Annotated in this window: 57 protein-coding genes and 1 pseudogene (2 of these 58 only partly in view); 30 read left to right on the top strand and 28 right to left on the bottom strand. The window is 71.7% G+C overall.

Going from position 1 to position 54,822, the window contains the following annotated elements:
• Window positions 1-566 carry the 5' portion of a zinc-binding dehydrogenase gene (locus tag ACIOD2_RS41940; protein ID WP_400551612.1) on the bottom strand. 442 nt of this gene lie to the left of the window's left edge, so the window shows 566 of its 1,008 coding nt (coding positions 1-566); its start codon is at window positions 564-566; its stop codon lies off the left edge, out of view.
• A gap of 54 nt (window positions 567-620) precedes the next feature.
• On the bottom strand, window positions 621-1,031 hold the full coding sequence (locus tag ACIOD2_RS41935; protein ID WP_400550952.1) for an STAS domain-containing protein: 411 nt from the start codon (window positions 1,029-1,031) through the stop codon (window positions 621-623).
• Window positions 1,032-1,464: 433 nt separating this feature from the next.
• Here ACIOD2_RS41935 and ACIOD2_RS41930 point away from each other — a divergent pair, with 433 nt between their 5' ends.
• A complete protein-coding gene (locus tag ACIOD2_RS41930; protein WP_400550951.1) occupies window positions 1,465-2,217 on the top strand; it encodes an HAD family hydrolase in 753 nt (250 codons plus the stop codon).
• Here ACIOD2_RS41930 and ACIOD2_RS41925 read toward each other — a convergent pair.
• From ACIOD2_RS41925 to ACIOD2_RS41905, 5 genes are all read right to left on the bottom strand, one after another.
• A complete protein-coding gene (locus ACIOD2_RS41925; protein WP_400550950.1) occupies window positions 2,210-3,034 on the bottom strand; it encodes an ABC transporter ATP-binding protein in 825 nt (274 codons plus the stop codon). The two genes, ACIOD2_RS41930 and ACIOD2_RS41925, sit on opposite strands and share 8 nt — an antisense overlap.
• A gap of 18 nt (window positions 3,035-3,052) precedes the next feature.
• The gene (locus ACIOD2_RS41920) at window positions 3,053-3,973 is read right to left on the bottom strand and encodes a VOC family protein (RefSeq protein ID WP_400550949.1); all 921 of its coding nucleotides are present in this window, start codon (window positions 3,971-3,973) and stop codon (window positions 3,053-3,055) included.
• Window positions 3,974-3,999: 26 nt separating this feature from the next.
• Window positions 4,000-5,196 (bottom strand): acyl-CoA dehydrogenase family protein, encoded by a 1,197-nt coding sequence (locus ACIOD2_RS41915; protein WP_400550948.1) that lies wholly within the window; start codon window positions 5,194-5,196, stop codon window positions 4,000-4,002.
• A 316-nt stretch (window positions 5,197-5,512) separates the two neighbouring features.
• Window positions 5,513-6,046 (bottom strand): flavin reductase family protein, encoded by a 534-nt coding sequence (locus ACIOD2_RS41910; protein ID WP_400550947.1) that lies wholly within the window; start codon window positions 6,044-6,046, stop codon window positions 5,513-5,515.
• Window positions 6,043-6,879 carry a fumarylacetoacetate hydrolase family protein gene (locus ACIOD2_RS41905; RefSeq protein WP_400550946.1) on the bottom strand — a complete coding sequence of 279 codons (837 nt, stop codon included), beginning with the start codon at window positions 6,877-6,879 and terminating at the stop codon, window positions 6,043-6,045. Before ACIOD2_RS41905 ends, ACIOD2_RS41910 begins: the two co-directional genes overlap by 4 nt.
• Before the next feature lie 103 nt (window positions 6,880-6,982).
• On the opposite strand from ACIOD2_RS41905, the gene ACIOD2_RS41900 reads away from it, so the two are divergent.
• Genes ACIOD2_RS41900 through ACIOD2_RS41890 form a run of 3 tightly spaced genes read left to right on the top strand, consistent with a single transcriptional unit; the run spans window position 6,983 to window position 9,569 of the window.
• On the top strand, window positions 6,983-7,690 hold the full coding sequence (locus ACIOD2_RS41900; RefSeq protein ID WP_400550945.1) for a GntR family transcriptional regulator: 708 nt from the start codon (window positions 6,983-6,985) through the stop codon (window positions 7,688-7,690).
• The gene (locus ACIOD2_RS41895; RefSeq protein WP_400550944.1) at window positions 7,687-8,166 is read left to right on the top strand and encodes a nuclear transport factor 2 family protein; all 480 of its coding nucleotides are present in this window, start codon (window positions 7,687-7,689) and stop codon (window positions 8,164-8,166) included. Before ACIOD2_RS41900 ends, ACIOD2_RS41895 begins: the two co-directional genes overlap by 4 nt.
• Window positions 8,163-9,569: an amidohydrolase family protein gene (locus ACIOD2_RS41890; RefSeq protein WP_400550943.1), complete on the top strand. Its 1,407-nt coding sequence runs from the start codon at window positions 8,163-8,165 to the stop codon at window positions 9,567-9,569. Before ACIOD2_RS41895 ends, ACIOD2_RS41890 begins: the two co-directional genes overlap by 4 nt.
• Here the strand turns inward: ACIOD2_RS41890 and ACIOD2_RS41885 are convergent.
• Window positions 9,558-10,394 carry a helix-turn-helix transcriptional regulator gene (locus tag ACIOD2_RS41885; RefSeq protein ID WP_400550942.1) on the bottom strand — a complete coding sequence of 279 codons (837 nt, stop codon included), beginning with the start codon at window positions 10,392-10,394 and terminating at the stop codon, window positions 9,558-9,560. The two genes, ACIOD2_RS41890 and ACIOD2_RS41885, sit on opposite strands and share 12 nt — an antisense overlap.
• A gap of 124 nt (window positions 10,395-10,518) precedes the next feature.
• On the opposite strand from ACIOD2_RS41885, the gene ACIOD2_RS41880 reads away from it, so the two are divergent.
• From ACIOD2_RS41880 to ACIOD2_RS41870, 3 genes are read left to right on the top strand one after another with little or no spacing between them, the layout of a single operon-like run.
• Entirely contained in the window at window positions 10,519-11,415 is an 897-nt protein-coding gene (locus ACIOD2_RS41880; RefSeq protein ID WP_400550941.1) for an MBL fold metallo-hydrolase, read from the top strand.
• Window positions 11,416-11,426: 11 nt separating this feature from the next.
• Entirely contained in the window at window positions 11,427-12,467 is a 1,041-nt protein-coding gene (locus ACIOD2_RS41875; RefSeq protein WP_400550940.1) for a carboxylesterase family protein, read from the top strand.
• A gap of 16 nt (window positions 12,468-12,483) precedes the next feature.
• The gene (locus tag ACIOD2_RS41870) at window positions 12,484-12,837 is read left to right on the top strand and encodes a carboxylesterase family protein (RefSeq protein ID WP_400550939.1); all 354 of its coding nucleotides are present in this window, start codon (window positions 12,484-12,486) and stop codon (window positions 12,835-12,837) included.
• On the opposite strand, the gene ACIOD2_RS41865 is transcribed toward ACIOD2_RS41870, so the two are convergent.
• Window positions 12,779-13,717 (bottom strand): hypothetical protein, encoded by a 939-nt coding sequence (locus tag ACIOD2_RS41865; RefSeq protein WP_400550938.1) that lies wholly within the window; start codon window positions 13,715-13,717, stop codon window positions 12,779-12,781. The genes ACIOD2_RS41870 and ACIOD2_RS41865 overlap by 59 nt on opposite strands.
• Window positions 13,718-13,889: 172 nt before the next feature.
• Between ACIOD2_RS41865 and ACIOD2_RS41860 the strand changes: the two genes are divergently transcribed.
• The 4 genes and pseudogenes from ACIOD2_RS41860 to ACIOD2_RS41845 all read left to right on the top strand — a co-directional run.
• Window positions 13,890-14,651 (top strand): S1 family peptidase, encoded by a 762-nt coding sequence (locus ACIOD2_RS41860; protein ID WP_400550937.1) that lies wholly within the window; start codon window positions 13,890-13,892, stop codon window positions 14,649-14,651.
• A gap of 199 nt (window positions 14,652-14,850) precedes the next feature.
• Complete coding sequence (locus ACIOD2_RS41855) at window positions 14,851-17,088, top strand: PQQ-dependent sugar dehydrogenase (protein ID WP_400550936.1); 2,238 nt, start codon at window positions 14,851-14,853, stop codon at window positions 17,086-17,088.
• A 71-nt stretch (window positions 17,089-17,159) separates the two neighbouring features.
• Window positions 17,160-17,411, top strand: coding sequence for a hypothetical protein (locus tag ACIOD2_RS41850; protein ID WP_400550935.1), 252 nt, complete (start codon window positions 17,160-17,162; stop codon window positions 17,409-17,411).
• 118 nt (window positions 17,412-17,529) lie between these two features.
• Window positions 17,530-17,730, top strand: a pseudogene (locus ACIOD2_RS41845) (cold-shock protein); the annotation flags it as partial.
• A gap of 957 nt (window positions 17,731-18,687) precedes the next feature.
• Here the strand turns inward: ACIOD2_RS41845 and ACIOD2_RS41840 are convergent.
• From ACIOD2_RS41840 to ACIOD2_RS41825, 4 genes are read right to left on the bottom strand one after another with little or no spacing between them, the layout of a single operon-like run.
• Window positions 18,688-19,623, bottom strand: a complete 936-nt coding sequence (locus ACIOD2_RS41840; protein ID WP_400550934.1) for a 2,3-dihydroxyphenylpropionate 1,2-dioxygenase — start codon at window positions 19,621-19,623, stop codon at window positions 18,688-18,690.
• Complete coding sequence (locus tag ACIOD2_RS41835; RefSeq protein ID WP_400550933.1) at window positions 19,623-20,549, bottom strand: alpha/beta fold hydrolase; 927 nt, start codon at window positions 20,547-20,549, stop codon at window positions 19,623-19,625. The genes ACIOD2_RS41840 and ACIOD2_RS41835 overlap by 1 nt, the downstream gene beginning before the upstream one ends.
• On the bottom strand, window positions 20,546-21,031 hold the full coding sequence (locus ACIOD2_RS41830) for a cupin domain-containing protein (RefSeq protein ID WP_400550932.1): 486 nt from the start codon (window positions 21,029-21,031) through the stop codon (window positions 20,546-20,548). The genes ACIOD2_RS41835 and ACIOD2_RS41830 overlap by 4 nt, the downstream gene beginning before the upstream one ends.
• An 11-nt stretch (window positions 21,032-21,042) precedes the next feature.
• On the bottom strand, window positions 21,043-21,828 hold the full coding sequence (locus ACIOD2_RS41825; protein WP_400550931.1) for an SDR family oxidoreductase: 786 nt from the start codon (window positions 21,826-21,828) through the stop codon (window positions 21,043-21,045).
• A gap of 41 nt (window positions 21,829-21,869) precedes the next feature.
• Between ACIOD2_RS41825 and ACIOD2_RS41820 the strand changes: the two genes are divergently transcribed.
• The 6 genes from ACIOD2_RS41820 (at window position 21,870) to ACIOD2_RS41795 (ending at window position 26,660) form a co-directional block, all read left to right on the top strand.
• Window positions 21,870-22,688 carry an IclR family transcriptional regulator gene (locus tag ACIOD2_RS41820; RefSeq protein ID WP_400550930.1) on the top strand — a complete coding sequence of 273 codons (819 nt, stop codon included), beginning with the start codon at window positions 21,870-21,872 and terminating at the stop codon, window positions 22,686-22,688.
• A gap of 100 nt (window positions 22,689-22,788) precedes the next feature.
• Window positions 22,789-24,270: a flavin-containing monooxygenase gene (locus tag ACIOD2_RS41815; RefSeq protein ID WP_400550929.1), complete on the top strand. Its 1,482-nt coding sequence runs from the start codon at window positions 22,789-22,791 to the stop codon at window positions 24,268-24,270.
• A gap of 10 nt (window positions 24,271-24,280) precedes the next feature.
• Complete coding sequence (locus ACIOD2_RS41810) at window positions 24,281-24,736, top strand: cupin domain-containing protein (RefSeq protein ID WP_392774747.1); 456 nt, start codon at window positions 24,281-24,283, stop codon at window positions 24,734-24,736.
• Window positions 24,733-25,095: a nuclear transport factor 2 family protein gene (locus ACIOD2_RS41805; RefSeq protein WP_400550928.1), complete on the top strand. Its 363-nt coding sequence runs from the start codon at window positions 24,733-24,735 to the stop codon at window positions 25,093-25,095. The genes ACIOD2_RS41810 and ACIOD2_RS41805 overlap by 4 nt, the downstream gene beginning before the upstream one ends.
• Window positions 25,096-25,198: 103 nt before the next feature.
• Complete coding sequence (locus ACIOD2_RS41800; RefSeq protein ID WP_400550927.1) at window positions 25,199-25,786, top strand: RNA polymerase sigma factor; 588 nt, start codon at window positions 25,199-25,201, stop codon at window positions 25,784-25,786.
• On the top strand, window positions 25,779-26,660 hold the full coding sequence (locus ACIOD2_RS41795) for a CU044_5270 family protein (protein ID WP_400550926.1): 882 nt from the start codon (window positions 25,779-25,781) through the stop codon (window positions 26,658-26,660). Before ACIOD2_RS41800 ends, ACIOD2_RS41795 begins: the two co-directional genes overlap by 8 nt.
• A gap of 11 nt (window positions 26,661-26,671) precedes the next feature.
• On the opposite strand, the gene ACIOD2_RS41790 is transcribed toward ACIOD2_RS41795, so the two are convergent.
• Complete coding sequence (locus ACIOD2_RS41790) at window positions 26,672-27,364, bottom strand: siderophore-interacting protein (protein WP_400550925.1); 693 nt, start codon at window positions 27,362-27,364, stop codon at window positions 26,672-26,674.
• A 160-nt stretch (window positions 27,365-27,524) separates the two neighbouring features.
• Between ACIOD2_RS41790 and ACIOD2_RS41785 the strand changes: the two genes are divergently transcribed.
• Genes ACIOD2_RS41785 through ACIOD2_RS41775 form a run of 3 tightly spaced genes read left to right on the top strand, consistent with a single transcriptional unit; the run spans window position 27,525 to window position 29,273 of the window.
• A complete protein-coding gene (locus tag ACIOD2_RS41785; protein ID WP_400550924.1) occupies window positions 27,525-28,691 on the top strand; it encodes a hypothetical protein in 1,167 nt (388 codons plus the stop codon).
• Between the two features lie 45 nt (window positions 28,692-28,736).
• Window positions 28,737-29,066 carry a hypothetical protein gene (locus ACIOD2_RS41780; RefSeq protein ID WP_400550923.1) on the top strand — a complete coding sequence of 110 codons (330 nt, stop codon included), beginning with the start codon at window positions 28,737-28,739 and terminating at the stop codon, window positions 29,064-29,066.
• Between the two features lie 39 nt (window positions 29,067-29,105).
• On the top strand, window positions 29,106-29,273 hold the full coding sequence (locus ACIOD2_RS41775; RefSeq protein WP_400550922.1) for a hypothetical protein: 168 nt from the start codon (window positions 29,106-29,108) through the stop codon (window positions 29,271-29,273).
• 43 nt (window positions 29,274-29,316) lie between these two features.
• Here the strand turns inward: ACIOD2_RS41775 and ACIOD2_RS41770 are convergent, their stop codons facing one another.
• Window positions 29,317-30,264 carry a GNAT family N-acetyltransferase gene (locus ACIOD2_RS41770; RefSeq protein ID WP_400550921.1) on the bottom strand — a complete coding sequence of 316 codons (948 nt, stop codon included), beginning with the start codon at window positions 30,262-30,264 and terminating at the stop codon, window positions 29,317-29,319.
• 271 nt (window positions 30,265-30,535) lie between these two features.
• Complete coding sequence (locus ACIOD2_RS41765; protein WP_400550920.1) at window positions 30,536-31,702, bottom strand: GAF domain-containing protein; 1,167 nt, start codon at window positions 31,700-31,702, stop codon at window positions 30,536-30,538.
• Window positions 31,703-31,846: 144 nt separating this feature from the next.
• On the opposite strand from ACIOD2_RS41765, the gene ACIOD2_RS41760 reads away from it, so the two are divergent.
• The 5 genes from ACIOD2_RS41760 (at window position 31,847) to ACIOD2_RS41740 (ending at window position 36,999) form a co-directional block, all read left to right on the top strand.
• Entirely contained in the window at window positions 31,847-33,664 is a 1,818-nt protein-coding gene (locus tag ACIOD2_RS41760; protein WP_400550919.1) for a flavin-containing monooxygenase, read from the top strand.
• A 32-nt stretch (window positions 33,665-33,696) separates the two neighbouring features.
• The gene (locus tag ACIOD2_RS41755) at window positions 33,697-34,254 is read left to right on the top strand and encodes a sigma-70 family RNA polymerase sigma factor (RefSeq protein WP_400550918.1); all 558 of its coding nucleotides are present in this window, start codon (window positions 33,697-33,699) and stop codon (window positions 34,252-34,254) included.
• 9 nt (window positions 34,255-34,263) lie between these two features.
• The gene (locus tag ACIOD2_RS41750; RefSeq protein ID WP_400550917.1) at window positions 34,264-34,908 is read left to right on the top strand and encodes an alpha/beta hydrolase; all 645 of its coding nucleotides are present in this window, start codon (window positions 34,264-34,266) and stop codon (window positions 34,906-34,908) included.
• A 67-nt stretch (window positions 34,909-34,975) separates the two neighbouring features.
• Window positions 34,976-35,680, top strand: a complete 705-nt coding sequence (locus ACIOD2_RS41745) for a DUF6218 family protein (protein WP_400550916.1) — start codon at window positions 34,976-34,978, stop codon at window positions 35,678-35,680.
• A complete protein-coding gene (locus ACIOD2_RS41740; RefSeq protein ID WP_400550915.1) occupies window positions 35,677-36,999 on the top strand; it encodes an exonuclease domain-containing protein in 1,323 nt (440 codons plus the stop codon). The genes ACIOD2_RS41745 and ACIOD2_RS41740 overlap by 4 nt, the downstream gene beginning before the upstream one ends.
• Before the next feature lie 348 nt (window positions 37,000-37,347).
• On the opposite strand, the gene ACIOD2_RS41735 is transcribed toward ACIOD2_RS41740, so the two are convergent.
• The 3 genes from ACIOD2_RS41735 to ACIOD2_RS41725 form a co-directional block, all read right to left on the bottom strand.
• Window positions 37,348-38,271, bottom strand: a complete 924-nt coding sequence (locus ACIOD2_RS41735; RefSeq protein ID WP_400550914.1) for an NADP-dependent oxidoreductase — start codon at window positions 38,269-38,271, stop codon at window positions 37,348-37,350.
• 163 nt (window positions 38,272-38,434) lie between these two features.
• A complete protein-coding gene (locus ACIOD2_RS41730) occupies window positions 38,435-40,303 on the bottom strand; it encodes a bifunctional sugar phosphate isomerase/epimerase/4-hydroxyphenylpyruvate dioxygenase family protein (RefSeq protein ID WP_400550913.1) in 1,869 nt (622 codons plus the stop codon).
• Complete coding sequence (locus ACIOD2_RS41725; protein ID WP_400551611.1) at window positions 40,290-41,222, bottom strand: shikimate dehydrogenase; 933 nt, start codon at window positions 41,220-41,222, stop codon at window positions 40,290-40,292. Before ACIOD2_RS41725 ends, ACIOD2_RS41730 begins: the two co-directional genes overlap by 14 nt.
• A gap of 132 nt (window positions 41,223-41,354) precedes the next feature.
• Here ACIOD2_RS41725 and ACIOD2_RS41720 point away from each other — a divergent pair, with 132 nt between their 5' ends.
• Window positions 41,355-42,017 carry a TetR/AcrR family transcriptional regulator gene (locus tag ACIOD2_RS41720; RefSeq protein WP_400550912.1) on the top strand — a complete coding sequence of 221 codons (663 nt, stop codon included), beginning with the start codon at window positions 41,355-41,357 and terminating at the stop codon, window positions 42,015-42,017.
• A 3-nt stretch (window positions 42,018-42,020) separates the two neighbouring features.
• On the opposite strand, the gene ACIOD2_RS41715 is transcribed toward ACIOD2_RS41720, so the two are convergent.
• Window positions 42,021-42,776: an N-acyl homoserine lactonase family protein gene (locus tag ACIOD2_RS41715; protein ID WP_400550911.1), complete on the bottom strand. Its 756-nt coding sequence runs from the start codon at window positions 42,774-42,776 to the stop codon at window positions 42,021-42,023.
• A complete protein-coding gene (locus tag ACIOD2_RS41710) occupies window positions 42,773-44,128 on the bottom strand; it encodes an MFS transporter (RefSeq protein ID WP_400550910.1) in 1,356 nt (451 codons plus the stop codon). Before ACIOD2_RS41710 ends, ACIOD2_RS41715 begins: the two co-directional genes overlap by 4 nt.
• Window positions 44,129-44,301: 173 nt before the next feature.
• Here ACIOD2_RS41710 and ACIOD2_RS41705 point away from each other — a divergent pair, with 173 nt between their 5' ends.
• The 3 genes from ACIOD2_RS41705 (at window position 44,302) to ACIOD2_RS41695 (ending at window position 46,198) form a co-directional block, all read left to right on the top strand.
• A complete protein-coding gene (locus ACIOD2_RS41705) occupies window positions 44,302-44,910 on the top strand; it encodes a class I SAM-dependent DNA methyltransferase (protein ID WP_400550909.1) in 609 nt (202 codons plus the stop codon).
• 133 nt (window positions 44,911-45,043) lie between these two features.
• The gene (locus ACIOD2_RS41700; RefSeq protein ID WP_400550908.1) at window positions 45,044-45,427 is read left to right on the top strand and encodes a hypothetical protein; all 384 of its coding nucleotides are present in this window, start codon (window positions 45,044-45,046) and stop codon (window positions 45,425-45,427) included.
• 78 nt (window positions 45,428-45,505) lie between these two features.
• Window positions 45,506-46,198: a TetR/AcrR family transcriptional regulator gene (locus tag ACIOD2_RS41695; RefSeq protein WP_400550907.1), complete on the top strand. Its 693-nt coding sequence runs from the start codon at window positions 45,506-45,508 to the stop codon at window positions 46,196-46,198.
• On the opposite strand, the gene ACIOD2_RS41690 is transcribed toward ACIOD2_RS41695, so the two are convergent.
• The 3 genes from ACIOD2_RS41690 to ACIOD2_RS41680 all read right to left on the bottom strand — a co-directional run bounded on the left by ACIOD2_RS41690 (window position 46,118) and on the right by ACIOD2_RS41680 (window position 49,147).
• The gene (locus ACIOD2_RS41690) at window positions 46,118-47,371 is read right to left on the bottom strand and encodes an MFS transporter (RefSeq protein ID WP_400550906.1); all 1,254 of its coding nucleotides are present in this window, start codon (window positions 47,369-47,371) and stop codon (window positions 46,118-46,120) included. The genes ACIOD2_RS41695 and ACIOD2_RS41690 overlap by 81 nt on opposite strands.
• 84 nt (window positions 47,372-47,455) lie before the next feature.
• Entirely contained in the window at window positions 47,456-47,653 is a 198-nt protein-coding gene (locus tag ACIOD2_RS41685) for a hypothetical protein (protein WP_400550905.1), read from the bottom strand.
• Window positions 47,654-47,710: 57 nt separating this feature from the next.
• Window positions 47,711-49,147, bottom strand: a complete 1,437-nt coding sequence (locus ACIOD2_RS41680; RefSeq protein WP_400550904.1) for a LytTR family transcriptional regulator DNA-binding domain-containing protein — start codon at window positions 49,145-49,147, stop codon at window positions 47,711-47,713.
• A gap of 320 nt (window positions 49,148-49,467) precedes the next feature.
• On the opposite strand from ACIOD2_RS41680, the gene ACIOD2_RS41675 reads away from it, so the two are divergent.
• Entirely contained in the window at window positions 49,468-50,862 is a 1,395-nt protein-coding gene (locus ACIOD2_RS41675; protein ID WP_400550903.1) for a LytTR family transcriptional regulator DNA-binding domain-containing protein, read from the top strand.
• A gap of 9 nt (window positions 50,863-50,871) precedes the next feature.
• Here the strand turns inward: ACIOD2_RS41675 and ACIOD2_RS41670 are convergent, their stop codons facing one another.
• The 4 genes from ACIOD2_RS41670 to katG all read right to left on the bottom strand — a co-directional run.
• Window positions 50,872-51,045 carry a recombination activating protein 1 gene (locus tag ACIOD2_RS41670; RefSeq protein WP_400550902.1) on the bottom strand — a complete coding sequence of 58 codons (174 nt, stop codon included), beginning with the start codon at window positions 51,043-51,045 and terminating at the stop codon, window positions 50,872-50,874.
• A gap of 82 nt (window positions 51,046-51,127) precedes the next feature.
• Complete coding sequence (locus ACIOD2_RS41665; protein WP_400550901.1) at window positions 51,128-52,810, bottom strand: PQQ-dependent dehydrogenase, methanol/ethanol family; 1,683 nt, start codon at window positions 52,808-52,810, stop codon at window positions 51,128-51,130.
• Window positions 52,811-52,825: 15 nt separating this feature from the next.
• Complete coding sequence (locus ACIOD2_RS41660; protein WP_284740020.1) at window positions 52,826-53,281, bottom strand: MSMEG_3727 family PQQ-associated protein; 456 nt, start codon at window positions 53,279-53,281, stop codon at window positions 52,826-52,828.
• Between the two features lie 139 nt (window positions 53,282-53,420).
• A protein-coding gene (gene katG / locus ACIOD2_RS41655; RefSeq protein WP_400550900.1) for a catalase/peroxidase HPI crosses the window boundary here: on the bottom strand, window positions 53,421-54,822 show its 3' portion. It continues 815 nt past the right edge of the window; only the last 1,402 of its 2,217 coding nucleotides appear in the window; its start codon lies beyond the right edge, outside the window; its stop codon occupies window positions 53,421-53,423.

The raw sequence follows: 54,822 nt of genomic DNA, 5'->3' as shown, positions 1-54,822 counted from the left end.
GCGCGCAGGAACAGTGCCGTCAGCAGGCCGATCGTCCCCGGGCCCAGCACCAGCGCGCGGTCACCGGGACCGACGGCGGCGGCCTGGGCGGCGCGCAGGGCGTTGCCACCCGGCTCGACCAGGGCGCCGAGGACGGGGTCGACGGAGTCGGGCAGGGCGTGCAGCGACCAGGCCGGGACGGCGATCCGCTCGGCCAGCGCGCCGGCCCGGCCGCCGCGGATGCCGACCTCCTCGCGGTGCGCGCAGGTGTGCTGGTGGCCCTTGCGGCAGCGGCGGCACGTCCGGTCGCCGAGCATGGTGTCACCCATGACGCGGCGCCCGAGCCACGACGGGTCGACGCCGTCGCCGATCGCCGAGACCGTGCCCGCCCACTCATGACCCAGCCGCATCGGGTACGCCGAATGGCCTTGGTGCAGGTAGGCCATCTCACCGGTGAAGAACTCGACGTCCGTGCCGCAGACCCCGGCCCGTTCGACGTCGACGACGACCTCGCCGGGGACGGCCTCGGGCACGGGTACGGCACGCACGGAGAACTCCCGCGGGCCGGTGAGCACGAAGGCCCGCATGGTGGTGATCACCCGGGCAGTCTCACCCGGGTGCGGGCCGGCGCGCCAGCCGGGTCAGCCCGGGATCTCCGTCGCGCGCTCCCAGCCCGCGGGCAGCGGGCTCACGTTGAGCGCGTGGTCGAGCCCGCTGTCCGCGAGGGCCCGGCGCACGACCCGGTTGTCACCCGTGACGACGCGCAGGGTGGTGACCTCCCGCTGCGTCCGGACGTGGATGTCGACCAGCGCCGCCAGCCCGGCCGCGTCGAGGAGGTCGACCTCGGAGAGGTCGAGCACCAGGACCGGGAACTTGCGGTGCGCCCAGGTGGCCAGGACGGCCTCGAGCTGGGATGCGCTCTCTTCGTCGAGGGCGCCCCGGATCCGGACCATGACGGCACCGAAGTAGGGGCGGATCACCTTGATGTCGAACGCACTTCGTCCCGCGCGGGTGACGGGGATCGCCGTCGCGGGGTGCTGCACTACCAACATCGGCAGACGCCTTCGTTCACAGATCAAGTGCCGGGCGGGAATCCCGCTCGGACGCAAACCGGAATGGGGGGGAACGGCTGTTGCCTGAACCGTACCCTCGCAGCGTAGCCCTCCGCCCTCCTGTCGCAACCCCGCCCATCGGGCGAGCCGCGCTCCGCCGCCTGTCCCATGAAGGAGGGGTACCCACGCCGATCGCCACGGCCGGGTGAAGTGTGGCGGATGGACGCAAAGACCCGCCCCCGCTCGGCGAAGGCTGGGGGGAGACCTGCGAGCGGAAGCGGGAGACGAAGGCCGGTACGGAGGGTCGCCTCTCGGCGAGTGGCGCAACGCGGCGCCAGCCTGACTGGCACTCCGCGAGGGCAGAAGGTGAGGCCCGGGGACACCACCGTACCGACAGTCTGTACAACGCACGGCCTGCGGAAATGTTCCCCACGTGACGCACGTCGCCGGCACGGCCTACGAGACGTTTCGACCCGGTCACGCCGGGTATCACGAGAGCGTCTTGAAGGAGGCCGCCATCGCTACCGCCGTGCTCTTCGACGTCGACGGCACGCTCGTCGACTCCAACTACCTGCACGTGCACGCCTGGCAGCGGGCGTTCCGCGAGCTGGGCCGGGACGTCGACTCCTGGCGCGTCCACCGCGCGATCGGCAAGGGGTCCGGCAAGCTGCTCGCCGACCTGCTCGGGAAGGACGACGCCGAGGAGCTCGGTGACCGGCTGGAAGACCTCCACAGCCGCTTCTACCTCGAGACGGCCGGGATGCTGCGCCCCTTCGACCAGGCCGCCGCGCTGATCCGCGTCATCGCCGGGCACGGGGTACGCGTCCTCCTGGCGACGTCGGCCGGACCCGACGAGCTCGACGTCATGCGGAAGATCCTCGACGTCGACGACGTCGTCACCGCCGTCGTCGCGGGCGAGGACGTCGAGGCCACCAAGCCCGACCCGGAACCGGTGTTCGCCGCGCTGGAGCGCGCCGGCACCGAGCCGGGCAACACCATCTTCGTCGGCGACTCCGTCTGGGACGTCCACGCCGCTGCCAAGGCCGGCGTCCGCACGGTCGCGGTGCTCTCCGGCGGAGTCAGCGCGGCGGAGCTGACCGAGGCCGGCGCGGTCGCGACCTACGACGACCCCGCGGCCCTGCTCGACGCCCTCGACCACAGTCCGCTCGCGGAGCTGTTCACCTAGTCGCGCGGGCGTGCGCCACCCACCGGCCGTTGAGCCGGTGGACCTCGACCTCCCGCTCGTAACAGGCCGACAGCCCGTTGTTCGTGAGGACCTCGTCGATCGGGCCGGCCGCCGTCACGGCTCCGCGGCGCACCAGCAGCGCGTGCGTCGCGGTCGCCGGGACCTCCTCCAGGTGGTGCGTCACGGTCACCGTGGCCAGCTCGGGCTGGGCGCGGGTCAGGTTCTCCAGCGCCAGCAGCAGGTCCTCGCGACCGGGCATGTCGAGGCCGGCGAACGGCTCGTCCAGCAGGAGCAGCAGCGGATCGGCCATCAGCGCGCGGGCGAGCCGGACGCGGGCGCGTTCACCCTGCGAACACACCCGCACCGGCCGGTCGCCGAGGTCGGCGCACCCGACCAGGTCGAGCAGCTTCGCCGCGCGGTCGCGGATCGTGTCGTCGTAGCGCTCCCACAGCGGCAGCACGCTGCCGCTGTACCCGGTCAGCACCACCGTGTGCGCGTTGTGGTTCTCGGCGTCCGGTAGCCGCTGGTTCGCGCCGACGAACCCGATGTGCGTCCGGACGTCCCGCAGGTCGACCGTGCCCATCCGGTGCCCCAGCACGACGGCCGTGCCCGCGCTGGGGAACCGCTGGGTCGAGGCGACGGACAGGATCGTCGACTTCCCGGCGCCGTTGCGGCCCAGCACCACCCAGCGCTGGCCGTAGTCGACCCGCCAGTCGACGCCCGACACGAGCGGCGTCCGCCCGACGTGCACCTCCACGCCGGCGAGCTCGATCGCCGGGCCGTCGAGGTTGGGCTGCACGAAGACGGGCTTGCTCATCCGTCCATGATCACACTGTCAGGCCCCCGGGTGGGCGTCGGTCATCAGGTCGGCCAGGTCCTCCGGGGCCAGGAACGACGGCGGGGGCGGCTGGCCCCACGCGTAGAGGCTCTTCTCCCCCGCCACCACGCGCGGCTCCCAGATCTGGTCCTCCAGGATGCAGTCGATGTCCGAGTAGTACTCGGAGAAGTTGCCCGCCGGGTCGCGCAGGTACCAGAAGAAGTTCGAGCCGATGTAGTGCCGGCCCAGGCCCCAGGTGTGCCGCTCGGGGTGGCCCTCGAGCATCGCGGTGGCGCCGCGGCCGACCTCGTCGACGTCGTCGACCTCCCAGGACGTGTGGTGCAGGAAGCTCACCGGCGCCTGCTGCACGAGCACGTTGTGGTGGTCGGTGGAGCAGCGCATGAACGAGGCGAAGCCCGGGGCTTCGTCGCTGACCTTGAAGCCGAGCCCGTCGGTGAAGAACCGCTGGGTGGCGGCCTGGTCGGTCGACCCGAACACCACGTGCCCGAGCTTGCGCGGGCGGACGGCCTGCTCCCGGTCGATGGCGGGCGCGCGGACGTTGGCCCGCCGCGCCGCACCGGGCTGGTTGTAGGCCACCGGTTCCGGCGGCTCCTGCCGCAACCTCGGCGCCACCGACACGACGACGTCGAGGCCGGTCACCGGGTCCTTCGTGTGCAGGGCGTCGCCGACGCGCCGGCTGCCGAGGTCGAGGCGGGCCAGCGACGCGGCGACCCGGTCCAGGTCGTCCGGGTCGTCGGCGCCGACTCCGAGGGTCAGCAGCCGCCGCTGGGCGGTGTGGCGCAGTTCGAGCTGCTCACCACCGTCGGCGGTCGAGAAGCCGGACCCGGTCGGGGTCAGGCCGAACTCGGTGTAGTACTTCGCGGTCTCGTCGACGTTCGGGACGCCGACGGTGATCTTGGTGAGGCGGTGCAGGCTCATGCGGTTCCTCCTGGGTCGGGCGAGCGTCAGACGAGCGGGGTGATCTGGTCCTCGCGGCCGAGCAGGGCCTTGCCGTAGATCTCGTAGCCGACGGCGGGCAGCACGATCGCGTGCCGGGCGGCGACGGCGGAGTCGCGCCACATCCGCTGCAGCGGGTTGGCTTCGGCGAAGCTGCCCGCGCCGTGCGCCGAGAGCAGGATGTCGATGGCCCTGGTGATGTTCTCGACGGCCCAGCCGGTGTCCGCGCGCACGCGGGCCCGCAGCTCGGCGCCGGGGTAGGTGTGATTCGCGGCGGCGGTGTCGATGTCGTCGGCCGCGCGGAACACGTGCAGGTGCGCGGTGTCGATCCGCATCGCCGCCTCGGCCAGCTGCAGCTGGAAGCCCGCCGACTCGGCCTGGGTGGTGTAGGCGGTGTAGGAGATCGCCTTGCGGGCGGCCTTCTCCCGCACCATCCGCAGCGCCGCGCGGCCCAGGCCGAGCTGCGGACCGGCCAGCACGAGCGCGAGCACCGGCACGAACGCGGCCCGGTAGAGGTCTTCTTCCGGCTCCGCCATCGCGTACTGCCCGGCGATCGCGGGCGGCACCGACATCACGCGGTGCTCCGGCACGAAGACGTCCTGCGCGATCAGGCAGTTCGAACCGGACGAGCGCATCCCGGCGACGAACCAGGTCTCCTCGAGCCCGAGGTCGGTGCGCGGGATCAGCGCCATGCCCTGGTCGACGACCTCGCCGCGGTCGTCGGTCAGCGGGATGCCGACGCCGGCCCAGTCCGCGTGCCAGGAGCCGGAGTTGTAGTACCAGCGCCCGGTGACGCGGTAACCACCGTCCACTTTGGTCGTTTCGGCGGTCGGCGCGAGCACGCCGGAGACCTTCGCGTCCGGGTTCGCGCCCCAGACGTCGTCCTGCGCCTGCTCGCTGAAGAGCCCGGCCAGCCACGCGCAGACGTTGCTCAGGGCCACGACCCAGGCGGTGCCGCCGTCGGCCTCGCCCACCGCGGCGGACACCTCCAGCATCGACCGCACCGGCAGCCCGTAACCGCCGTAGCGGCGCGGCTGGGCGATCTTGAACGCGCCGGCGTCGGTCAGCGCGGTGATGCTCTCTTCGGTGACCCGCCGGTCGGCCTCACCCTGCGCGGCGTTCTTCGCCAGCAGCGGCTGGATCTCGCGGATCCGGGTCAGGACGTCCTCGGTGGTGGGCGCGGGCTGTTCGGTCGCGATCGTCATGACGTCGTTGTCCTTTCGCAGGCCCGGTCGGTGGGGTGGTGGCCGGGTTCGCGGGGCCCGGTCGGGTCGGGCGTGGGCGGCGGAGCAGGCTCGGTGGGTCGTGAGTGGCAATGAGGGTTGGAACCCGCGCTACCACTCACGACCCGGTTGCGGGCGCGGTGCGGTCGGCGGTCGGGTGGATGGCCGCAGCCGGGTTCGCACGGTCGAGCGGAATGCGGGCGGCGGTCGGATGGATGGATGGGCTGAGGCGGCCGAGTAGGCAGGCGGGCGGCGGGGCCTGGTGGCGGCTGTCGGCGGATGAGCCGGTCATGGACGTTCAGCGGGCGCAGGCGGCGATCAGGTCGGTGATGGGCGGGCGCGGCCGCTCGGCGTAGCGGGAGTGCGTGCCGAAGGTCCGGTGGGCATAGACCAGCGGCGGGCGCTCGGCGCGGCCGAGCGCGGTGACCCGGCCGAACAGCAGCAGGTGGTCGCCCGCCTCGACCGTCCGGTCCAGGTCGCACGCGACCCAGCCGGCGGCGTCGCGCAGCCGGGGCAGGCCGTCGTCGGCGAACCACGCCGTCTCGCCGCCGAAGCGGTCGGCGCCGCGGGTGGCGAACAGCACGGCCAAGTCGTCTTGGCCCTCGCCCAGCAGGTTGACGCCGAACCGCCCGGAGCCCCGCACCGAGGCCAGCAGCGCCGATCGCCGGTCGAAGGCGACGCCGACCAGGGGCGGGTCGAGCGAGAGCGAGGTGAACGAGCTGACCGTCGCGCCGCACGGGCGGCCGTCCTCCGAAACCGCCGTCACGATCGTCACCGGCGCGCACACCGCCGCCATCACCGCGCGGAACCGGTCCGCGTCGACGGCCGTCACGGCGCGGTGAACCGGTGGTGCATCCGGCCGATGCCCTCGATGGTGCTGACCAGCTCGTCACCCGGGTTGAGGAACCGCTGCGGGCTGCGCGCCATGCCGACGCCGGCCGGCGTCCCGGTGAAGATCAGGTCACCCGGCCACAGCGGCAGCACGGCCGAGAGGCGGGAGACCAGCTCCGGCACCGAAAAGATCAGCTCGCTGGTCCGGCTCTTCTGCACGGACTCACCGTTGACGTCGCACTCGAGCGCGAGGTCGTCCGGGTCGGCGAACTCGTCGGGCGTCACCACGAAGGGGCCGATCGGCCCGAAGCCGGGGCGGGACTTGCCGAGGCTGAACTGCGGGACGGGCCCGGCCAGCTGCAGCGTCCGGTCGGACAGGTCCTGCCCGATCGTGAGCCCGGCGACGTGCTCCCAGCCGCGTTCGGCCGGGACGTCGCGGGCGGCGACGCCGATGACGGCGACGAGCTCGACCTCCCAGTCCGTCGGCCCGGGCAGCGCGATCTCGCCGGACGGGCCGGTCAGGCTGCTCGCGAACTTCGTGAAGACGGTCGGCGAGTCCGGCAGGCCGAGGCCGGCTTCGGCGGCGTGGTCGCGGTAGTTGAGCCCGATGCCGAAGATCTGGCGCGGGACCGGGACCGGGATCCCGAGGTCGCTTTCCGCGAACGGCACCGCCGCGTCGTGCGAGGCGCCCGCGGCCCAGTCCCGGAACTCGGCCCAGCGGTCGTAGATCGCCTGCGGGTCGGCGGAAAACCGCCGCTCGCTGGCCTGTTCGACGTCGATGGCACCGGCCTCGGTCACGAGGACGAGCCGTCCGGAGAGTGTGGCGATCCGCATGAGCTGCCTTTCGATCGGTCGACCCGACTCATACTCTGCCCGAGATAGACGACTGTCAAGCACAGAATCGATTATCTGTCGAAGAGTGTGTTACGCTGCGATCATGGCGAAGAGAGCGGGCGGCGAGAGCCTGGCCGTGATGGTCTACGAACAGCTGCGGTCGGCGATCCTCAACGGCGAACGGCAGCCCGGGGAACGGCTCAAGCCCGGTGACCTCGGCGAGCAGTACGGCGTGAGCCTCAGTGTCGTGCGGGAGGCACTCGGCCTGCTCGGCGCCAAAGACCTCGTGCAGGTCGACCGCAACCGCGGCTTCCACGTGACGCCGTTGTCGCTGCGCGCGCTCAACGACCTCACCGAAGCCCGCGTGGTCAACGAAGGCGCGGCGATCCGGCTGTCCGTCGAGCGCGGCGGGGTCACCTGGGAGTCCGAGGTGCTGGCCGCCCACCACCGCCTGTCGGTCCAGCCGATGCTGCTGCCCGGCGCCCACCTGCGGCGCAACGAGGAGTGGGCGGTGGCGCACCTGGCGTTCCACCGCACGCTGATCGAGGCGTGCGGCAACGCGGTGCTGCTGGACATCTGCGCCCGCCTGTCCGACGCCGCCGAGGTCTACCGCGCCTGGTCCGCCACCGGCACCCAGCAGATGCACCGCGACGTGGCCGGCGAGCACAAGGGCCTCATGGACGCCGCACTGGCCCACGACGCCGACGCCGCGGAGACGCTCTTCGCCGCGCACGTCCGCCGCACGCAGCAGATCCTCCTCGACGGCGGCCTCGCCCCGGCCGCCGACCGCCCCGCAACGGAGACCGCATGAGCGACGTCACGGCCATCACCCAGCTGATCCTGCACGAACGCCAGGGCCGCGACCGCGGCTGGTGGGACCAGATGCGGGCGGCGTTCCGGCCGGACTCGACGGTCCACCTGAGCTGGTTCACCGGTTCCGGCGCCGAGTTCGTGAAGCGCTCCGAAGCGATGAGCGCCCGCGGCGACCTTTCGGTGCACCGCATGGCTCCCCCGGTGGTCACCGTGCGCGGCGACCGGGCGCACGCCGAGGCGTCGGCATCGATCGAGCTGAAAAGAGTGTTCTCGTCCACCAGCAACGATCACTGTTCATCCAAAGTGGACTGCATGCGTGGAGCGGTGCCGCTCGACGCGGGCACACGAACACGTCACCCACATCCCGTGCTGCCGGACAACGCGCTCACAGTTCGCCGAGCAGGTGTAGCGAAATTCCGGCTGTACCACGACTCCGCGCGGCCGTGGCCGACAGAAGGACCGGAAACCGCGTGACCACCCGCCTGCTGCTGACCGGCGCCACCGTCGTCGACCCGCGTGACGGCAGCCTGGCCGAAAACACCGACGTCCTGATCGAAGACGGCCGGATCCTCGACGTCCGGCCCGGCATCGAGGCCGACGCCGACCGGGTCGACGCGAGCGGGACCCACGTCGTCCCCGGGTACAACGACATGCACGCCCATCCCCTCGGCCGGGCCGACCCGGCGACGACCCTCGAGCTGATGCTGGCCCACGGCATCACCGGCTTCCGGCAGATGGCCGGCAGCATCGACCTGCTGCGCCGTCGCGCCGCCGGGAAGCTGGACTTCCCGGACGCCTCCCCCGCCCTGCTCGCGACGCCGGGTCCGCTGCTGACCCCGGCGAACGCGTCCACAGTGGACCAGGCCGTCGCCGCGATCCGGGAGCAGCACGCGGAAGGCGCCGACTTCGTCAAGGCCGGGCTCGTCACCCGCGACGTCTTCTTCGAAGCCCAGGCCGAAGCCCGCCGCCTCGGCCTGCCCATCGTCGGGCACCTGCCGGCCGGGATCGACGTCGAGAAGGCGTCCCGCGGCGGGATGAAGTCGATCGAGCACCTCGGCCCCGGCGTCGCGCTGTTCGCCTGCTGCTCCGGCGACCACGACCACATCCGGGAGACCGCGGCGAAGAGCGGGCCCAAGCTGAAGCTGCCGCCGTTCAAGGTCCCGTTCCTGGACAAGATCATGGACCGGGTGCTGCGCAAGCTGGTGATCAACCCGATCAACGTCAGCAAGCCCGCGGACATCGCGAACCTCTCCCACGCGGTCGGCACGTTCGACCGCGAGCGGGCGCACGTGCTCGCCGAGCGGTTCGCCGCCGACGGCACCTGGCAGGTCCCGACGCTGATCCGGATCAAGACCCAGGAACTGTGCGACTCGCCCGATTTCGCCGACGACCCGGACCTCACCTACATCACCCCGGCCACGCGCAAAGCCTGGCGCGCGGCGGCCGCGAAGTTCGCCGAGTTCCCCGCCGACGCCCGCGCCACCTTCACCGAGGCCTACGAACGGCAGCTCGAACTCACGAAGCTGTTCGACGACGCCGGGGTCAAGATGCTGGCGGGCACGGACTCGTCCGGCGCCGCCTGGGTGATCCCCGGCGCGGCCCTGCACCGGGAGTTCGAGGAGTTCGCCCGCGCCGGTCTCAGCCCGTTGCGCATCCTGCAGCTGACGACCACGCTCCCGGCCGAGTTCCTCGGCACCACCGACACCATGGGCACCGTCGAGCCCGGCAAGAACGCGGATCTGGTCCTGCTGACGGAGAACCCGTTGGCCGACGTCAAGAACCTGAGCCAGATCGCGGGTGTCGTCCGCGCCGGACGCCACTACTCCGCCGCGGATCTGGCGGCCCGCAAGAAGAAGCTGGCCGGTTCAGTACCCTGACCGCGCGAGCAGCTTGAGCGTGTTCTCCGAGGCGGACCCCTCCGCGGTCGTCACGACGACGACGGTCTGCTCCGGCGACCGCGCCGGGGTCAGGATCTGCTGGGCCACGGTCAGCGGGCCCACCAGCGGGTGACGCAGGACGTAGGAATCGGCCTCGCACGGCTTGACCCGGTGGTCGCCCCACAGCGCGACGAACTCGGGGCTCTTCATCGACAGCTCCCCCACCAGCGACGCCAGCAGCGCGTCTTCGGGGTGCCGCCCGGCGACGGCCCGCAGGTTGCCGACGACGGCCCGGGCCTTGCGCGGCCAGTCCGCGTACAGCTCGCGGACGTGCGGGTCGAGGAACAACATCCGGGCCGTATTGGGCCGGTCCGCCGGCCGCTCGGGCGCGGTGAAGTCGACGTGGCCCGCCAGCAGCGCGTGACCCAGCGGGTTCCAGGCCAGGACGTCGCTGCGCCGCCCGAGGACCAGCGCGGGCACGTCGCCGAGTGAGCGCAGCAGGTCGCGCGCCAGCGGGTCGAGCCGTTCCGGCGGCGGGCGGCGCTGGGTGCGAGGGCGGTGCGCGGCCAGCTCGCGCAGGTGTTCACGCTCGTGCTCGTCGAGCCGCAGGGCCCCGGCGAGCGCGTCGAGGATCGCGCCGGACGCGTTGACGGACTGGCCCTGCTCCAGGCGCGTGTAGTACGAGACGCTGACGCCGGCCAGCTGCGCGAGTTCTTCCCGCCGCAGCCCGGCGACCCGCCGCCGTTCGCCGAGGGCGGGCAGGCCGACGTCTTCCGGGCGCAGCAGCGACCGGCGCGCCCGCAGGAACTCGCCGAGAACAGCCATGCCCCCAGTAAACACGGGTCCGGCGCGGCGAGCCTGACCCTGCCGGGGGTAGGCAGCGGCGGGGCTGGTTACCCCCGCGAAACCGCCGCAGGGTGGGGGAAACACCAGCGACCCCGGAGCGGACATGCAGGAAATTGTGCTGGGCGACGTCACCGTCACCCGGATCACGGAGTACTACGGCTCGGTCGAGATGTCACCCGAGACCTTCTTCCCCGAAAGCCCGGAAGGCGCTTGGGACGCGGACTGGCTCGCGCCCGACTTCCTCGACCGGGAGAACCACGTCTGCGTCTCGGCCATCCAGACCTGGCTGCTGCGTAGCGAAGGCAAGACGATCCTGGTCGACACCGGCGTCGGCAACCACAAGGAGCGGCCCTACACCCCGGTGTGGAGCCACCTGAACACCGGCTTCCTCGGCAACCTCGCGGCGGCCGGCGTCCGGCCCGAGGACGTCGACGTGGTGGTCAACACGCACCTGCACGTCGACCACGTCGGCTGGAACACCTTCCTCGACGACCGCAGCTGGGTGCCGACGTTCCCCAACGCCACCTACCTGATGCCCAAGCCGGACTTCGAGTTCTGGAACCCGGCCAACGGCCACGAGCCGAACTTGGGGCGCGGCAACCAGAACGTCTTCGAGGACAGCGTCGCGCCGGTGCACGAGGCCGGGCAGGCGCTGCTGTGGGAGGACAGCCACCGCATCGACGCGAACCTGACCCTCGAGTTAGCGCCGGGGCACACGCCGGGGTCGTCGGTGCTCACGCTCGACTCGGGCGGTGACCGCGCGCTGTTCGTCGGCGACCTGCTGCACACCGCGCTGCAGCTCGTCGAGCCCGACACGAACAGCTGCTTCTGCGAGGACCCCGCGCAGGCACGCGCCACCCGGCGCCGTCTGCTCGGCCGGGCCGCCGACACGAACGCGCTGGTCCTGCCCGCTCACCTCGGCGGCCACGGCGGCGCCGAGGTCGTCCGCGACGGCGACCGGTTCGCCATCAAGGACTGGGCCCCGTTCGCCAAGCTCTGAGGAGAACTCCGGTGATCGTCACCACCACCACGGGCGACGTCCGCGGCCACGCCGGCGTCTTCCTCGACATCCCTTACGCCGCACCGCCGATCGGCATGGGCCGGTTCGCGCCGCCCGCACCGCACGAGCCGTGGGCGGGGGTGCGGGACGCGACGCGGCCCGGGCCGAGCGCCCCGCAACCGCGCCGCGACGGCTTCGGGGTGCTGGACATGTCACCGTACTTCGGGCCCGGCTGGGTCCGCGGCGAGGACTACCTCACGCTCAGCGTCTGGGCGCCGCCGTCGGCCCGGGACCGCCCGGTCATCGTGTTCGTGCACGGCGGCGGGTTCGTCACCGGCTCGACCCGCTCGCCGCTCTACGACGGGTCGGCGTTCGCGCGCGACGGCGTGGTGCTGGTGACGGTCAACTACCGCCTCGGCATCCCGGGTTTCCTCGACCTGCCCGGCGCACCGCGCAACCGCGGGCTCCTGGACGTCGTCGCCGCGCTGCGGTGGGTGCGGGAGAACATCGCGGCCTTCGGCGGTGACCCCGGCAACGTCACCCTGGCCGGCCAGTCCGCGGGCGCCACCATCACGGCGGGTGTCCTGGCCACCCCGGAGGCCGACGGCCTGTTCCGGAGGGCCGTCGTGCAGAGCGGCAACGGGCTGGGCGCGTTCACCCCCGAGCAGGCGGCCCGGGTCACCCACGCGGCGGCGTCCGCACTCGGTGTCGAGCCGACGGTGGCGGCGTTCGGAGAGGTGCCGGACGAACGGTTCGTCGCGGCTCAGCTGGGCGGCCCGGACCTGCGGACCGCGACGGCCTTCGACCCGCTGCTCGGACTGAGCGCGTTCAGCCTGGTCCTGGACCGCCAACCTGCGGAGGCGCTGACCACGAGTGCCTCGTTGCTCATCGGCACCAACGCCGACGAAGGGGCGCTCTACCTTGCGCCCCAAGGGAATCTGACGACGTCGACGGAAAGGAGATCTCCTGAAGACGGCGTCCCGGGTGGCCACCGACCCGGCTGCGTTGGTCGCGAGCCACCGCCGTCGGAGTCCACATGCGACACCGGGTGAGCTGCGGTCGGCGATCATGGGGGACGCGCTGTTCGGCACCGGCAGCCGTCGCCTCGCCGAGGCCCACAGCGCCGCGTACACCTACGAGTTCGCGTGGCGATCGTCCGCAGTGGACGGTCAGCTGGGCGCGGCCCACACGATGGAACTGCCGTTCGTCTTCGACAATCTCAGGCTCCCGGCCCTGCGTGGCCCGCGCGGACTGCTGGGCCCGGACGAGCCGCCCGCCGAACTGGCGACGCGGATGCACCGGGCGTGGGTCGACTTCGCCCGGACCGGCGACCCGGGGTGGGCGCCGTCGGAGACCTGCCGCTTCACCGCGCGGGCCAGCTCCAGCGCATCCCCAGGATCCCCGGTGCCACGTCGGTCCTGAACACGTGCGCGGGCACCACCGGCGACACGACGACCTCGGCGGACTCCCGCTCGGGGCCGTCCGGTGACTCCAGCCGGTAGGCGTGGCACGACAACGGAAGCGCGTCCGGGTCGAAGTGGACCTCTTGGAGGTGCTCGGCCACCGGGTGCCGGAACCGGCGGTCGTAGCTGGTGTCCGGGACATCGTCGGTGTACTCGAACTCGTACTCCAGGATCGCCGTCTCCCCCTCGGCCAGCGACCGGCTCAGCACCAGCTCGGTGATCAGGAAACCCTGCTCCGGCAGGACTTCCGTGCGGCCGGGCACGCAGTACCGGGTCGCCACCAGCCGTGGTGGCGTCCCGGCGACGCACCCGCGCAGCGTCACCACCTTGGCCTGCACGGGTTCCGCCGCCGCCCGCACGACCTCGCGCACCCGCAGCCGGGACAGCGACCGGTCCGCGCGGACGTGCAGGGACTCGTGCAGGCTGAGCACCACCAGCGCCGGGTCGTCGGCGGCGTCGAACGAGTTCAGCACCGGGACCACGCCGTTGCGGGCACCCCACAGCCGTTCCCAGCGCACCAGCCCGATCGGGGACGGGCCGCCGTCCGGACGGGCGAGCAAGCCGGTCAACGACCCGGCCGGCAGCCCGAGGACGTCCTCCAGCACGGTGACCGCACGCAGGGACTCCGGGCGCTCGGGCCGGGTGCGGCCGGTGCGCCAATAGCTGAGCGTCGTCGTGCTGACCGGCGTGCCCGCCGCCGCGAGCCGGTCCTTAAGGCGCGCGAGGCCGAGCCCGCTGAGGTCGATGGCCAGCGACAACGCCCGGCTGAACGGGCCGGCGGCGAGAGCGTGGGCCAGCTGCTCCCGGCGTCCGGGCGAACGCACCGCGAACAACGGCATGCGGGTCCTTCTCGCGTAGGTCCGTTCGGTCTAACACCCCGAGTGGCCTGTGTCACCCGACGAACGATCCGTCCTGTTCCGTTGATCGACCCGGACCTTCGGACGGTTACCCGAATCACCCCGGCCGCTTACTTTCGGTGAGTCCCCACCGAAAGCCCCGAGGAGTCCCCCGATGCGTGAATCCCACGGCCGGTTCGCCCGCGCCGCCGCCCTGCTCGCCGGTTCCTGCGCCGCCCTCGCCACGCTCGCCGCCGCCCCCGCTTCGGCGACCACCGCGCCGCTCTCCCCCGACGCCGCGCCGTCGATCATCGGCGGCAGCACGGCCCAGAACCCCGGCTACATCACCCGCTTTAACGGCCACGCCAACGGTTACACGTTCTTCTGCACCAGCACGCTGATCGGCTCGCGCTGGGTGCTGACCGCGAAGCACTGCATGTACGACAACAACGGGCAGCGGCTGTCCGACATCGACCTCTACATCGGGTCGAACAGCGCGTCCGGCGGCGTGCACGCGAAGGCGTCGTCGACCTACGTGTGGTCCGGCGGCGACCTGGCCCTGATCAAGCTGAACACCAACGGCGGCACGACGTTCGCCCCGCTGGCCAGCAGCTCGTCGGACGCGGAGGAGGGCGACACCGCCCGCGTCTACGGCTGGGGCGCGACCCAGGCGACCGACGAAGGCACCCACCAGTCGAACGTGCTGAAGCGCGCCGACGTCCGGATCTCCGACACGTCGGCGTCCGACAACTACGGCGGCCCGGCGATCTCGGCGTCGACCCCGAACGGCGCGGTCGCGGGCGGCGACTCCGGCGGCCCGATGATCGACGGCGGTGTCCAGGTCGGTGTCTGCTCGACCAGCGACCGGTCCAGCATCACCACCTACGGCAGCGTCGCCGCGGGCCGCAGCTGGATCCGGCAGACCACCGGGGTCTGACCCGGCGGTCGGTGATTTCCCGCCGAGGGGCTTGCGCGATCAGAGTGCATTTTCGCCCTTGATGTAACACCTTTCGGACTTCTCGCGGCATACGGGACAGCGGTCACGCTCGTCCCGGTCCTCGGCGTTAGGAGTTCGTGTGATGGGTTTTCGGCGCCCACTGTTTCCCCGAAGAGCCCGGCGTGCGGTGGCGGCGGGGGTGATCGTGCCCCTCACGGTCGCGCTCGCCGCCGCCGTGCCCCCCGCGGCCGCGGTCCCCGCCGGCTTCACCGACACCGTGGCGATCGGCGGGCTCAGCTCGCCGACCGCCGCGGCGTTCGCCCCCGACGGGAAGGTGTTCGTCGCCGAGAAGAGCGGCCTGGTCAAGGTCTTCGACTCCCTCTCCGACACGACGCCGACGGTGTTCGCCGACCTCCGGACCCAGACCCAGGACTTCTGGGACCGCGGCCTGCTCGGGCTCGCCGTCGACCCGGCGTTCCCCGCACGGCCGTACGTCTACGTCTCCTACACCCTCGACGCCCTCCCCGGCGGCACCGCACCGCGCTGGGGCGACACCTGCCCGACCCCGCCGGGCGCGACCGACCAGGGCTGCGTCGTCACCGGCCGCGTCTCGCAGCTGACGATGGGCCCGGCCGGCACCGCGATCAGCGAGAAACCGCTGGTCACGGGCTGGTGCCAGCAGTTCCCCAGCCATTCGATCGGCTCGCTGGCCTTCGGCCCGGACGGCATGCTCTACGCGGGCGGCGGTGACGGCGCGAGCTTCAACTTCGCCGACTACGGCCAGGTCGGCAACCCCTGCGCCGACCCGCCGTCACCGGCCGGGACGAACCTGGCGCCGCCGTCGGCCGACGGCGGTGCGCTGCGGTCGCAGTCCCCGCGCCGCGCGGCCGGGCAGCCGGTGCTGCTCAACGGAACCCTGCTGCGGCTGAACCCCGACACCGGCGAGGGCGCGCCCGGCAACCCGTTCGCGAGCAGCGCGGACGCCAACGCCCGCCGCGTGATCGCCTACGGCGCGCGCAACCAGTTCCGCTTCGGGTTCCGGCCGGGCACCGGCGAGCTGTGGGCCGGCGACGTCGGCTGGAACACCTGGGAGGAGATCAACCGCGTCCCGGACGCCGGGGACGCCGTCGCGGAGAACTTCGGCTGGCCCTGTTTCGAAGGCACCGCCCGGCAGGCCGGGTACGACGGCGCGAACCTCGACCGCTGCGAGTCGCTGTACTCCGCCGGCGGGCAGGCCGCGCCGTTCTACGCCTACAACCACAACGCGAAGGTCGTCGCGAGCGACCCGTGCCCGACCGGCGGCTCGTCGATCAGCGGGATCGCGTTCGAGTCCGGCAGCAACTACCCGGCCGAGTACGCGGGCGCGCTGTTCTTCGCGGACTCGTCGCGCGGCTGCATCTGGGCGATGCAAACGGTTGCGGGCCAGCCGAGCCCGACCAAGCTGGTGCCGTTCGTGACGGGCGTCAACGCGCCGGTGCAGGTGCTCAGCGGGCCGGGTGGCGACATCTTCTACGTCGCCCTCGGCAGCGGTGAGCTGCACCGCGTCAGCCACCCGGCGGGCACCAACCGCCCGCCGGTCGCGGCCGCCACGGCGACCCCGGCGAGCGGCCCGGCACCCCTCGCCGTCCAGTTCGACGGCACGGGCTCGACCGACCCCGACGCCGGAGATGTCTTGTCCTACGCCTGGGACCTCGACGCGGACGGCGCGTACGACGACTCGACGGGCCCCCGCCCGACCTGGACGTACACGACCGCGGCCGTGGTGGACGCGGGCCTGCGGCTGACGGACTCGCACGGCGCGTCGGCGACCACGACGGTCCGGGTGACGGTCGGCAACCCCGCGGGCCTGGACCCGGTGCCGGTGATCGACACGCCGGTTTCGTCGCTGACCTGGTCAGTCGGCCAGACCGTCTCGTTCTCCGGCCAAGCGGTGGACGCCCAGGACGGCACCCTCCCGGCGTCGGCCTTGTCCTGGCGGCTGGCGGTCCGGCACTGCGCGGCCAACGGGACGTGCCACACGCACAACGTGCAGGACTTCACGGGTGTGGCGTCGGGTTCGTTCGTGGCGCCGGACCACGAGTACCCGTCGTACCTGCAGCTGACGCTGACGGCCACGGACTCGACGGGCCGCACGGGTACTCGCACGGTGGAGCTGCAGCCGAAGACGGTGACGCTGAACTTCACGTCGAGCCCGAACCAGGTGCTGCTCACGGTGGGCGGAACCCAGCAGCGCACGCCGTTCTCCCGCACGGTGATCGCCGGTTCGACGAACTCGATCAGCGCGGACAGCCCGCAGAACGTCCCGCCGCTGAACCTGAAGTACGCCTTCTCGAGCTGGGCACACGGCGGAGCGCGGGCGCAGAACGTGGTGGCCCCGGCGACGTCGACGACGTACAAGGCGAACTACCGGCTCTGCTGGCTGCTCCAACCCTGCTGAGCGGGGGACGGGCCGCGGGATCCCCACCCCGCGGCCCTCTTCCCTCCCGGCCGGGTCCTTACGCTGTCCGCATGCAGCTCAGCCCCGAGGACCGCATCGAGAACCGGGAAGCCTTCGCCGCCTTCCTCCGCGCCTTCCACGAAGACTTCCTCCGGCGCGGTCAGGAGTGGGAGAACCCGACCCTCGACCGCTTCCTGGAGGCACTCGCCGCCTGGGCCGCCGGTTCCGACGGCTGGTACCGCACCTTCGGCCAGGACCTGCCGCCCGACGGCGACTGGACGTTCTTCGCCCGCGCCCTGACCGCGGCGACCGTCTACGAGTGACGCCTCGATCCATGTCGGACCGGCACCGACAGGTGCTGAACAGGAAAGAAAGGGCGACGACCGGATTCTCCGGTAATATCACACCTTCGACCGGTCACTACGCGAAGGACTGAACGATATGGCCCAAGGCACGGTCAAGTGGTTCAACGCGGAGAAAGGCTTCGGCTTCATCTCGCAGGATGGAGGCCAAGGTGACGTGTTCGTTCACTACTCGGACATCGTGGGCCACGGCTTCCGCACCCTCGAGGAAAATCAACGAGTGGAGTTCGAGGTCGGCCAGGGGCAAAAAGGTCCGCTGGCCCAGAAAGTCCGTGCGGTCGTCGGAGGACCGGCCCTACTCGATCATGAGGAATACAGCTACCCACCACGAACGTTCAGCCAGAGACCCGGCTCCGAAAGCAGGCCACCGGCCCCTGCCGAAGAAATGATCATCCAGGTCTACCTGGAATCTCACGAAGGCGCTGACGAGATCGATGAGAGCCTTCTGGCGGTCCTTCAGGAGACGGGTTTCGAAATCGGCTACCGACCGCCACCTGTCATCGGTTCCTGGTTTCGCGGGTTCCGCGTGAAGGTGAAAAAGGCAGCCGCGTCCGACCAGTTCACCGATCTCGCTCTACGCGTGGAAAGGGCACTCGAACTCAGAGCCATCGACGGGCCGCAGGCGCAGATCGACTCCGCGGAGGCGGGCGCGGCCGCCGATCTCATCAGGGCGTTGGAGAAACAGACGAACGCCATGGTGCAGATTGGCTCGCTTCTGCTGATCAAGGTCGAAGGTGACCTGGTCGTTCGTAACCTGACACAGCGTGAACTCGCGTTCATTCAGAAGAACCCGGGAAGTGCCGCCAATGCGAAGGAGATCCTCGATCGCCTGCAAGGTTTGAGCACGGAGGACCTGCGCACGACCGACCTCATCCCCCCGCCAAAAAATGTCGTTGCACTCCCGGTGAGCACCACAACCCAAGCGGACAAAGCGACCCTGACCGGCCGAGTATGGGCGTCCGGCGACCTGCGCACCATCGCCGTGACCAATGCCGGCGCGGTTCCGGTGCGGAACGTCTGGGCCACCGTGGAAGGGCCCGCCGGGCATGTCGGCCTCAGCGTGTCGGAGGACGACCTGCCCCTCAGCCTCCTGTTGCCGGGACAGAGTGCGATGCTTGATCTGGTGGGCAACCGAAACGCGCATTCCGTCAGCGTCGCACTCCGTGGCGAAGGTCCGATCGGCGAAGCCGTGGAATGTGTCGTCGAAGTGGATTTCTAAGGCTCCGCACCCCCGTGGTCAGGTGATCGGGAAGGTGGTGCCGATGCCCATGCCGGTGATCCACTCCGGGACCGGCTCGTAGCTCGTCCATGCCAGCGGCAGTCCCGCCGCCACCTGGCCGATCAGCCAGCAGCGGACCTCGTGGCTGCCCGTGCCCGCGGTGTCCTCCAGTGCCTCGTGTCCGAGAGCGGCCACGGCGTCCGCGTCGCCTGAGGACAGGCGTGACAGGAACCATCTGTCCCACTCGGCGTTCACCCGCGCACCCGGGTCGCCGCCCATGGCGCGGACCCGGGGTTCGCGGGCCGCCGCGAAGGCGTGGACGTCCGCTCGGCCGTGGATCAGGGCCTCGCGACGCTCGCCCGCCACCGCCGGGTCGCGGGGGTCGTTCGACGGCAGCCAGTGCGACAGGCCGCCGCTCGCCGCGATCAGGACCCGGCCCGGGAAGTCCGCCGAACGCAGGGCCGCGCCCAGGGCGTGGCCCAGGGAAACGCAGCGGAGCAGGGAAGGCAACGGCGGCGCGGCCGTGTTGACGACCAGCGGCACCATCGGCAGCGACGTCCCGCCGGTGATCATCTCGTAGCTCTGCACGATGCCGTGGTCGACCGTCAGCGAGTACGACAGCGAGATGTCGAACCCGGCCGAGGTGAGGCCCGCGTGCAGCGGCCACGCCAGCGCCGACGCCACCGGCAGCGGGCCCTCCGTGCTGCCGTAGTCCCCGAACCCCGCCGCCTGCTCGACGCCCAGCACGAACGGCGGCATCACGTCGTAGAAGTTGCCGTGGAAGTGGTCCGGGCCGATCACGACGATCGCGTCCGGCGCCAGGTCCTCGACCGCGCGGCGGACCCGCTCGGCGTCACCGAGAAAGCGGCCGCCCGGACCGTCCACCCGGGACGGGGGCAGCAGTGTCGCGAAAGGACTGTGGGACATCCCGACGAAGCCCGCGATCTCGGCCATCAGGACGGCTCCTTCCCGGTCAGCAGCCAGGTGCGGTGGACGTCGAGGAACTCGCCGACCTTCTCCCACTGCGGCCAGTGCCCGGCGTCGTCGATGACGTGCAGCAGCGCGTCCGGCAGCCAGCCGAGCAGCAGGTCGGCCTCGTCGAGCCCGCCCGTCGGGTCGTGGCTCGTCCACAGCAGCAACGTCGGCGCCGTCACCTTCGACACCCACGACGGGTCCCACGCGAAGTCCTTGCGCACCTCCGGGTCCTGCAGCACGAGGGTGTTGGTGATCGCCTGGACGAACCCCGGCCGGGAGTAGATCCGGCGGCGCAGGTTCACCAGCTCGTCGGTGACCATCTCCTTGTGGTGGAACAGGAACTCGACCCGGCGGCGGACGGTGGCATCGCTCGGGTCGCGCACCGCCGCCATCGTGCTGTCGCGCATCCGGGCCATCACCTCGGGCTTGTTGGCGATGTTGCCCGGCGTGTTCAGCACGAGCCGGTTCACCCGGTCCGGGTGGTGCGCCGCGACCCACGCGACTACCCAGCCGCCGAGTGACTCCCCCGACAGGTGGGCCCGGTCGATGCCGAGAGTGTCCAAAAGGGACACGAGGTGCGCGGCGAGGACGTCGATCGTGTACGGCCGGTCCGGCAGGTCCGACCAGCCGTGGCCGACCATGTCGTAGACCGTGACGTGGAAGTCGCGGGCGAGCCCGGCCAGATCCCGCGCGTACGCCTCCAGGTGCCCGCCGGTCCCGTGCAGCAGCACGAGTTCCGGGCCGGTCCCCGCCTGCAGCACCCGGGTCCGCACGACCCCGCCGTCCAGGGGGACGTCGACGTAGCGCAGGGTGTGTTCCAGTTCGCCCAGCTCGCCCCAGATCCCGGCGTGCTCGGGGATCGGCGGACCCGACGGTTCGACGCGGGTTTCGTCCACTGTGGTCACTTTTCCTCCAGGTCGTCCATGGCGACGAGGCCCGCGCTCTCCCGGCGCCCCAGGCCGAACAGGCCGAGCAGCCTCGAGTTCTCGATGGTCAGGAACTCGACCGGGTGCTCGGCCGAGTCGTTGTAGTGCCGGTGCCAGGTCCACGGCGGGGTGTAGATGTACGACCCGGTCGTCCAGCTCACGACCTCGTCCTCGATCTCGCTGTGGCCGTCGCCCGCGATCACGAAGTGCACGGTCTCGTGGTGGTGGCGCTGCATGTCCGAGCTCTCGCCGGCCGGGATGACCTGCCGGAACAGCTCGAACGTCGTGGTCGGCAGGGTGCCGGCGACGCGCAGCGACGTCGGGTTCGGCACCGTGCCGGGCGGGATTTCGACGAGGTCCTCGTCGTGCACGACCAGCGGGCGCTGCTCGCCGGGGCGTACGACGTGGGCGATGCTCGCGAGGAAGTCGCTCATCGTGAACTCGGGTCCGGACGCGGACATGGTCTCCCCCTTCAGGCCGGGCATTCCGTGCGGCCGCCGTCGACCGTCAGCACCGTGCCGTTGACGTACCCTGCCTCGGCCGACGCCAGGAACGCGACCGCAGCCGCGACTTCGCCGGGCGCGGCGGCCCGCCCGGCCGGGATGTCGGCGAGGTCCTGGGCCATCGCGGTGGCGACGTCGATGCCCGCGGCGTCGGCCCGCCCGCGCACCACCTCCAGGCGGCGCGGGGTGAGCGTGGCGCCGACGGCGACGCAGTTGACCGTGACACCCCGGTCGGCGTACTCGCGGGCGGCCAGCTTCACCGCGGACGTCGTCGCCGAGCGCAGCACCGTCGACGCGGCGAGCGCCGGCTGCGGCTGACGCACCGCCGTCGACGTCGTGACGACGACCCGGCCGAACCCGCGCTCGGCCATCGCGGGCAGCGCGGCACGCATCAGCGCGAGCGGGCCGAGGAGCAGCAGGTCGAGGTCGTGGTGCCACTGCTCGGCGTCGATGTCGAAGACGCCGCCGGGCGCCGGGCCGCCGGTGTTGGCCACGACGACGTCGAGCGAGCCGTACTGCTCGCGCACCCGCGTCACGGCGTCGGCCGCAGCGGCGGGCACGGCCAGGTCGCAGACGCGGTAGCTCACCGCGCCGCCGAGTGCCGACGCCGTCTCGGCCAGGGTCTTTTCGGTGCGCCCGGCGAGCACGACCCGGTGCCCGGTGGCGAGCAGCGCGGCCGCGGCCGCGGCGCCGATCCCGCCGGCGCCACCACCGACGAACGCGACCCGGGGGCCGGGGTGCTGGTTGGTCTCCATGATGTGTCCTACATTCGGTCCATGAGCGAGACCGGCCAAGGATGAGTCCCACTGCCCGGGACTCCCGATCGGCTGAAGACGGGTCGGCGTCCGGCGCGCTCGAACGAGCGGCCGCCATCCTGGACGCCTTCGACGCCACCCACCGCGAGCTGCCGCTGGCCCGGCTCGTCGAGCGCTCGGGGCTGCCGCGCTCGACCGTGCACCGGACCGCGGCCCGGATGATCGAGCTGGGCTGGCTCGACAAGCCCGGGGACAAGTACCGGATCGGCACCCGGCTGTTCGAGCTCTCCGGCCTGGTCCCGGTCCGCCACGAGCTGCGCGAAGCCGTGCTGCCCTACCTGCAGGACCTCTACGCGGCGGCGCGCACGACCGTGCAGCTCGGCGTCCTCGACGGCACCCAGGTGCTGGTCGTCGAGAAGATCAGCGGGCACCGCCAGCTGCCGATGCTCGACCAGGTGGGCGGCTTCATCCCGGCGCACTGCTCCGGACTCGGCCGGGCGATCCTGGCCTGGTCGGACGCCGAAACCGTCGGCGCGGTCGTGGCGGCCGGGCTCACCCGCCGCACGCCCCGCACGATCACGACGTCCGATGCGCTCGAGCGCGAGCTGGCCACGGTGCACGAGCGCGGCTGGGCCTACGACCGCGAAGAGGGCAACGCCGGTATCAGCTGCGTCGCGGCGCCGATCTTCGACTTCACCGGCAACGTCACGGCCGCGCTGTCGGTCACCGGCCCCAGCGCCGCGGTGCTGCCGGACCGGATCGGGCCCGCCGTGCGGATGGCGGCCGCGGCGGCCAGCCGGGCGTACGCGGCCCGCCGCTGGGCGGTGGCGCGGCCCCGGCCCGAGCTGCCGTCCCAGTGACCAGGACTCCCGGTTGGCTCTCCGGCGCCGGGTGTTCCACGCTGTGGCCCACGCCGCGCCGGAGCTGCCCGGCACCGGCGCCGGAGGAGGAGAACCAGGCATGCACGTCGCGATCATCGGGGCCGGGCTCGCCGGGCTCACCACGGCCAAGGTGCTGCTGCAGGCGGGCCACAACGTCGAGGTCTTCGACCGGACCCCCGACGTCGGCGGCGTGTGGAGCCGGACCCGCCGCTACCCCGGCCTCACCACGCAGAGCCCCAAGGACCAGTACTCGTTCTCGGACTTCCCGATGCCCAAGGACTTCCCGGAGTGGCCCGAGGGCGCGCAGATCCAGCAGTACCTCGCGGCCTACGCCGACGTCTACGACGTCACGCCGCACCTGCGCCTGGAGACCACCGTCGAGTCGGTCGTCCCCGACGGCGCCCGCTGGGTGGTGACGACGGACTCCGGCGTGCCGGAGACGTTCGACCGGGTCGTCGTCGCCAACGGCGTGTTCTGCGAACCCGCGGTCCCGGACTACCCGGGACGCGCGGAGTTCGAGGCCGCCGGCGGGCGCGTCCTGGCCGGGAGCGAGTTCACCGACGTCGAAGAGGCACGCGGGAAGCACGCGCTGGTCGTCGGCTACGGGAAGTCGGCCTGCGACGTGACCGTGGCGATCAGCGAGGTCGCCGGGACCACCGACGTCATCGCCCGGCAGCTGCTGTGGAAGGTGCCGCGCAGGATCGCCGGGTTCCTCAACTTCAAGATGCTGCTGCTGACCCGGATGGGCGAGGCGCTGTTCCGCTACCGGTGGCTGCGCGGGTTCGAGAAGTTCCTGCACGGACCGGGAAACCGGCTGCGCGCGTCGATGCTGAACTCCGTCGGCTCGGTGTCGGTGCGCCAGTTCCGGTTGCGGCAGCACGATCTCCTGCCGCCGGGGAAGATGGAGGACATCGTCAAGGGCGCGATCGGCCTGGCCACCGAAGGGTTCTTCGAAGGCGTGGCCGGCGGTTCGATCCGGGTCCGCCGTGACCAGGTGATCACCCGGCTGCGGGGCGGCGACCGGCCGTCCGCCGAACTGGCCGACGGCACGGTGCTGCCCGCCGACCTGGTCGTCTGCGCGACCGGCTTCACCCAGGGTGTGCCGTTCCTGGACGAGACCGTGCGGAAGCAGCTGTTCGACGAGCGCGGGAACTTCCTGCTGTACCGCCAGATCCAGCCGCTGCGGGCGCCGGGGCTGTACTTCAACGGCTACAACTCGTCGTTCTTCAGCCCGCTCAACGCCGAGATGGCGGCGCTGTGGATCGCGGCCGACCTCGCGGGCGCGCTGACGCTGCCGGACGTCGAGACGCGGCACGCGGACGTCGTCGGGCAGCTCGCGTTCCTGGACGTCGCGACCGGGGCGCACCACTGCCGCGGCACGAAGATCATCCCGTTCTCCATCCACAACGTCGACGAGGTGCTCGGCGACCTCGGCCTGCAGATCCCCCGGTTCACCCGGGCGACGCACTGGCTGAACCCGGTTTCCCCGGCGGCGTACCGGAAACTGACCCCCGAGCTGCTCGCCCGGCTCGCGACCGCCCACGAACCCGCGTCCCTGTAGGAGGATCCCGATGGACACCGCCCCGAAGACCGGCCACCACGTCATCCACCCGGGCGACGGCACGAACCTCGGCGCGATCGGGCTGGGCATCCACGCCCGGCTCACCGGCGCCGACACGAACGGCGCGTACTCGCTGTTCGAGTACGTCGTGCCGCCGGGCCTCGGCGGGCCGCCGACCCACATCCACAGCCGTGAGGACGAGCTGTTCACGTGCGTCCAGGGCCGCGTCGAGGTCGAGCTGGACGGCGAGCGGCACGTCCTCGGGCAGGGTGACTCGCTGCTGATGCCGCGCGGGGTACCGCACGTGTTCCGCAACCCGTTCGACGAGGAGACCCGGATCGTCGCGGTGGTTTCCCCGCCGGGGCTGGAGAACTACTACAAGGAACTGAGCGAGCTGCCGCCCGGGCGCGACATGAAGCTGGTCGCGCAGGTGATGACCCGCTACGGCCTCTCCCTGCAGAAATGACGGCTCACGAGGAGATGGTGGCCGCGATGTGCGCGGCCGTCGACGCCGGCGACGCCGAGGCGTTCGGCTCCTGGTTCGCCGACGACGCGACGTACACCTTCGGCAACGGCGAAACCCTGTCGGGCCGCGACGCGATCGTCGCGGCCACGGCGGGCGCCGCGGGCGCGCTGCCCTGGGTCCGGCACACGGTGGACCAGGTCGCTGCCCTGGGCGACCAGCTGTTCTGCCGCTTCACGATCGAGACGGAGTCCCCGGACGGCAAGCCGCTCGCGCTGCCGTGCGTCACCGTGATCTGGCTCGACGGGCCGCGGATCGCCGACTACCGCGTCCACATGGACATCTCACCGGCGTTCGCCTGAGCCCGGCCCGGCTGTGACCTGAGTCACCTCTGCTCCGGTTCCCGGAACCCGTTCGCGGGTTCGGAGAACAGCAGATGACACTGGCCGGAGCGAGAGGCGGGCGATGACCCCGGAGAACCCCGAAGACGACGACGCGAGCGTGCTGGCACGCTCCCGGGACGAGCCGAGCCTGTTCGCGGTCATCTTCGACCGCCACGCCCGGCACATCCACCGCTACCTGGTCCGGCGGCTCGGCCCGTCGGCCGCGGACGACGTGCTCGCGGACACGTTCCTCATCGCGTTCGGCAAGCGCGCGAAGTTCGACCCGTCGCGGCCGGACGCGCGGCCGTGGCTCTACGGCATCGCCACGAACCTCGTCTCGCGCCGCCGCCGGATGGAGGTGCGCGAGCTGAAGCTCCGGCTGGCCCTCGGGCCGCCGGCGGTGGAGGACGGCCATGCCGACCGGGTCGCCGACCGCGTGAGCGCGCAGGCCCTCGGCGCGAAGCTCGACCGGGCGCTGGCCGTGCTGCGCCCCCGCGAGCGGGACGTCCTGCTGCTCGTCGCCGCCGAAGGGCTGGGCTACCAGGAGGTCGCCGAAGCCCTGTCCATTCCCGTGGGCACCGTGAAGTCGCGGCTCAGCCGCGCCCGGGCCCGCGTCCGTGCCGAACTCGGCGCCGCCGCCCTCGTGAAGGAGACCTCGCACCATGGATGAGCTGGACCTGATCCGCGAACGCGCGGAGGCCGTCGGCTTCGCGACGGCGGAGGACCTCGCGCCGGTCCGGGCCCGGCTCGTGGCCGCGACCCGGACCGGACGGCCCGCTCGCTCTCGCCGGTGGTTCTGGGCCGCCGGCGCCACGACGATCGGCCTGGCCGCGGCGATCACCGCCGTCGTCACCCTGACCCCGGCCGCCCGGATCGGGGTGGGGGCCGGCGTCGCGAACGCCGACCCGGTGAAGGTGCTGACCGAAGCGGCCGGCGCGGCGCTCACGGAACCGGCGACCGCGCCGCGCCCGGACCAGTTCCTCTACGTGAAGACGGAGTACCCGGGCCATCAGACACGCGAGGTCTGGTTCTCGGTGGACGGCACCCGTGACGGCTTGGTCGGCGACACGAAGATCCCCGGCTGCCGGGACGGGAAGGCGCCCGTCTACGGCGCGAACGACCCGAAGCTCGAAGGCACCCTGGAGGACTGCGTGCCCTCCCCCGCCTACCGGGCGGACCTGCCGACGACGGCCGACGCCATGCTCGACTACCTCTTGGCCCACTACAGCGGCAAGAAGGGCGACACCAACGCGCTCGGCAAGGACGTGATCAACCTGGTGGTCGAGCGGGCCCTCCCGCCCGGGGCCTACGCCGCGCTGTTCGAAGCGGCGGCGAAGGTGCCGGGCCTGGAGGCCCTCGACCACGTCACGGACGGTGCCGGACGCCCCGGGGTCGGCATCACCTGGCCGGTTCCGGGCGGCTCGTCGCCGGACGCGAAGCCGCTGGTGTTCGTCTTCGACGCCGCCACGCACCGGTACCTGGGCACGAACACCAGCGCGGTGGTGGTGAAGACCTTCGTCGACCAGGCCGGGCAGCGCCCCTGACCGCCCCAAGGTCAGTCGAGGCCGGTGCGGCCCTCGGCCCAGTAGGCCTTGCCCTTCAGGTCGCGGGGTGGCACCGGCCAGGTCCGGCTGTCGCGCCGCACCGCGTGGACCGTCGCCGCGTCACCCGTGACCACCAGGGTGCCCGGCCCGGCGGCCGCCGCCAGGCGCAGCAGTTCGGCGCGGTCGGCCGTCTTCTCGACGACCTGCGCGTCGAGGCCCAGGCCGGCCAGGACCTCGGTCAGCCCGGCCGGATCGCGCGCCTCGAAGACGTGGGACACCTCGGCGGTCACGGTCCGCAGCGCGCAGGCGAGGGCGACGCTGGACTCGTCCCCGACGAAGACGACGGGACCGGCGGGGTCACGCAGGTCGATCGACTTGCGCGGGCCGAACACCTCGCACGTGTCCCCGGCCGCGACCTGCCGCAGCCACTGGGCCGCCGGACCGTCGCCGTGGGTGAAGCCGAGCAGTTCCGTCACCCCGCGCCCGGCGTCCCAGCTCACCGGGGTGTACGTGCGCAGGCTCAGCGTGCCCCGCCGCGGCCGGAACTGCAGCTTCGCCCCGGGCACCCAGGTCGCCTTCCGGAAGGCGTCGGCCGCCAGCTCCACGCGTACGAAGTCGCCAGGCAGCCGGGTGACCCCGGCGACCCGGGCGGTGTCCAGCATCATGCCGCCGGCCAGATCGGCGAGGCGTTCGAGTGCGGTCATCGTGCTCCTTCTCGACGTCCCCATGGACATCTCACGAACTCTGGACGGGCTCGGGTACCGTTTAACGAACGGGTATTGCGGCCCCACGGCGACAGTCCTAGCGTGTGCCCCGACCGTTGACCGGACTGGGGGTCCCATGCCACGCCGTCGCTATTTCGTCATGTCCATCGGAGCGGTGCTCGCCGCCGGAATGCTGGTCTCGCCACCCGCGGACGCCGCGGCCGGGCCCACCACCCTGCCCGCGAGCCAGTACACGCTCAGCGCGAACTACACCCAGTTCGACGCCGTCAACACCGCGCTCGTCTCGACGCTCGGAACCGCCGCCGTGCACACGGTGATGGACAACGCGAACCACGACCGGACCGGCCTGCCGTCGTCGTTCGCCCCGGCCGGCCTGTCGACCGGGTTCCAGTTCGACAGCACGGACAACTCCGACTGCGCGAACTACCCGCAGGGCATCACGACCAGCCGGGACGCCGTCGGCACCGCGAACAGCGGCAACTACGACGGCCACCAGCTCGTCGCCGTCAGCTGGTACACCAAGGCCTCCTGCACCGGCGCGCAGGAGCGCAGCCGGATCACGCTGGTCGACTGGGACGCCACCTACCCCAACAAGTACCGCAAGATCCTGCTGGTGCAGCCCACCGGCACCGCGGCGGCGCCCGACTTCAAGGACATCCCGATCCACGCGGGCGGCGTCTCCTGGTACGGCGACTACCTGTACGTCGCCGACACCGGGCACGGCATGCGCGTGTTCGACATGCGCAAGATCCTCAAGACGAACACCGGTGGCACCGCCGACCAGATCGGCCACCAGACCGGCAGTACTTATTACGCGCACAACTACGCGTACGTCCTGCCGCAGGTCGGCACCATCACCGCGAACACGACGTCCGGCACCAGCCTCGCCTGGTCGTCGATCTCGCTGGACCGGGTCAGCAAGTCGATCGTGATGGCCGAGTACACCTGCGCGTCCGGCTGCACGGACTACCCGAACCGCGCCCCGCGCGCCGTCCGCTTCCCGTTCGCTTCGGGCGCGACGACGTTCGCCGCGACGACGACCGCGAGCCAGGCGCTGCAGCTGCCCTGGTACAAGCTCAACGGAGTCGCGTCCCACAACGGGCGCTGGTGGTTCAACTCGTCCGGGGACAAGAAGCTCTACTACTGGACCTCGGCGACCGGCTCGGCCACGCACACCTGGGTGGGCAGCGGCGAGAGCATCTCGTACTGGGAGGACTCGGCCAACGCCGACCTGCTGTGGAGCCTGCAGGAGGGCGCCGGCAGCCGGAACGTCTTCGCCGTCACGCAGGCCACCTACGGCGCCTGACGTACGCTGGGCGAAACGGGCGAACCAGATTGTCGGGAGTAACCAGTGACGGCGAGGCTCAAGCAGCTGCTCGTCGTGCTGCTGATCCTCCTCGGCACGGCGACCGGCGCGACCTCCTGGGACGCGCCGGTCGCCGCCGCCGGGCCCTCGGCGTCCACACAGGACACGGCGTCCGAGCGGCACGCCGTCCTGCGGGTCTCGGCGACGGCACCCCAGCTGTCCGCGCCGGCCCCGCACCCGGGGTGGGCGGTCCACCCGCCCTCGCCGGAATCCTCGACACCGCAACGGGTCGGCCGTGTCCTGGACGCGCCCGGCACCCGATCGGCCGTCTCACTCCCCACCGCGCAGTCCACCCGGGCGCCGCCCGCTCGGTGAACGCTCCCTGTTCACCGTTTCCGAAGTGAGGACTGCGTTGTGCCCTTTGCCGTGCTCGTTTTGCTGTCCGCGGTCGTCGTGGCCGCGGTCGGCCTGATCGTGAAGATGCTCCGTGACGACGAACCCCTGATGGGCGGGTTCGCGCTCTGCCTGCTGGTCGGCCCGGGCGCCGTGCTGGCGTTCCTGCACGTGGCCCTGGACGGCTGACGTCGGTGCGGGGCCGGGCTCCCGGTCCCGCACCCTTCCGTCGTCAGCCGGCGGTCTTGACGAGCGGCGCGTCCCGCGACAGCTCCCGGAACCCGACGCCGTAGTACAGGCCACGTGCCTTGGGATGGCCTGGCGCGCCCAGGCAGGCGACCGTCGCGTGGGTGGCGCCGGCGTCGCGCGCCCGCCGCATCGCGTGCAGCAGCATCGCCCTGGCCAGGCCCAGTCGCCGATGGGCAGGATGGGTCCCGACCGGCTCGAACTCGACGGTCTTGTTCACCTCGTCGAACCACATGATCGCCGACGCCGCCATCGTCCCGTCCGGCGCCTCGACCAGCACGTGCAGGTCGCCGCGATAGCCCGCGGTGCGCCGGAGGTCCTGGTAGGCCTCGACCGTGTACGCCGAGCGAGGCCAGGCGTCGACGTGGGCCTGGACCACGGCTTCCGGGCCGGCCTCGTCGGCGGTGCGGAACCGGAAGCCGTCCGCCAGCGCCGGTGGTTCGACGTCGGTGAGGTCCCGTTCGTTGAGCTGGGTCCAGGATCCGGTGTCGCCGAGTGAACCCGGGTCCGTCTCGTAGCCGTGCGCCGTCCACCGCTCCAAGCCGAACTCGTCGGCGGCGCACGGCAGCGCCGTGCGTTCGAGGCCCGCCGCCGTGGTGTCGTACCAGTCGATCACGTCGTCGACGAGGCCGGCGTGCCCGGGATGGACCTGGTGCGCCAGGCACGCCTCGGTGACGTCCTTCACCGTGCCGTCGCGGCGCCGCACCTGGTGCGGCATCCGGGCCCAGCCCCACGCGACCAAGTCGTCGCCGGAGAACCACAGCCGGCGGAACCAGCCGTCGCCGTAGGCGGCGTGCCCCTTGCCCCAGTTCCAGGCCAGCTCGCCGTACGACGTGTCGCCGTTCACCAGGTCCAGGCGGGTGGCGGTGATCCGCTGCGCCAGGCCCTGCATGAGCCGGACGTCGGCGGCGGTCAGCAGCTCGGCGTTCCCCATGGTGCGCATGGTCGCAGGACTCCGCGAAACCGTCGAATCCTTTACCCGGGGTCGGCGTCCGGGGCCGGTGCAGCTCGAGGACGACGATCTCGTTGACTTCCCGGCGCCACAACGGTTTCGAGGCGTACAGCGTGCGCTGCGGGCCGGCTCCCCAGGTTGAACCCGTTGAGCCACAACCGCAGGCGCGACAGGTCGTCAGCCGGCCCATGGCGTCGACCAGGATGGCTCCTGGCACCGCGTCGGCCGTCCGGGAAGCGCGACCGGCGCCGGCTCAGCCGCCGTGGACAGTCAGCCCCACGCCCGCGGCCAAGCGGTACGGCCGAGTGTCCACAATGGCCCCCAGCAGCCGCCTCAGCCGGGAGACCTCCGCGCGCACCGTCACCAGGTGCTCGGCGTCCCCGTACAGCGCCCGGCTCAACGCCTCCGCCGAAAGACCAGCGGGCCCCGCCGCGCGCAGGTACCCCAGGATCTCCGCGTGCCGTGGGGTCAGCGGGCGGCACCAGCCCGTGTCGCCGGACCGCATGCGCAGCATCGGCGCCGCGCTCAGGTCGAGGTCCAGCCACACCCGGCGCTCGGTGTCGGCCGGGCGCACGAGCCAGCCGTCCGCCAGCCGCTCGGGCAGGCACGCACCCAGGCCCGGCACCGCCAGCACCTGCCCCTCCGACGGCGCGGCGATCCGCTCCCCCGGCGCGATGCCGACGGCGTGGGCGACCCAGCCGTCGTCGTCGACCAGGAGGGCGGGGCCGGCCAGTACCGGTTCCGCCGTGCGCCGGAGGCGGTCGAGGCGTTGCTGGTGGTGGCGCCACAGCTCGGACTCGGCCAGCCTGCGCCCGGTCTCCACCAGCGCGCCGATCGCCGGGTGCAGCGTCAGCGCCGGACCGCTGACGTCGATCACCCCGAGCAGCTCGCCGGTGCGCGGGTCGTGCACCGGCGAGGCCGTGCAGTACCAGGGGTGCTGGTTCTGCTCGAAGTGCTCGCCCGCCAGCAGCTCCACCGGCGCGGCCTCGGCGAGCGCGGTGCCGATCGCGTTGGTGCCGACGCGGGCTTCGCGCCAGTCCGCGCCCTCGGCGAACCCCAGGGTGTCGGCCTGCCGCCGGATGCGCGGCGATCCCTCGCGCCACAGGATGACCCCCTCGGCGTCGGTCACCACCAGGAGCGTGTTCGCCGTGTCGAGGACCTGCCCGAGCTCGTCGATCACGTGCCGCAACGGCGAAGCGCGCCGGCGCCGCGCGACCTCGTCGAGCGGGACCGAGTCACGCCGGTTGATGCCGTCGGCGGCGAGGCCCAGGCTCAGCGCGCGGGTCCACGAACGGGACACCAGCGGCCGCGGCCGGACCCGCGGGCGGCCACCGCCGATCACGGCCTCGTGCATCCGGACGAGGTCACGTGCGTGCGCCGGGAGGCTGGCACCGGGCGGTAGGGAGCTGTGCACGCCCATGGGCCACCTCCGCACCGTCGCGTCGGCCCACCAGCCTAGATCCGCTCGCCGGGTAGGCCAAGGGCGTGCAACACGGTGCAACCCTTGCCGCCACGGTTCACCCAGGCGTGTGATCGGGGGCACAGTCGACGCTTGGGAGTGCTCATGACACAGACGGTGGATCGGACGGCCGCGACGGACACCCCGCAGGCCCGGGTCGACGCCTGGCTGAACCGGTTCGAAACGGCCCTCGCGGCCCGCGACGTCGAAGCCGCCGCCGCGCTCTTCGCCGTCGACAGCTTCTGGCGCGACCTGGTCGCCTTCACCTGGACGATCAAGACGGTCGAAGGCCGCGACGGCGTGACCGGCCTGCTGGAAGCCACCCTCGACGAGATCGGCCCGTCCGGGTTCCGCACCACCGAGCCGCCGACCGAGGCCGACGGCGTCACCGAGGCGTGGATCGAGTTCGAGACCGCGACCGGCCGTGCGAAGGGCCACCTGCGGCTGAAGGACGAGGGCGCGTGGACGCTGCTGACCAGCCTGCGCGAGCTCAAGGGCTTCGAAGAGCGGCAGCGCGACCGGCGCGCGAAGGGCGTCGAGCACGGGGTCGTCCGCGGCCGGTCGTCCTGGGCCGAGAAGCGCGCCGAGGAAGAGGCCAGCCTCGGCTACGCGCAGCAGCCGTACGTCGTGGTCATCGGCGGCGGCCAGGGCGGGATCGCGCTGGGTGCGCGGCTGCGCCAGCTCGACGTCCCGGCGCTGGTCCTGGAGCGCAACGCGCGGGCCGGCGACTCGTGGCGCAAGCGCTACAAGAACCTCTGCCTGCACGACCCGGTCTGGTACGACCACCTCCCCTACCTGCCGTTCCCGGAGAACTGGCCGGTGTTCGCGCCGAAGGACAAGATCGCCGACTGGCTGGAGATGTACACGCAGCTGATGGAGGTGCCGTACTGGACGAGCACCGAGGTCACGTCGGCCAAGTGGGACGAGACCGCCCAGCAGTGGCTGGTGAACGTCGTCCGCGACGGCGAGGAGCTGGTGCTGACGCCGCGGCACGTCGTGTTCGCGACCGGGATGTCCGGCAAGCCGAACCTCCCGGCGTTCCCGGGGATGGACGAGTTCGCGGGCGACCAGCACCACTCGTCGCGGCACCCCGGCCCGGACGCCTACGCGGGCAAGAAGGCGGTCGTCGTCGGGTCCAACAACTCCGCGCACGACATCTGCGCGGCGCTGTGGGAGCACGGCGCCGAGGTCACGATGATCCAGCGGTCCTCGACGCACATCGTGAAGTCGGCTTCGCTGATGGACCTGGGCCTGGGCGACCTGTACTCGGAACGCGCGGTCGCCGCGGGCGTCACCACCGACAAGGCGGACATGATCTTCGCGTCGATCCCCTACCGGATCATGGCGCAGTTCCAGACCCCGGTGTACGACGCGATCCGCGAGCGCGACCAGGACTTCTACGAGCGTCTCGAGAAGGCCGGTTTCCGGCACGACTGGGGTGACGACGGGTCCGGCCTGTTCATGAAGTACCTGCGGCGCGGCTCCGGCTACTACATCGACGTCGGCGCGGCCGAGCTGGTCGCCGACGGGAAGATCAAGCTGGCGCACGGCCAGGTCGACCACCTGACGCGCGACGCCGTGGTGCTGGAGGACGGCACCGAGCTGGCGGCCGACCTGGTCGTCTACGCCACCGGCTACGGCTCGATGAACGGGTGGGTCGCCGACCTGGTCGGCCAGGAGACCGCCGACCGCGTCGGCAAGTGCTGGGGCCTGGGCTCGGCGACGACCAAGGACCCGGGGCCGTGGGAGGGCGAGCAGCGCAACATGTGGAAGCCCACCCAGCAGGAGGGCTTGTGGTTCCACGGCGGCAACCTGCACCAGTCGCGGCACTACTCGCTCTACCTGGCGTTGCAGCTGAAGGCGCGGTACGAGGGCATCCCGACGCCGGTGTACGGCCTGCAGGAGGTGCACCACAAGGCGTGAACCGTTCCGGCGGGCCCGACGTGGTGAGTGGTGTGAGGTCACGTTCCGCCGAAGACGCCGAGATCACGCAGTGGGCCCAGCTCGCCGGCCGCGGCGACCACCGAGCCCTCGAACGGTTCCTGCGGGCCACCCAGCCGCACGTCTGGCGGTTCATCGCCGGTCTGAGCGACACGCAGACCGCCGACGACCTGACCCAGGAGACCTACCTGCGCGCGCTGGGCGGCCTCAGCCGGTTCCGGGCCGATTCGTCGGCCCGGACCTGGCTGTTCACCATCGCCCGGCGGGTCGTGGCCGACCACATCCGCGGCCTGCGGGCGCGTCCGCGCCAGGCGGCGCTGGACGACTGGCAGGCCGTCGCGGAGGGCGCCGCGCCGTCGGCCTTCGAGGAGCGGGTCGTGCTCGACCACCTCGTCGCCGCGCTCGAACCGGACCGGCGGGACGCCTTCGTCCTCACGCAAACCCTCGGACTGTCCTATGTGGACGCCGCCGCGGCGTGCGACTGCCCGGTGGGCACGATCCGCTCCCGGGTCGCGCGCGCCCGCGACGACCTCACCACGGCGATGCGGGACACCACCGTCCGCTGCGCCTAGGCTCGGCGGATGGGACGTCTCGTCACCGAAACGCTCGGCTACGACGGCGGCCGTCCGGTCACGGCGTACGTTCCGGCGGCGCCGCCCGAGGCCGTCGTGTTCGCCGGCGACGGTCAGCTGATCGCCTCGTGGGGTGACGTCCTCGAGGCCGCCGGTTCGCCGCCCACGATGATCGTCGCCGCCCACCGCCTCGACGACGAGACAAAACGGATCCACGAGTACTCGCCGGGCTTTTCCGCCTCGGCACGGTTCGCCGCCCACGAAACGTTTTTCGTCGAGGACGTCCGCCGCTGGGCGCGTTCGCGGTTCGGCGTCGCGCTGCCCGCCGAGCGAACGGCGGTGTCCGGCGTCTCGGCCGGCGGAGAGCTGGCGCTCGCCATGGGACTTCGCCATCCGGACGTCTACGGCACGGTCTTCTGCGCGTCACCGGGCGGCGGCTACCAGCCGCCCGCCGCCCTGCCGAAACCGCTGCCGCGCGCGTACCTCGTCGGCGGCACGAAGGAGCCGTGGTTCCTCGCGAACGCGACCCGGTGGGCCGACGCCCTGCGCGACGCGGGCGCGGACGTCGTCCTCACCGAACGGGACGGCCCGCACGGCGGCGCGTTCTGGCGGGAGGAGTTCCCGCTGATGGTGGCGTGGGCGTTCGCACCCTGACGAGAGACGGGGTGTAACAACCGGCGTGCCTCGACGACTTGATGTTGGTCGACGAAGGAGGCGCTCGGTGACGGACCCGATCACGGTGGATCCACTCGAGGAACTGACAGCGTTGTGGGCACCAGGAAGCGCTGTCCTGTGTGTCGGGGCAGGCGACCTCGGGGTTGAGTCGGTGGCGACCTGGCACGTCAGCCCGGCCGGCGATCCGACGGGAGCGTGGATCTACCCCGCCAGCGAAGTGTTCGGCTCTCAGGATGCGGCGCGACGTGTCTTGTCCTTCGTCGAACGTCGCGCGATCGCCGCCGTTCACCCGCAGAATCTGCAGGAGTGGCTCGACCGGCTGACCACGACGGCGAAGGTGAACGTCGAAGACGGCTGGTGGAAGGGGCAACTTTTCTCGCCGGTGGATGCGTTCCGCGAGACGGCCCGGCGAAGGCAGCAGTACGTCGTCACGGTCGAAGCCGCACGTGAGAACAGCAAGACGATCACTCCCCTGGAGTGGACACACGACCTTCCCGACGACGCCGAAGTCCAGGACTACTCCTCCCTGCAACGCATCGCCCGCATTTCGAGCGCGCCGGGGACTCCCGTGGTGTCCGAAATCCTGCCGATCGCCCGCACGCTGAGGTGGCTGGTGTCGATCTGGGCGGAGACCGAGCAGGTGAAGAACCGGCGCCGCTACGTGCGTGCCGAACACGGTGATCCCGACCCGCTCCCGCCGCAGTGGCTGGCCGCGGTCCAATCCGCCAGCACCAACCGGCTGCCGCTGTGACGACCGCACACGGCTACGCCGTCATCGACACCGAGACCACCGGCATCCTCACCGGCTGGCACCACCGCATCGCCGAGATCGCGGTCGTCCACGTGGACCCGCGCGGGAACGTCACCGACGAGTGGGTGACGCTCGTCAACCCTGACCGCGACCTGGGTCCCCAGGCCATCCACGGTATCCGGGCGGCCGACGCCCGCCGCGCGCCCCGGTTCGAGCAACTCGCCGGCGACCTCGTCGAGCGTCTGCACGGGCGCGTGGTAGTGGCACACAACTGGACTTTCGACGCGATGCACCTGCGTGCCGAGTTCGGTCGGCTGGGTGTCGACACGCCGTTCGAACCCGACGCCGGGCTGTGCACCATGCGCGCCGCAGGCCGGGCGCAGCTGAGTTCCGGACGGTCTCTGATCGACTGCTGCGCGGCCGCGAGACTGCCCGAGCGTGTGTGGCACACCGCGCTCGACGACGCGCGCGGAGCGAGCGAGCTGCTCGGCTTCCTCCTACGGCGCGCACCGAGCGCCGTGGATGTCACGGGCGCCCAGCTGCGCGCGGCGAACTGGGCCTGGCCACACCTCGAACGGCGTCGGACCCCGGCAGTTCGCCGGACGGCGATCGGCCACGTCGAACCACACTTCCTGGCGAAGCTCGTCGAGCGGACGCCACGGGACGGCGAACCCGTGGTCGACGCGTACTACGCCATGCTCGACGACGCCTTGCTCGACCGGCAGATCTCAGCCACCGAAGGCGACGCACTCGTCGAGATCGCCCACGACCTCGGCCTGCACAAGAGCGAAGTTGTGGCCCTGCACCTGAGCTACCTGCGCGACCTGGCCCGCGAAGCCTGGGCCGACCAAGTGGTCACCAGCGACGAGCGTCACGACCTGCTCACCGTGGCCACCCTCCTGGCTCTCGATCCGGCGATCGTCGAAACCATCCTCGACGAGGAGCGTGACGCCGCGCGGGCACCGGGGCAGGAAAGCAAGGTCGGCGGTCTGGTCCTGCGACCGGGCGACAAGGTCGTCCTGACGGGTGCGATGAAGCGCGAACGCGCCGACATCGCGGCCGAAGCCACTGCAGCAGGCGTCCGCGTCACCGGATCGGTCAGCAAACAGACGCGAGTCCTCGCCGCGGCCGACCCGGACTCCATGTCAGGCAAGGCCAAACGAGCCCGCGAATGCGGCGTTCCAGTCGTCTCCGAGGACGCATTCCTGCAGGCGCTCGCGAAGCTCGTCAGCTGGGACCGACAGCCTGCTGGCCAAACGGGCCGTGGGTCGCCGCACTCGCCGGCGATTTGGTCCACGGTGGTGAGATGTCTGCCTTGAAGACGCGGCACTCCGCCCGCACAGTGGTCCTGGACGAGAGGACCGCGCCCTGATCTGCAGGCACGTCATCCGTAAACAGGCAGGGACAGTGGTCGTGTGGGCGTCCCGGGCGGTGGCATCGAACCCGATGAGACTTCCTCTTACGAGTCCCGGCTTTCTCCGCGCTCGCCCTCGCGCCGTCACCGCCACGTTGGCCAGCGATTCCCGCTTTCGATCTCGGCGAAAGGATGATCGGTGAAGCGCATCGCGCTGTCCGAGGTCCGGGTGGTCGTCCGTAGCCGGACCACGAGGCGACCAACCAGACGCAGCGCTACGTCCGCGAGCAGCCCGACGGTTCAAGAACGTCGTTCAGGTCACCTTGATGACGACCTTGCCCGCGGCGTGGCCGTTCTCGACGGCGGCCAGCGCGGCCGGGGCGTCGGACAGTGGGTGGACCGCGCCGACCACCGGCACGAGGACTCCGTCGAGCGCCAGCTGCGCCGAGCGCGCCAGATTCTCGCGATCGAGGCGCCGCTCGACGAAACGCCCACCCACCTCGGGCACCGACTGGTCGCCCACGGCGATGACGTTGCGCGGTTCACGAGCCAGCGAGGCGACCGTCCGCAGCGAGGGCCCGCCGACCAGGTCGACGATCCCGTCGACGCCGTCCGGAACCAGGTCGCGGGCCATGGCGACGACGTCCCCCGCGGTGTAGTCGACGAACCGCACCCCGATCGCTTCGGCCTGCTCGCGCTTGGCGGAGCTGCCGGTGCCGAGCACGTGCAGACCGCGCGCCGTGGCCAGCCCGGCGACCGCCAGGCCGACCCCGCCGCCCACCCCGTTGACCAGGATCGTGGCGTCGGCCGGGAGGCCGAGCTGGTCCAGCGCGTCCACCGCGGTCGTGCCGGCCACCGGCAGCGTCGCCGCCACGGTCACCGGCAGCCCCGCCGGGATGCGCGCGGTGTTCGCCGCGGACAGCACGGTCGTCTCGGCGTAGGTGCCACCGCCGGTCAGCGCGAAGCCGAAGACCGCGTCCCCCACCTCGAGCCCGTCGACGTCCGCCCCCACCGCGAGCACGGTCCCGGCCGCTTCCATGCCCAGCACGCGCGGGAACGGGCGACCGCCGTCGAGCCCGGGGACCAGACCCGCGCGCAGGAGGTGGTCGAGCGGGTTGACCCCGGCGACGCCGACCCGGACCAGCACCTCACCGGAACCGGGGGCGGGATCGGGGCGGTCGAAGAACTCCTGCACCTCCGGCCCGCCGTACCTGCCGAAACCCCACGCCTGTCCCATTTTCCGCCGCCTTCCGGATGACCGCCCGGTGGTTCCGGGTCCTGCGGCCATCCTCACCGTTCACACCGGTGTCAGGGGCAACCGGCTGAGGCGCGGGTCACAGCTTCAAGCCGGCCGGCACGGTCCGGTGCCGGCCTCGAGCACCACGTCGAGCGCGCCCCGATCACCTGTCCCTGTCCGGCTTCCGCGCTGACGAACGCTCGACGGCTGCCGCATCGCGCTGTCCGCGATGCGCGGCCATCCGGACCGGGGAGTTCACCGCTCCGTCACCGGCATAACCGCCGATCCGTTGCACGACCTCGAAGAAGACCCGGCCGCCGAGCACCTGGGTGAAAAAATGCAGCAGTTCCCCGTGCTCGTCGCGGTCGTAGAGCACCGACTGGCGCCGCAGGGCGGTGAGCAGCTCGGGAGCCGGGGCCAGGCGGGCGTCGAGGTCGTCGTAGTAGTTCCCGGGGATGTCGAGCAGCGGAGCGCCGAGTTCCCGCATCCGGCGCGCGCTCGCGAGCGCGTCGTCACTGGTCAACGCGATCCGCTGTGGCTCCCGCACGCTCGGGGCCCATTCCCCTCGCCGCAACAGCGCGGATTCGAGGGTGATGCGGACGCGGCCGGACGGGTCCGTCACCGTGCGGCTGCGCACCAGCCCGAACGGCGCCGCGAACTCCGTCACCGGCTCCGGCTCGAGGCCGAGCACCGCGCGGTAGAACAGCGCGGCCTCGTCGAAGTGGTCGAACGGCTGGGTCAGGCCCAGGTAGTCGATCCCGGTCACCCCGCCGCCCGGGACGGACGCGCCGGACAGCGTGAAGTCGCCGAGCCAGCTGTCGCCGGTCTCGGCTCCGGTGCGGCAGAAGAAGACCGACGTCCCGTCCGGCGCGGCGATCGCCGAGAGGTCCGCTTCGCCCGCACGGTGATCGCGCGGCAGGATCGGCGCCAGCAGCCGCTGGGCCCGGCGGGCCGAGCCGACCGGGTCCGCGCTCTCGACGGCGACCGCGCCGACCGACGCGCTCCCCGCGGGGCCGGAACCGTCGTTGTTGAGCAGGATCCGCGCGTCGCCCTGCTGCCACAACCGCACGGGCTTGGACCGGTGCCGGCCCGTCTCGGCGAAACCCAGCCCGCGCAACGCGTCCGCCACCCGCGGCGCCGACACGTCGTCGACGGCCAGCTCGACGAACGTGTGCCCGCCCAGCGCCGGTGCCGGCGGCAGCTCCGCGACCCCGAGGTTCTCCTGCAGGGCCAGCAGCGAGCGCATCGCGTCGACGGCGGCCGGTGCCGGGTCGGCCTGGCGGAAGACGTCGTTGAACACCTCGAGCGACAGCGGCCCGCGGTACCCGGCCGCGAGCACGTGCCCGGTGAACGCGGTCAGGTCGAACGAGCCCTGACCGGGGAACAGCCGGTGGTGCCGGCTCCACTGCAGCACGTCCATCTGCAGCCGCGGGGCGTCGGCCAGCTGCAGGAAGAACAGCTTCTCGCCGGGGATCGTGCGGATCGCGGCCGGGTCGCTGCCCCGCGAGAGGATGTGGAAGCTGTCGAGGCACAACCCGAGTGCGGGGTGGGCGGCCCGGCGCACGATCCGCCAGGAGTGCTCGTAGGTGTTGACGAACCGGCCCCAGGCCAGCGCCTCGTAGGCGATCCGCAGGCCGCGCGCGGCGGCGTGTTCGGCCAGCAGGTGCAGCTGCTCGGCGGCGAGGTCGTCGTCGTCGACCGCGTCCGGGGACACCGTCGAGCAGACGAGCATCGTGGCGGTGCCCAGCTGCTCCATGACGTCGAACTTGAGCTCCGCGCGCCGGAGGTTCTTCGCGAGCACGGCCGGCGGCACCGCCTCGAAGTCCCGGAAGGGCTGGTACAGGTCGATCGACAGGCCGAGCTCGGCGCAGTGCTCGCTGATCTCCTTCGCCGACCACGGCGAGGCGACGAGGTCGTTCTCGAAGATCTCCACACCGTCGAACCCGGCCCGGGCGGCCGCGGTGAGCTTGTCTTCGAGGGTCCCGGAGAGGCAGACGGTGGCGATCGAACGGCGGGATTCAGTCGAGGACATCGGCGGGCTGCCTTTCGCGGGGGTTGTCTCCGGTGAGCACGCCGAGGTGGCGCAGCATCCGCCCGGCGTCGGGTTCGGCGCCGGTGAACAGGGTGAACGCCTCGGCCGCCTGGAACACGGCCATGCGGCCGCCGTCGAGGACCCGCGCGCCCCGCGCACGGGCGGTGCGGAGCAGCTCGGTTTCGAGCGGGCGGTAGACCACCTCCGCGACCCACAGGCCGGCCCGCAGCAGGCCGGCGGGCAGCGGCAGCCCGGGGTGGGCGGCCATCCCGGTGGGGGTGGCGTGCACCAGGCCGTCCGCGGCCTCGACGTCCGTCACGAGGTCCGTTCCCGCCGACGCGCGATCGGCCCCGAAGCGGCCGGCGAGGGCCTCGGCCAGTGCCTCGGCCCGGCCGGCGTCGAGGTCGAAGACCCGGACGCGGCCGGCGCCGGCGGTGAGCAGGCCGTGGGCCACCGCGGCCCCGGCCCCGCCCGCGCCGAGCACCACGACGGTGCCGAGGTCCACGTCCGGCAGCCCGGTCCGGAGGCCGCGGGCGAAGCCGGACCAGTCGGTGTTGTGCCCGATCGCCCGGCCGTCCCGGAAGACGACGGTGTTGACCGCGGCCAGGGCCGCGGCGTCGGCGGACAGCGCGTCCAGGTGCTCGAGCACCAGCTGCTTGCAGGGGTGGGTGATGTTGAGGCCGCGGTAGCCGGCGTCGCGAGCCGCGGCCAGCAGCGGGCCGACGGCGGTGGCCGGCACCCCGTGGTCGTCCAGGTCGAACCGCGCGTAGACCAGCTCCAGCCCGAGCCTGCGGGCCTCGGTCTCGTGCAGCGGCGGGCTCAGCGACGGCCCGATACCCGCCCCGACCAGCCCCGTCAGCACTGTGCCGGGCCTCGCCCGCGACGCGGTGGCGCGGATCGCCTCGACAGCCGAAGACAAGGACACGACCACTCCCGTAATGTACGAACCAGTACGTTATTTGTACCTCACCGTGTCGGCACCGTGAAGGGGCTTCGATCTCCGGCGACGTCCTAGAGTGGGCACACCAGCCGATGTGAGGGAAGGACGTCCGTGGCCGCACCAGCACAGGACGAGGCGACGAAGGGCAGGCCCGAACGCATTCGCGACGCGGACCGGACCCGCGCCGAGATCCTCGACACGGCCGCCCGCGAGTTCGCCGAAAAGGGCTTCGACGGTGCGCGGGTGGACGAGATCGCCGCGCAGACCCGCACCACCAAGCGGATGATCTACTACTACTTCACCAACAAGGACCAGCTGTTCGTCGAGGTCCTCGAACGGGCCTACACGGTCATCCGCTCCCTCGAGCAGAACCTCGACGTCGAGCACCTGGACCCCGCCGAGGCGATCCGGCAGCTCGCGGGGCTCACCTTCGACCACCACGAGTCCCACCCGGACTTCGTGCGGCTGGTCAGCATCGAGAACATCCACCGCGCCGAGCACATCGCGCGGTCGACCGCGCTGTCCAACCTCGCCAACCCGGCGCTCGACGTGCTCACCCGCATCCTCGCGCGCGGCCGTGAAGCCGGGCAGTTCCGCGACGACGTCGACGCGCTCGACGTCCACATGGCGATCAGCGCGTTCTGCGTGTTCCGCACCGCGAACCGCTACACGTTCAACGCCATCTTCGACCGCGACATGCTGGACCCCGCGCACCGCGAGCACCACCGGCGGATGCTCGCCGACATGCTCGTCAGCTACCTGACGACGCGCTGAGCTTCACGCGATCCGCACGATCCGGTCGGCGACCGGCGGGTACCGGGCGAGCACCTCCGGATCGTGCCCCGGGACCACCAGACCGGTGCCGGCGAGCTCCTTGACCCGGTCGAACGCGGCGTACACCCCGGTCGTCGAATGCAGCAGCGGAGCCGGGTGGTCGCGTTCGATGTTCTCGTAGAAGTGGCTGGCGTCCGAGGCGAGCACGACCGCGCCGGCGGCGGTCCCGGCCCGGACGACCTGCATCCCGGCGGTGTGCCCGCCGACCAGGTGGACGCCGATCCCGGGCACGACCTCGGCGTCCCCGTCGACCAGGTCCACCGGCGCGTCCCGCAGGTGGCCGAGGACGACGTCGTCGAGCAGCCAGCGCTCCCGCTCGATCCGTTTCGCCCACGGCCCGGTCCAGTAGTCCATTTCGGACCGCTGGACCACGAACCGCGCGCCGGGGAAGTCGGCCACCGTGCCGCAGTGGTCGTAGTGCAGGTGCGTGAGGACGACGTGGTCCACGGCGGCCGGATCGATGCCGAGCCCGGCGAGCAACCGGACCGGCTCGACGTAGTCGAGTCCGTCCATCTGCCGCGCCCGTTCCGGCCGGATGCCCGCGTCGACGACCACCGTGTGCTCCGCCGACACCGCGACCCAGACGTAGTAGGCGGTCGGGTGACGGTCCGCGGAATCCTTGCCGTAGCCCAGGAAATGCTCTCCGCGGTAGCCGGTCCGCCGGCCGTAGCACAGGGCGTAGACCTCGAACTCGCTCACTTCGGGACGCCGGCCTCACTCCGATCGGGCACCGGTTCCTTGCGCCCCAGCTCCTCGGTCGGCACCCGGTAGGTCTCCCGGCCGGTGGCCACCGCGACGACGTTCACCAGGCACAGGGCCGCGGTGAAGACCGCGACCCCCAGCCACGCGCCCCGGCCCGTTCCCGTCAGCGCGACGGCGATGGTGGGCAGGAAACCGCTGATCGCGAACCCGATCTGGGTGCCGATGGCCGTGCCCGACAGGCGCACTCGCGCGGGGAACATCTCGCCGTAGAACGCCGGCCACACGGCACTCGTCGCGGTGTAGACGATGCCGAACATCCCGATGCCGACCACGAAGATCCAGAGGTAGCTGCCCGCCGCGATGGCCCCGAGGTAGGCGAAGATCAGGATCGCGCAGCCCACCGAACCACCGATGAAGATCCGCTTGCGCCCCACGCGGTCGGCGAGCTTCGCCCACAGCGGGATCGAGATCACCGCAGCGACGTTGGCCAGCACGCCGACCCACAGCATGGGGGTCTTGTTCAGCCCCACCGTGTTCACGGCGTAGCTCAGCGCGTAGACGGTGAAGATCGTGCTGACCGAGGCGATCAGCGCCGCCACGACCACGCGCAGGACGTCGGCCCAGTGCTCGCGCAGCAGCACGGCCAGGGGCATCTTCGCCACCTCACCGGTCGCGACCTCCTGCCGGAAGACCGGGGTTTCGTCCAGCGAGCGGCGGATGAAGTAGCCGACCAGCACGACGACGGCGCTCAGCCAGAACGGCACCCGCCAGCCCCAGGACAGCAGTTCCGCCTGTGGCAGCGCGGCGACCGGCAGGAACACCGCCGTCGCGAGGATCTGCCCGGCCTGGGTCCCGCTGAGCGTGAAGCTCGTGTAGTAGGCGCGCCGGTGCTCCGGGGAGTGTTCGAGGCTCATCGAGTTCGCGCTGGCCTGCTCGCCGCCGGCGGAGAAGCCCTGCAGCAACCGCAGTACGACCAGCAGGATCGGCGCGGCCACGCCCAGCGAACCGTAGCCGGGCAGGCAGCCGACGAGCACAGTGGACAGTCCCATCAGCAGCAGTGTCGCCAGCAGGACCCGTTTGCGGCCGAACTTGTCACCCAGGTGCCCGAGCAGGAGCGCCCCGAGCGGCCGGGACACGTAGCCGACACCGAAGGTCGACAGCGCCAGCAGCGTGCCGGTGGCCGGCGACGACGCCGGGAAGAAGATCTTGTTGAAGACCAGTGCCGCCGCCGTGCCGTAGATGAAGAAGTCGTAGTACTCGAGCGCACTGCCGATCCACGCGGCCAGGGCCGCTTTGGCGGGCCGTCCCGCGGGCGGTGTCTCCAGTGTGCCGTCCGGACGATCGGTCACGTCGATCTCCTCCGCGGGTGCGCCGTCGCAGTCCAGGGCCCTCGGCCGCGCGGCTATGTACCGTACGGTTAATTAGAGAGGTTGAACGGCGTCCCGGGAGTTGTCAAGTCTCAGCGGCGGGCCGGCCGGATCGACGGTGGCTCGGCGTAGATCACCGCGCTACCGTGCCGATCATGAGCACGGACGACTGGCTGGCCGACGTTCGCACCTCTTACGACACCCTCGCTGCCGGCTACGCCGACCAGGTGCGCGAACTGCTGGACGGGCGGCCGCACCTGCGAGCGGCTCTCGCGCTGTTCGCCGACAACGTGCGGGCCGCCGGCGGCGGCCCGGTGGCGGACGTCGGCTGCGGGCCCGGCTACGTCACCGCCCACCTGCACGAACTCGGTGTCGACGCGTTCGGCATCGACCTCTCCCCCGGGATGATCGAGGTGGCCCGGCGCGACCACCCCGGCCTGCGGTTCGAGGTGGGCTCGATGACGGACCTGGCCCTGCCTGCCGCCTCGGTGGCCGGCCTGCTCGCCTGGTGGTCGCTGATCCACATCCCCGACCACGAGGTGCCGACCGTGTTCGAGCACTTCCACCGGGCCCTGCGGCCGGGCGGACCACTGCAGCTCGGGTTCCACGTCGGCGACGGATCCCGGTCGGAGACCGACCACCTCCGGCAGCCGGACCAGGTGGCGACCTGGCTGCGCGAGGCCGGGTTCGACGTCGAGGCCCAGTGGCTGCTGCACCCGGACGAGAAACCGGGAGCGGTGCTGTTCGCACGCCATAAGCCCTGACTTCGGCAACCGCCAGTCATCCTCGAGAACGACCTGAATCTCGGCCGCCGGAGTGACGCCCGAGTAGCGCCGAGGCCCTTACGCTTCCGTCCGGTGAGCGGATTTCCGCGGAGTTTTCGAGGAGGAGTACCACGTGAAGTCGGGCGAATACGTTGCTGCGACCGCAGAGGAACTCGCGGCGAACACCGCGGCGGACAAGGTCGCCGGCGGGGTGAGCCAGAAGGCGTTGTTCCGGCGGCGCGGCGAAATCCGGTTCGACGGGGACACGCTCACCCTGAGCGGCTGGGCCGGCGGACAGGACCTGCACCTGCGCGGCGCGGACGTCACTTCGGTCCGGCGAGAGTTCACCGACCTGTACGGCCGGTTCGTCGGCGGGCTGCTCGACAAGGGCAAACCGCTGATCCTGGAGACCGGCGCGGGCGAGATCTACCTGCTGATCGACCGCAAGGAGTTCATGGAGACCACCGACAACAAGTCGTGGGAGAAGGAGCTCGCCGCCTGGAGCGGCCGACAGTAGGGTCCTTTGTGGACGTCGCCCGGGAAAGGTGATCGTGAGTCCGGCGCGGATGCGGGACCCGGAACTACCATGCGGGTCATGCGCGACGAGGACGATGCCGGAGACCAGCCAGGGCGAGCACGGTCCTACCGCAAGGCCGAAGAGCGGCGTGAGCAGGTCCTGGCGAAGGCGATCGAGCTGTTCGCCCGGCACGGTGTGGACACCTCGCTGCGCTCGATCGGCGAGTCGATCGGGGTTTCCCACGCCGCGCTGCGGTACTACTTCCCATCACGGGACGACCTGCTGATCGCCGTCTACCAGGCACACGAGGCCGCCGACGACGAGGAAGACGGCAAGGCGCTGCCGATCGAGGACGGTGATTCGGCGACCGCGGTGATGAAACGCAGCGCGTTGCGCAACCGCGAGGTCCCGGGCCTGGTCGAGCTGTACGCGACGTTGACGACCGACGCCCTGCAACCGGACCGGCACCCGGCCGTGCGGGACTTCGTGTGGCAGCGGTTCCGGCGCGTGCGCGCGCAGCTGGCCGAGCTGGTGCGCGAGGGGCGGAGCGCCGGCACCGACGTGGACGCCGACGACGCGGCAGCCCTGCTGGTCGCCGCGTCCGACGGGCTGCAGGTGCAGTGGCTGCTCGACCCGGAGGCGGTCGACGTGCACCGCGTGCTGAGCCTGCTGGAGCGGCTGGTGCTCGGGTCAGCGCACCCGCGTCATGACGGCGAGACCGACCACGGCGGCCAGCCCGAACCCGGCGGGCAGCAGGAACACCAGCGGTAGCCCGGCCCAGGCCGCGCCCAGCCCGCCGGCCAGCCCGCCCAGCGCGGAGCTGAGCGCGGTCGAACTCATGAAGATCGCCGAGGCGGTGGCCACCGCCTCGGGCAGCAGCCGCTGCGCGACGATGATGCCCAAGGTCGCGAACACGCCCCAGACCCCGCCCATCAGGATCTGCCCGGCGAACAGCCCGGCCGCGGTGCCGGTCAGCGCGAAGCAGAGGTTCGCGCCGACCCCGAACCCGGCGGCCAGCACCATCAGGCGGACCTCGCCCGTCCGGCGGGCGACGACCACCGCGATGGGCATGAGGACCAGCTCCACCAGGGGCTGGATGCCGATGATCGCGCCGCTGAGCGCCGGGCTGAACCGCAGCTGGTCGTTCATGTAGATCGGCAGGAAGGCGTACTTGACCGACTCGCCGGCGTAGACGCAGACGTAGAGCGCCGTGAACGCGAGCAGCGGCAGCATCGCGCGGACGCCGGGCCGGGCCGGGAGCGATCCGCCCCGTGCGGCCGGCCGGGCCACGCCCGGATCGCGCAGCGCGCCCAACGGCACCAGCTGGGCCAGGGTCGCGACGGCGGTCGCGAACAGCATCACGCGGGAGCCCGCGACGGCCGCCAGGAACGACCCGGCCACCGGCCCCACGACCCAGCCCGCGGTGAGCGCCATGCGCACGATCGCCACGACCCCGTCGTTCGCCGGCCTCGGGCGCAGCGCCGCCTGATCGTGGATGGCGGTGAACAGCTGCGACGTCGCGGCGCCGGCGAAGCCGAGCACGACCGCGCTCACCACGAACGGGACCCACAACCGGGGCGCGAGCGCGATCGCGGTCCACCCGGCGAACCCGACGACCGCGCACAGCCGGAACAGCCCCAGCCGTGACCCGGTGCGGTCGGAGCGGGCGCCCACCAGGTAGCCCGCCACCGGCGCGGTGAGGTTGGTCAGGTAGTACAACCCGGCCACCGTCAGCGACGCGTGCAGCTCGCCGACCAGGAACGACGCGATCTGCGGGGCCGCGGCGGAAAACCCCAGCCCGGACAGGAACAACGCCACCGTCGACCGGACGTACAGCGGGGTGGCCCACACCAGCCGCAACGCCGTCTGCCCGGGCTGTCCGGGCTGTCCGGTCCCGGGATCGAGACCCGGCCCAGCCCCCGAACCGGGAGGTTGTCCGTTCATCCCCGGGAACCTACCCGCCAGATTCTTCCAATGGAAGAATCCGGCTTCACCCGCAAGCGGCGAGGGGGCTGTCCGCGTGGAGGTTCACCAGTACCGCACGGAACAGATCCAGCACGGTGCCGTCTTCTCGTCGTGCTCGCACAGCGCTTCGCAGGCGGCTTTCGCACGCCGGTGGTCCCTCAGCCGTCCGCTCAGCCATTCGCGCACGGTCAGCCGCCGGATGCCGGACAGCTCTGGGGCATCCGCGTCACGCTCCCGCTGGAACCAGCCTCGAGCGGTCATGGGAACGGCACCTCGTCGTCTTGTCGGTGACGCCGGCTGGAAGCGCTTTCCTGCTGCTCACACCCCGAGCATGCGCCGCAGGTCCGGGGCGTGGCGCCGGGAAACGGGCACCAGCTCGTGGGTCCGGGAGTCCATGATCAGGAACAGCTCCCCCTTGATGCCCCGCTCGATCTCCGCCACCCGGCGCAGGTTCACCAGGAACCGCCGGTGCGCCCGGCGGAACCCGTAGGACGTCAGGGACCGCTCGACGTTGTCCAGGCCGCGGGTCGCGGCCTGGATCCGGCCCCGTTCGGTGACCAGCCAGACGATGTTCCGCTCGGCCTCGGCGTAGCGGATCTCCGACGGGGCCAGCAGGACCAGCCGGTCGTTGCGCATGCCGACGACGCACCGGGGCAGCGGCCCGACCGCTTCGTCGGCGCCTCCCTCGTAGGCTTCGCCTTCCTGCACCCCGAACGCGCACAGCATGCCCACCACGTGGTTCGCGTCGACGACCGACCGCATGGTCACCGGCGTGGGCTCTTCACCGGGCCGCACCGGCAGCCGGGCGTGGCCGCTCCACTCGGCGCTCCCCCGCGCCCGGTCCTTCGCCCACCGCAGCACTTCCGGCAGCCCCGTGATGTCCGGGGTCCACCGCCGCGCCGGTTCGGTCACGCCCGTGACGATGCGGGCTTCACCGGTCAGCCCGAGCATCGCGACGGCCGATTCGTTCGCCGCGAGCACGTTTCCCCCACGATCCATCGCCAAGAACGAACCGCCGGCCTGCGCGCACTTCCTGGTGAACTCGGCGACGACCTTGTCGGCTTCGTAGATGGCGCGCCGGTAGATCTCCTGTTCCACGAACGCGGCCGCTTGGGTCAACCACGGCGGCACGCGCTCGGACAGCGTCGCGTTCCACCGCGAAATGTTGATCGACGCGACCGGCGCGCCGGTCACCACGTCGCGGATGGAGGTGCCCGCGCACGCCCACTGGTGGAACGCTTCGCACCAGTGTTCCGGCCCCGTCACGGTCACCGGACCGGACACCTCGAGCGACGTGCCCATCCCGTTGGTGCCGGTGCACTCCTCCGACCACGACGACCACGGCGCGAGGTTGTGCAGTTCGGCGCGCCGCTGCGCGGTGGGATCGCCCCAGGCGCCGAGGACGCGCCCGTCCCCGTCCGTCACGGTGACGACGGCGCCGTCGTGCTCCACTTCCTGGCCGGCCAGCGCACCGAGGCCACCGAGCGCGGTGAAGATCACGCCGGTGTCGCTCCGCCTGCCCTCGTCGGCCCGGGCCTCCGGCGCGACGTCCAGCGCGCGGTCCACGTCGTAACGATCCCGGCACCGGTACCAGGAGGCGAGGATCTCGGGCCGCACGCCCGTTTCGACGTTTTCGCCGGCGGCGAAGTTTTCCCACGCGCGGGCCACTTCCCTCGCCGACGGGGTGGCCATCAGGGAGCCGGCGGATCCGGTCCGGCTCGGTGCGATCCGCAGCGGCGGCACTCGCCCCGTCATCGCGACCTCCCTTCCCTGCGGCGAAGCGTCTCAAGACAGGTTCACGCAGTTCGGCCACACCGCTGTAGAACTACCCGATCGGACGGGTGGCTCGGGCGAAGAAATCCGGGCAGACTTCGAGCATATGCCCGGCTGGTGGCGAAACGCCGTCCCGACCGCTGGTGGGTGAATGGCCGCCGCCCGTCATCGCCGCACGACCGTTCGTGGGAGGTTCACCCGCGGTCATCACGCACGGCTTGCCCTCGATCCGATGGCCGGTTTAGCTTGCTACGAAGGCCAAACGCCACGCCCGGGCCCGACAGACCAAAGGCGGTCTCCCCATGGCACAGGTACGCCAGCTCGATCCGGGCTCCCGCGGCCGTGGCGGCGCGACGGTGTTCCAGGCGTGGGAACGGTTCGCGCGAGGCGGGGACGACCTGAGCGGGGTGCGGCCCGAGATAGCGATTTCCTGGCACCGGTGCCGGGACCAGTACCGGGTCGACCCGGGCCTGACCGAGGCCCCGGCGGCCGTCGCGGACGTCGGCCACGCGCTGGAGCACGACGTCGTGTTCGCCGAGCTCGGCTTCCGCGCGGCCTCGCTGGCCCACGAGGTCGGCGCCCTCGGCGGCATGGTGACCATCACCGACGGCACCGGCCGGGTGCTGGCCCAATGGGGTGACCAGGCCACGCAGGACGTCGCCGCCGAAGCCAACCTGGCCCGGTGGTTCTGCTGGTCCGAGGGCACCACCGGGACGAACGGCATGGGTACCGCGCTGATGTCCTACGCGCCGGTGCTGATCCGCGGCGCCGAGCACTGGTGCCGGGCGTTCCACGACTGGACCTGCGCCGGGGTGGCGGTACGGGACGTGGTGACCCGGGAACCGGTCGCGGTGCTCAACATCGCGTGCTGGCGCGGTGACCTCCCCGGCACGGTGGGGGCCTGGCTCGGCAACGCCGCCACGATGACCCAGCGCATCCTGCGCCGGCGTGCCAAGGACGACGGCGCCGAGCTGATGGCCGCCTTCAGCCACGTCAGGTCGGGCTCGAGCGCGGCGCTCGCGGCCGTGGACGCCGCGGGCCGGGTCGTGCTCGCCGACGACACGGCGGGCGTGCTCCTCGGCATCCCCGGCTCCACACCGGCACCCGATCCCGCGGTGCGGTGGAAACCGGAGCTGCCGGAGTTCATCCGGGCCGCCAAGTACGCCGCCGAGCAGGCGGCGCGCAACCCCGGCTGGTCCGGCTCGACGCAGATCTCCACCCGGCTCGCCAGCGAACCGACGTCGATCAGCTTCCAGCCGGTCTTCCTGTCCGGTCATCTGGTCGGCAACGTCGTTTCGTTCGGTGTGGCCGAAGGGGATCCGTTGCCCCGGGCGAAGGAGGACGTGCCGCCGCACGTGCAGCCGCACCGGATGGTCGCGACCCGCGAGAACCGCATGGTCCTGCTGTGGCTGCCCGAAGTCTCCTTCGCGCAGTCGGACGGCAACGACGTCTGGCTGTCCACCGACCAGGGACTGCTGCGCTCCGCCTCGCCGGGCCTCGACCGGCTCGAAGCCGAGCTGACCGATTCCGGGTTCCTCCGGGTGCACCGCCAGTACGTGGTGAACCTCAGCCGGATCCGGGAGGTCGAGCGCCGGCACAAGGGCGAGCTGTTCCTGGTCATGGACGACGACGCCCAGACCATGGTCCCGGTTTCCCGGCGCAACGCCCCGACCGTGCGCCGGGCGCTGGAGATCTGACCCGGCCGGTCAGCCGCGGTACCGGTGCACCTCGCAGACGCAGTACATGAGGCGGCAGTCGTAACACGCGGGCTTGTCCACGCAAGTGATGCAGCGCTCGCAGTGCACCGGTTCGGTGTGCCGCGCGACGTCATCGGGCCCGTAACGTTCCCCGCAGTACAGGCACGGCGGCGGCTGCTCCATCACATCACCTTCGTCCCGTGGCCGGGCCGTCGCGGGAACGACGGCCCGGCGACGGCTCAGTCACGTCAGCGGCGGTTTCCCGTCACAGGGAGAACACGATCAACGCGGCACCGTGTCCCTGGCCGGACAGGCCGGGGACGATCCCCTCGAGCCAGCCGCCCCAGCCGACCGGCACCGCGATGTACTGCTTGTCCTCGACGGTGTAGGTGCTCGGGCTGCTGTGGTGCCCGCTGCCGCACTGGAAGCTCCAGAGCTTCTCCCCGGTTTCCGCGTGCAGCGCCAGGAACTCGCCCGCGGGGGTGCCGGCGAACACGACGTTCCCCGCGGTGCTGAGGGTCGAGGCGGCCATCGGCATGCCGTCGAGCCGGTGGCGCCACTTCTCCTCACCGTGGGAGTCGAACGCGCTGACCGAGCCGGCCATGTCGTCGATGTCGACCTCGACGGCGGCACCCCAGTAGGGCATGCCCTCCTTGAACTCGCGACGGCGACGGGTCGCGGTGGCACCCACGTCGGCCACCGGGACGTAGAACAGGTCGTGGTCCGGGTTGTACGACACGTGCGTCCATTCCTTCGCACCGGCGGGGCCGGGGAAGAAGTGACAGGGCTCGCCTTCCTTGTCCGGGTACTTCCGGGCGGTCACCTTGCCGTCGCGGGTGATCACACCCCAGTCGATCCGGTCGACGAACGGCGTGACGTGCTGTAGTTCGCCGTTGGTGCGGTCGAGGACGAACATGTACCCGTTCTTGTCGAAGTGGGCCAGCAGCTTCTTGCCGTCCCGCTCGAACAGGGTCATCTCCATCGTGGAGTCGTAGTCCCACAGGTCGTGCGGGGTGAACTGGTAGTGCCACTTGATCTCACCGGTGTCGACGTCCAGCGCGACCACGCTGTCGGTGTAGAGGTTGTCCCCCGGCCGGACGTCGCCGTCGAAGTCGGGAGCCGGGTTCCCGGTGCCCGCGTAGTAGAGGTTCAGCTCCGGGTCGAAACTTCCGGTGACCCAGTGGTTCGCGCCGCCGCGCTGCCAGGCCTCGCCGTCGGCGGGCCAGGTCTCCGAGCCGGGTTCACCCGGCTTCGGCACGGTGTAGGTGCGCCAGCGCCGCTCGCCGGTCTCGAGGTCCCAGCAGTCGATGTGGCCGCGGACGCCGTACTCGCCGCCGGAGGACCCGGTGATGAGGGTGTCCTTGATGACCAGCGGGGCGATCGTGGCGCTCTCGCCGGCCCGGACGTCGCCGATGGGCTTCTGCCAGACCTTCCGCCCGGTGGTGGCGTCGAGCGCGAGCAGCTGGGCGTTCTGGGTCACCATGTAGACCTTGCCCTTGGCCACCGCGCAGCCCCGGTTGACGTTGGCGCAGCACAGGGTCACGTCGATCGGGATCGCGTGCTTGTAGCGCCACAGCTGCTCGCCGCTCTTCGCGTCGAGCGCCCAGAGCCAGCCGTCCCAGCCGGTGACGAACATGACGCCGTCGACCACCAGCGGGCAGGCCTCGAACGCGTACGTCGAGGTGGAGGCGATCATCCCGCTCGCGCCGGCCTGGAAGATCCAGGCGACCTTCAGGTCCTTGGCGTTCCCGGCGTTGATCTGGTCGAGCAGGCTGTGCCGCTTGCCGTCGTAGTCGCCGTAGTAAGTGATCCAGTTGTGGGATTCGCTGCGCGCCTGCAGGATGCGCTCGTAGTCGACGCCGCGCGTCACGTCCGGCGCGCGGTGCGGCAGGTTGGACAGCTTGCTGTGGTCGAACGCCTTGCCGGCGTCCAGGTACTCCAGTGTCATGGGTTTCCTGCCTTTCTACGGCCGCGGCTGGGCGGGTCGGTCGAGCTTGGCCTCCGGCGGCACTTCACCGGTCACGACGATGGCGGCGGTCAGGCCCCGGCCCTCGTCGTTGCCGGCCGGTGAGCCGTACCAGTAGCAGCCGGGACCGTCCAGTTCGATGGTCGCGCTGCCCTTCGAGTGGTTCAGCAGGCCGATGAACTGCTTGTCCCCGTTGCTGGGCAGCAGGCAGGCGTGGGTGTTCTTGTCGTCGTTGATGATCGTCAGTTCGAGGACGCCGGAATGCGGCATGATCAGCACCCCCGGCTCCCACGCCATCGCGTCCTCCCGGATCCGGATGGTCGCTTCCATCGTCCCGTCGGCCCGCTCGTCCGCCCTGGCGATCGTGCCGGACCCGAGCACGGCACCGATGGTCGCCTTGTTCTGTCCGCGCAGCTCGGCCAGGAGGTCTTCTCGTTCCTGGGTAGTCGTCATCGGACCTCACCTCCTCAAGTGCGGATGCGCACTTTTGTTGTCCTGCAACGAGTTCGGACTCTACCGCCGGGGAGCCCGGCACGATATCCGTTGCCACAGAACAGCCGAGCCCCACCGTTCGCCCGGCGAGAGGTACCGTTCAGCGCAGGTCGAACCGGTCGAGTTCCATCACCTTCACCCACGCTTCCACGAAGTCCCGGACGAACCTCCCGCCCGCGTCGTCACTCGCGTACACCTCCGAAAGCGCTCTCAGCTCGGAGTGCGAGCCGAAGAGGAGGTCGACCCGGCTCGCGGTCCACCGCACCTCGCCGGTGTCCCGGTCGCGGCCCTCGTAGGTCGCCGTCCAGCCGGCCTCGCCCCGTTTCGGTGCCCATTCCGTCGTCATGTCCAGCAGGTTGACGAAGAAGTCGTTCGTCAACGACCCCGGCGCCGAAGTCAGCACGCCCACCGGGGAACGCCGGTGGGTGACGCCGAGCACCCGCAGCCCGCCGAGCAGCACCGTCATCTCGGGTGCGCTCAGGGTCAGCAGGTTCGCCCGGTCGACCAGCAGGTGCTCCGGCGGCATCCGGAAGCCGTCGCGCAGGTGGTTCCGGAAGCCGTCCGCCCAGGGGTGCAACGCGCCGAACGACTCGACGTCGGTCCACTCCTGGGTCGCGTCGGTGCGCCCGGGGCGGAACGGGACGCCGGCCTCGTGGCCACCGGCCGCGGCGGCGCGCTCCACCGCGGCGCACCCGCCGAGCACGATCAGGTCGGCCAGCGAGATCTGCTTGTCCCCCGGCTGGGCCGTGTTGAACCGCTCTTGAATCCCTTCCAGCGCGGGCAGAACGACGTTCAGCTGGTCGGGTTCGTTGACCGGCCAGCCGCGCTGCGGTTCGAGCCGGATCCGGGCGCCGTTCGCCCCGCCGCGCTTGTCGCTGTCGCGGTAGGTCGAAGCCGACGCCCATGCCGTCGCCACGAGTTGCGTCACCGTAAGGCCAGAGTCGAGGATCTCGCGTTTGAGAGCGTCGATGTCGGCGGCGTCCACCAGTGCGTGGTCCACCGCCGGCACCGGGTCCTGCCAGAGCAGCCGTTCGGCCGGGACGAGCGCCCCCAGGTACCGCCGGCGCGGGCCCATGTCGAGGTGGGTCAGCTTGAACCAGGCCCGCGCGAAGGCGTCCTCGAACTGGTCCGGGTGCTCGAGGAACCGCCGCGAAATCGCCGCGTAGACCGGGTCCTCCTGCAACGAGAGGTCCGTGGTGAGCATGACCGGGTGGTGTTTTTCGTCCGGGTCGAAGGGGTCCGGCACGGTGCCCTCGCCCTGGCCGCCGGCCGGGATCCACTGCCACAGGCCGGCCGGGCTGAGCTCGACGTCCCACTGGTAGTCGAAGAGCGTCTCGAAGAACGTGTGGTCCCACCGGGCGGGCGTGCGCGTCCACATCCCTTCCAGGCCACTGGTGACCGTGTCCGCGGCGATTCCGCTGCCGTGCCGGCCGGTCCAGCCCAGGCCCTGCGCGGTGAGTGGCGCGGCCTCGGGTTCGGGCCCGCAGGTCACCGGGTCCGCC

Source organism: Amycolatopsis sp. NPDC088138 (assembly GCF_044741685.1).
Taxonomy (GTDB): domain Bacteria; phylum Actinomycetota; class Actinomycetes; order Mycobacteriales; family Pseudonocardiaceae; genus Amycolatopsis.
The sequence above is the reverse complement of the archived record's forward strand: the minus strand, read 5'-3'. Positions and strand labels throughout refer to the sequence as shown.

Coding starts and splice junctions, on each gene's coding strand:
- ACIOD2_RS41705 (WP_400550909.1), top strand. CDS start 44,302: ATGAGCACGGACGACTGGCTGGCCGACGTTCGCACCTCTTACGACACC.
- ACIOD2_RS41665 (WP_400550901.1), bottom strand. CDS start 52,810: ATGACACTGGAGTACCTGGACGCCGGCAAGGCGTTCGACCACAGCAAG.
- ACIOD2_RS41660 (WP_284740020.1), bottom strand. CDS start 53,281: ATGACGACTACCCAGGAACGAGAAGACCTCCTGGCCGAGCTGCGCGGA.
- ACIOD2_RS41685 (WP_400550905.1), bottom strand. CDS start 47,653: ATGACCGCTCGAGGCTGGTTCCAGCGGGAGCGTGACGCGGATGCCCCA.
- ACIOD2_RS41770 (WP_400550921.1), bottom strand. CDS start 30,264: ATGGGGAACGCCGAGCTGCTGACCGCCGCCGACGTCCGGCTCATGCAG.
- ACIOD2_RS41895 (WP_400550944.1), top strand. CDS start 7,687: ATGAGCGACGTCACGGCCATCACCCAGCTGATCCTGCACGAACGCCAG.
- ACIOD2_RS41900 (WP_400550945.1), top strand. CDS start 6,983: ATGGCGAAGAGAGCGGGCGGCGAGAGCCTGGCCGTGATGGTCTACGAA.
- ACIOD2_RS41750 (WP_400550917.1), top strand. CDS start 34,264: ATGGGACGTCTCGTCACCGAAACGCTCGGCTACGACGGCGGCCGTCCG.
- ACIOD2_RS41865 (WP_400550938.1), bottom strand. CDS start 13,717: ATGCCGTTGTTCGCGGTGCGTTCGCCCGGACGCCGGGAGCAGCTGGCC.
- ACIOD2_RS41825 (WP_400550931.1), bottom strand. CDS start 21,828: ATGGAGACCAACCAGCACCCCGGCCCCCGGGTCGCGTTCGTCGGTGGT.
- ACIOD2_RS41830 (WP_400550932.1), bottom strand. CDS start 21,031: ATGTCCGCGTCCGGACCCGAGTTCACGATGAGCGACTTCCTCGCGAGC.
- ACIOD2_RS41795 (WP_400550926.1), top strand. CDS start 25,779: ATGGATGAGCTGGACCTGATCCGCGAACGCGCGGAGGCCGTCGGCTTC.
- ACIOD2_RS41800 (WP_400550927.1), top strand. CDS start 25,199: ATGACCCCGGAGAACCCCGAAGACGACGACGCGAGCGTGCTGGCACGC.
- ACIOD2_RS41805 (WP_400550928.1), top strand. CDS start 24,733: ATGACGGCTCACGAGGAGATGGTGGCCGCGATGTGCGCGGCCGTCGAC.
- ACIOD2_RS41920 (WP_400550949.1), bottom strand. CDS start 3,973: ATGAGCCTGCACCGCCTCACCAAGATCACCGTCGGCGTCCCGAACGTC.
- ACIOD2_RS41765 (WP_400550920.1), bottom strand. CDS start 31,702: ATGGGCGTGCACAGCTCCCTACCGCCCGGTGCCAGCCTCCCGGCGCAC.
- ACIOD2_RS41915 (WP_400550948.1), bottom strand. CDS start 5,196: ATGACGATCGCGACCGAACAGCCCGCGCCCACCACCGAGGACGTCCTG.
- ACIOD2_RS41840 (WP_400550934.1), bottom strand. CDS start 19,623: ATGGCCGAGATCGCGGGCTTCGTCGGGATGTCCCACAGTCCTTTCGCG.
- ACIOD2_RS41885 (WP_400550942.1), bottom strand. CDS start 10,394: ATGGCTGTTCTCGGCGAGTTCCTGCGGGCGCGCCGGTCGCTGCTGCGC.
- ACIOD2_RS41760 (WP_400550919.1), top strand. CDS start 31,847: ATGACACAGACGGTGGATCGGACGGCCGCGACGGACACCCCGCAGGCC.
- ACIOD2_RS41690 (WP_400550906.1), bottom strand. CDS start 47,371: ATGAACGGACAACCTCCCGGTTCGGGGGCTGGGCCGGGTCTCGATCCC.
- ACIOD2_RS41820 (WP_400550930.1), top strand. CDS start 21,870: ATGAGTCCCACTGCCCGGGACTCCCGATCGGCTGAAGACGGGTCGGCG.
- ACIOD2_RS41850 (WP_400550935.1), top strand. CDS start 17,160: ATGCAGCTCAGCCCCGAGGACCGCATCGAGAACCGGGAAGCCTTCGCC.
- ACIOD2_RS41790 (WP_400550925.1), bottom strand. CDS start 27,364: ATGACCGCACTCGAACGCCTCGCCGATCTGGCCGGCGGCATGATGCTG.
- ACIOD2_RS41935 (WP_400550952.1), bottom strand. CDS start 1,031: ATGTTGGTAGTGCAGCACCCCGCGACGGCGATCCCCGTCACCCGCGCG.
- ACIOD2_RS41695 (WP_400550907.1), top strand. CDS start 45,506: ATGCGCGACGAGGACGATGCCGGAGACCAGCCAGGGCGAGCACGGTCC.
- ACIOD2_RS41925 (WP_400550950.1), bottom strand. CDS start 3,034: ATGAGCAAGCCCGTCTTCGTGCAGCCCAACCTCGACGGCCCGGCGATC.
- ACIOD2_RS41870 (WP_400550939.1), top strand. CDS start 12,484: ATGGGGGACGCGCTGTTCGGCACCGGCAGCCGTCGCCTCGCCGAGGCC.
- ACIOD2_RS41735 (WP_400550914.1), bottom strand. CDS start 38,271: ATGGGACAGGCGTGGGGTTTCGGCAGGTACGGCGGGCCGGAGGTGCAG.
- ACIOD2_RS41815 (WP_400550929.1), top strand. CDS start 22,789: ATGCACGTCGCGATCATCGGGGCCGGGCTCGCCGGGCTCACCACGGCC.
- ACIOD2_RS41680 (WP_400550904.1), bottom strand. CDS start 49,147: ATGACGGGGCGAGTGCCGCCGCTGCGGATCGCACCGAGCCGGACCGGA.
- ACIOD2_RS41670 (WP_400550902.1), bottom strand. CDS start 51,045: ATGGAGCAGCCGCCGCCGTGCCTGTACTGCGGGGAACGTTACGGGCCC.
- ACIOD2_RS41905 (WP_400550946.1), bottom strand. CDS start 6,879: ATGCGGATCGCCACACTCTCCGGACGGCTCGTCCTCGTGACCGAGGCC.
- ACIOD2_RS41730 (WP_400550913.1), bottom strand. CDS start 40,303: ATGTCCTCGACTGAATCCCGCCGTTCGATCGCCACCGTCTGCCTCTCC.
- ACIOD2_RS41675 (WP_400550903.1), top strand. CDS start 49,468: ATGGCACAGGTACGCCAGCTCGATCCGGGCTCCCGCGGCCGTGGCGGC.
- ACIOD2_RS41860 (WP_400550937.1), top strand. CDS start 13,890: ATGCGTGAATCCCACGGCCGGTTCGCCCGCGCCGCCGCCCTGCTCGCC.
- ACIOD2_RS41880 (WP_400550941.1), top strand. CDS start 10,519: ATGCAGGAAATTGTGCTGGGCGACGTCACCGTCACCCGGATCACGGAG.
- ACIOD2_RS41810 (WP_392774747.1), top strand. CDS start 24,281: ATGGACACCGCCCCGAAGACCGGCCACCACGTCATCCACCCGGGCGAC.
- ACIOD2_RS41785 (WP_400550924.1), top strand. CDS start 27,525: ATGTCCATCGGAGCGGTGCTCGCCGCCGGAATGCTGGTCTCGCCACCC.